The 55,825-nt window shown below is 68.6% G+C and carries 60 protein-coding genes (1 of these 60 cut by a window edge); 33 read left to right on the forward strand and 27 right to left on the reverse strand.

Going from position 1 to position 55,825, the window contains the following annotated elements; all coding sequences use genetic code 11:
• Positions 1–34 precede the first annotated feature (34 nt).
• From proC to N416_RS0113070, 5 genes are all read left to right on the forward strand, one after another.
• Positions 35–895 (forward strand): pyrroline-5-carboxylate reductase, encoded by an 861-nt coding sequence (proC, locus tag N416_RS0113050; RefSeq protein ID WP_024442552.1) that lies wholly within the window; start codon positions 35–37, stop codon positions 893–895.
• Between the two features lie 139 nt (positions 896–1,034).
• Entirely contained in the window at positions 1,035–1,244 is a 210-nt protein-coding gene (locus N416_RS0113055) for a helix-turn-helix domain-containing protein (protein ID WP_024442553.1), read from the forward strand.
• Between the two features lie 193 nt (positions 1,245–1,437).
• Positions 1,438–1,539: a 30S ribosomal protein bS22 gene (locus tag N416_RS22645; protein ID WP_003402602.1), complete on the forward strand. Its 102-nt coding sequence runs from the start codon at positions 1,438–1,440 to the stop codon at positions 1,537–1,539.
• 116 nt (positions 1,540–1,655) lie between these two features.
• Positions 1,656–2,771 (forward strand): SDR family oxidoreductase, encoded by a 1,116-nt coding sequence (locus tag N416_RS0113065; RefSeq protein ID WP_024442554.1) that lies wholly within the window; start codon positions 1,656–1,658, stop codon positions 2,769–2,771.
• Positions 2,772–2,775: 4 nt separating this feature from the next.
• A complete protein-coding gene (locus tag N416_RS0113070) occupies positions 2,776–3,804 on the forward strand; it encodes a lysophospholipid acyltransferase family protein (RefSeq protein WP_024442555.1) in 1,029 nt (342 codons plus the stop codon).
• A 122-nt stretch (positions 3,805–3,926) separates the two neighbouring features.
• Here the strand turns inward: N416_RS0113070 and N416_RS0113075 are convergent, their stop codons facing one another.
• The 3 genes from N416_RS0113075 to N416_RS0113085 all read right to left on the reverse strand — a co-directional run bounded on the left by N416_RS0113075 (position 3,927) and on the right by N416_RS0113085 (position 5,993).
• Positions 3,927–4,454: a MaoC family dehydratase N-terminal domain-containing protein gene (locus tag N416_RS0113075; RefSeq protein ID WP_024442556.1), complete on the reverse strand. Its 528-nt coding sequence runs from the start codon at positions 4,452–4,454 to the stop codon at positions 3,927–3,929.
• A 128-nt stretch (positions 4,455–4,582) separates the two neighbouring features.
• The gene (locus N416_RS0113080; protein ID WP_024442557.1) at positions 4,583–5,482 is read right to left on the reverse strand and encodes an HAD family phosphatase; all 900 of its coding nucleotides are present in this window, start codon (positions 5,480–5,482) and stop codon (positions 4,583–4,585) included.
• A gap of 55 nt (positions 5,483–5,537) precedes the next feature.
• A complete protein-coding gene (locus N416_RS0113085) occupies positions 5,538–5,993 on the reverse strand; it encodes a nuclear transport factor 2 family protein (RefSeq protein ID WP_024442558.1) in 456 nt (151 codons plus the stop codon).
• Between the two features lie 141 nt (positions 5,994–6,134).
• Here N416_RS0113085 and N416_RS0113090 point away from each other — a divergent pair, with 141 nt between their 5' ends.
• From N416_RS0113090 to N416_RS0113115, 6 genes are all read left to right on the forward strand, one after another.
• Positions 6,135–6,395, forward strand: coding sequence for a glutaredoxin family protein (locus N416_RS0113090; protein ID WP_024442559.1), 261 nt, complete (start codon positions 6,135–6,137; stop codon positions 6,393–6,395).
• Between the two features lie 295 nt (positions 6,396–6,690).
• Entirely contained in the window at positions 6,691–8,082 is a 1,392-nt protein-coding gene (locus tag N416_RS0113095; RefSeq protein ID WP_024442560.1) for a glutamyl-tRNA reductase, read from the forward strand.
• A gap of 5 nt (positions 8,083–8,087) precedes the next feature.
• A complete protein-coding gene (hemC, locus tag N416_RS0113100; protein WP_024442561.1) occupies positions 8,088–9,023 on the forward strand; it encodes a hydroxymethylbilane synthase in 936 nt (311 codons plus the stop codon).
• A 43-nt stretch (positions 9,024–9,066) separates the two neighbouring features.
• Entirely contained in the window at positions 9,067–10,773 is a 1,707-nt protein-coding gene (locus N416_RS0113105) for a uroporphyrinogen-III synthase (RefSeq protein ID WP_036457917.1), read from the forward strand.
• Positions 10,774–10,798: 25 nt separating this feature from the next.
• The gene (hemB, locus tag N416_RS0113110) at positions 10,799–11,782 is read left to right on the forward strand and encodes a porphobilinogen synthase (protein ID WP_024442563.1); all 984 of its coding nucleotides are present in this window, start codon (positions 10,799–10,801) and stop codon (positions 11,780–11,782) included.
• Positions 11,779–12,219 carry a hypothetical protein gene (locus N416_RS0113115; RefSeq protein WP_024442564.1) on the forward strand — a complete coding sequence of 147 codons (441 nt, stop codon included), beginning with the start codon at positions 11,779–11,781 and terminating at the stop codon, positions 12,217–12,219. The genes hemB and N416_RS0113115 overlap by 4 nt, the downstream gene beginning before the upstream one ends.
• A 6-nt stretch (positions 12,220–12,225) precedes the next feature.
• Here the strand turns inward: N416_RS0113115 and N416_RS24260 are convergent, their stop codons facing one another.
• Entirely contained in the window at positions 12,226–14,424 is a 2,199-nt protein-coding gene (locus N416_RS24260) for a cellulase family glycosylhydrolase (RefSeq protein WP_304412336.1), read from the reverse strand.
• 157 nt (positions 14,425–14,581) lie between these two features.
• Between N416_RS24260 and N416_RS0113125 the strand changes: the two genes are divergently transcribed.
• The 4 genes from N416_RS0113125 to N416_RS22650 all read left to right on the forward strand — a co-directional run bounded on the left by N416_RS0113125 (position 14,582) and on the right by N416_RS22650 (position 17,906).
• On the forward strand, positions 14,582–15,121 hold the full coding sequence (locus N416_RS0113125) for a hypothetical protein (protein ID WP_024442566.1): 540 nt from the start codon (positions 14,582–14,584) through the stop codon (positions 15,119–15,121).
• Complete coding sequence (locus N416_RS0113130; protein WP_024442567.1) at positions 15,118–15,396, forward strand: hypothetical protein; 279 nt, start codon at positions 15,118–15,120, stop codon at positions 15,394–15,396. Before N416_RS0113125 ends, N416_RS0113130 begins: the two co-directional genes overlap by 4 nt.
• 38 nt (positions 15,397–15,434) lie before the next feature.
• Positions 15,435–17,528 (forward strand): cation-translocating P-type ATPase, encoded by a 2,094-nt coding sequence (locus N416_RS0113135; protein ID WP_051190260.1) that lies wholly within the window; start codon positions 15,435–15,437, stop codon positions 17,526–17,528.
• A gap of 81 nt (positions 17,529–17,609) precedes the next feature.
• The gene (locus N416_RS22650; protein WP_081654562.1) at positions 17,610–17,906 is read left to right on the forward strand and encodes a hypothetical protein; all 297 of its coding nucleotides are present in this window, start codon (positions 17,610–17,612) and stop codon (positions 17,904–17,906) included.
• 25 nt (positions 17,907–17,931) lie between these two features.
• On the opposite strand, the gene N416_RS0113145 is transcribed toward N416_RS22650, so the two are convergent.
• From N416_RS0113145 to N416_RS0113155, 3 genes are read right to left on the reverse strand one after another with little or no spacing between them, the layout of a single operon-like run.
• Positions 17,932–18,765: an alpha/beta hydrolase family protein gene (locus N416_RS0113145; RefSeq protein WP_155943367.1), complete on the reverse strand. Its 834-nt coding sequence runs from the start codon at positions 18,763–18,765 to the stop codon at positions 17,932–17,934.
• A 44-nt stretch (positions 18,766–18,809) separates the two neighbouring features.
• The gene (locus N416_RS0113150) at positions 18,810–19,799 is read right to left on the reverse strand and encodes an ATP-binding cassette domain-containing protein (protein WP_024442570.1); all 990 of its coding nucleotides are present in this window, start codon (positions 19,797–19,799) and stop codon (positions 18,810–18,812) included.
• A gap of 3 nt (positions 19,800–19,802) precedes the next feature.
• Positions 19,803–20,846, reverse strand: a complete 1,044-nt coding sequence (locus N416_RS0113155; RefSeq protein ID WP_024442571.1) for an FtsX-like permease family protein — start codon at positions 20,844–20,846, stop codon at positions 19,803–19,805.
• A 169-nt stretch (positions 20,847–21,015) separates the two neighbouring features.
• Between N416_RS0113155 and N416_RS0113160 the strand changes: the two genes are divergently transcribed.
• Both N416_RS0113160 and N416_RS24265 read left to right on the forward strand, forming a co-directional pair.
• A complete protein-coding gene (locus N416_RS0113160; RefSeq protein ID WP_024442572.1) occupies positions 21,016–22,389 on the forward strand; it encodes a PPE domain-containing protein in 1,374 nt (457 codons plus the stop codon).
• Positions 22,390–22,507: 118 nt separating this feature from the next.
• Positions 22,508–24,061, forward strand: a complete 1,554-nt coding sequence (locus tag N416_RS24265) for a PGRS repeat-containing protein (protein WP_024442573.1) — start codon at positions 22,508–22,510, stop codon at positions 24,059–24,061.
• A 36-nt stretch (positions 24,062–24,097) separates the two neighbouring features.
• Here the strand turns inward: N416_RS24265 and N416_RS0113170 are convergent, their stop codons facing one another.
• The 4 genes from N416_RS0113170 to N416_RS0113185 form a co-directional block, all read right to left on the reverse strand.
• Entirely contained in the window at positions 24,098–25,546 is a 1,449-nt protein-coding gene (locus N416_RS0113170) for a PPE family protein (RefSeq protein ID WP_024442574.1), read from the reverse strand.
• Between the two features lie 135 nt (positions 25,547–25,681).
• On the reverse strand, positions 25,682–26,884 hold the full coding sequence (locus N416_RS0113175) for a JmjC domain-containing protein (RefSeq protein ID WP_024442575.1): 1,203 nt from the start codon (positions 26,882–26,884) through the stop codon (positions 25,682–25,684).
• A gap of 5 nt (positions 26,885–26,889) precedes the next feature.
• Positions 26,890–27,270, reverse strand: coding sequence for a nitroreductase family deazaflavin-dependent oxidoreductase (locus tag N416_RS0113180; protein WP_024442576.1), 381 nt, complete (start codon positions 27,268–27,270; stop codon positions 26,890–26,892).
• Between the two features lie 2 nt (positions 27,271–27,272).
• Positions 27,273–27,656 carry a nitroreductase family deazaflavin-dependent oxidoreductase gene (locus N416_RS0113185; RefSeq protein WP_024442577.1) on the reverse strand — a complete coding sequence of 128 codons (384 nt, stop codon included), beginning with the start codon at positions 27,654–27,656 and terminating at the stop codon, positions 27,273–27,275.
• Between the two features lie 92 nt (positions 27,657–27,748).
• Between N416_RS0113185 and hemL the strand changes: the two genes are divergently transcribed.
• The 7 genes from hemL to N416_RS0113220 all read left to right on the forward strand — a co-directional run bounded on the left by hemL (position 27,749) and on the right by N416_RS0113220 (position 35,122).
• Complete coding sequence (hemL, locus tag N416_RS0113190) at positions 27,749–29,077, forward strand: glutamate-1-semialdehyde 2,1-aminomutase (protein WP_024442578.1); 1,329 nt, start codon at positions 27,749–27,751, stop codon at positions 29,075–29,077.
• A complete protein-coding gene (locus tag N416_RS0113195) occupies positions 29,077–29,685 on the forward strand; it encodes a histidine phosphatase family protein (RefSeq protein WP_024442579.1) in 609 nt (202 codons plus the stop codon). The genes hemL and N416_RS0113195 overlap by 1 nt, the downstream gene beginning before the upstream one ends.
• Before the next feature lie 2 nt (positions 29,686–29,687).
• Positions 29,688–30,278, forward strand: coding sequence for a TlpA disulfide reductase family protein (locus tag N416_RS0113200; protein WP_024442580.1), 591 nt, complete (start codon positions 29,688–29,690; stop codon positions 30,276–30,278).
• Positions 30,275–31,054: a cytochrome c biogenesis CcdA family protein gene (locus tag N416_RS0113205; protein ID WP_024442581.1), complete on the forward strand. Its 780-nt coding sequence runs from the start codon at positions 30,275–30,277 to the stop codon at positions 31,052–31,054. Before N416_RS0113200 ends, N416_RS0113205 begins: the two co-directional genes overlap by 4 nt.
• 125 nt (positions 31,055–31,179) lie before the next feature.
• Positions 31,180–32,718, forward strand: coding sequence for a cytochrome c biogenesis protein ResB (locus tag N416_RS0113210; protein WP_051190261.1), 1,539 nt, complete (start codon positions 31,180–31,182; stop codon positions 32,716–32,718).
• Positions 32,719–33,696 (forward strand): c-type cytochrome biogenesis protein CcsB, encoded by a 978-nt coding sequence (gene ccsB, locus N416_RS0113215; protein WP_024442583.1) that lies wholly within the window; start codon positions 32,719–32,721, stop codon positions 33,694–33,696.
• 85 nt (positions 33,697–33,781) lie between these two features.
• Entirely contained in the window at positions 33,782–35,122 is a 1,341-nt protein-coding gene (locus N416_RS0113220) for a MinD/ParA family protein (protein WP_081654563.1), read from the forward strand.
• A 29-nt stretch (positions 35,123–35,151) separates the two neighbouring features.
• Here the strand turns inward: N416_RS0113220 and N416_RS23265 are convergent, their stop codons facing one another.
• Positions 35,152–35,301: a hypothetical protein gene (locus N416_RS23265; protein ID WP_125078879.1), complete on the reverse strand. Its 150-nt coding sequence runs from the start codon at positions 35,299–35,301 to the stop codon at positions 35,152–35,154.
• 70 nt (positions 35,302–35,371) lie between these two features.
• Here N416_RS23265 and N416_RS0113230 point away from each other — a divergent pair, with 70 nt between their 5' ends.
• Entirely contained in the window at positions 35,372–35,674 is a 303-nt protein-coding gene (locus N416_RS0113230) for a DUF4229 domain-containing protein (RefSeq protein ID WP_036457923.1), read from the forward strand.
• 9 nt (positions 35,675–35,683) lie between these two features.
• On the opposite strand, the gene N416_RS0113235 is transcribed toward N416_RS0113230, so the two are convergent.
• A complete protein-coding gene (locus N416_RS0113235) occupies positions 35,684–36,562 on the reverse strand; it encodes a 1,4-dihydroxy-2-naphthoate polyprenyltransferase (protein ID WP_024442586.1) in 879 nt (292 codons plus the stop codon).
• Between the two features lie 15 nt (positions 36,563–36,577).
• Here N416_RS0113235 and N416_RS0113240 point away from each other — a divergent pair, with 15 nt between their 5' ends.
• Entirely contained in the window at positions 36,578–37,372 is a 795-nt protein-coding gene (locus N416_RS0113240) for an S-methyl-5'-thioadenosine phosphorylase (protein WP_155943369.1), read from the forward strand.
• Between the two features lie 15 nt (positions 37,373–37,387).
• Here the strand turns inward: N416_RS0113240 and N416_RS0113245 are convergent, their stop codons facing one another.
• On the reverse strand, positions 37,388–38,122 hold the full coding sequence (locus N416_RS0113245; protein WP_036457950.1) for a cutinase family protein: 735 nt from the start codon (positions 38,120–38,122) through the stop codon (positions 37,388–37,390).
• Between the two features lie 114 nt (positions 38,123–38,236).
• Positions 38,237–39,706: a hypothetical protein gene (locus N416_RS0113250; protein ID WP_024442589.1), complete on the reverse strand. Its 1,470-nt coding sequence runs from the start codon at positions 39,704–39,706 to the stop codon at positions 38,237–38,239.
• A 117-nt stretch (positions 39,707–39,823) separates the two neighbouring features.
• Here N416_RS0113250 and N416_RS22165 point away from each other — a divergent pair, with 117 nt between their 5' ends.
• Positions 39,824–41,668, forward strand: coding sequence for a hypothetical protein (locus N416_RS22165; protein WP_024442590.1), 1,845 nt, complete (start codon positions 39,824–39,826; stop codon positions 41,666–41,668).
• A 66-nt stretch (positions 41,669–41,734) separates the two neighbouring features.
• Here N416_RS22165 and menE read toward each other — a convergent pair whose 3' ends face one another.
• The 9 genes from menE to N416_RS0113300 all read right to left on the reverse strand — a co-directional run bounded on the left by menE (position 41,735) and on the right by N416_RS0113300 (position 48,647).
• Positions 41,735–42,820, reverse strand: a complete 1,086-nt coding sequence (gene menE / locus N416_RS0113260; protein ID WP_051190263.1) for an o-succinylbenzoate--CoA ligase — start codon at positions 42,818–42,820, stop codon at positions 41,735–41,737.
• Between the two features lie 71 nt (positions 42,821–42,891).
• Positions 42,892–43,194, reverse strand: a complete 303-nt coding sequence (locus N416_RS21635) for a DUF3349 domain-containing protein (protein WP_036457956.1) — start codon at positions 43,192–43,194, stop codon at positions 42,892–42,894.
• 58 nt (positions 43,195–43,252) lie between these two features.
• Entirely contained in the window at positions 43,253–43,423 is a 171-nt protein-coding gene (locus N416_RS23270; RefSeq protein ID WP_155943370.1) for a hypothetical protein, read from the reverse strand.
• Positions 43,420–44,625: an inorganic phosphate transporter gene (locus tag N416_RS0113275; protein ID WP_024442592.1), complete on the reverse strand. Its 1,206-nt coding sequence runs from the start codon at positions 44,623–44,625 to the stop codon at positions 43,420–43,422. Before N416_RS0113275 ends, N416_RS23270 begins: the two co-directional genes overlap by 4 nt.
• A 43-nt stretch (positions 44,626–44,668) precedes the next feature.
• Positions 44,669–44,965 carry a hypothetical protein gene (locus N416_RS0113280; protein ID WP_024442593.1) on the reverse strand — a complete coding sequence of 99 codons (297 nt, stop codon included), beginning with the start codon at positions 44,963–44,965 and terminating at the stop codon, positions 44,669–44,671.
• Positions 44,962–46,239: an inorganic phosphate transporter gene (locus N416_RS0113285; RefSeq protein ID WP_024442594.1), complete on the reverse strand. Its 1,278-nt coding sequence runs from the start codon at positions 46,237–46,239 to the stop codon at positions 44,962–44,964. Before N416_RS0113285 ends, N416_RS0113280 begins: the two co-directional genes overlap by 4 nt.
• A 113-nt stretch (positions 46,240–46,352) precedes the next feature.
• Positions 46,353–46,757 carry a VOC family protein gene (locus N416_RS0113290; protein ID WP_024442595.1) on the reverse strand — a complete coding sequence of 135 codons (405 nt, stop codon included), beginning with the start codon at positions 46,755–46,757 and terminating at the stop codon, positions 46,353–46,355.
• Positions 46,757–47,641 carry an SDR family oxidoreductase gene (locus N416_RS0113295; protein WP_024442596.1) on the reverse strand — a complete coding sequence of 295 codons (885 nt, stop codon included), beginning with the start codon at positions 47,639–47,641 and terminating at the stop codon, positions 46,757–46,759. Before N416_RS0113295 ends, N416_RS0113290 begins: the two co-directional genes overlap by 1 nt.
• Positions 47,642–47,744: 103 nt before the next feature.
• Positions 47,745–48,647 (reverse strand): 1,4-dihydroxy-2-naphthoyl-CoA synthase, encoded by a 903-nt coding sequence (locus tag N416_RS0113300; protein WP_024442597.1) that lies wholly within the window; start codon positions 48,645–48,647, stop codon positions 47,745–47,747.
• 110 nt (positions 48,648–48,757) lie between these two features.
• Here N416_RS0113300 and N416_RS0113305 point away from each other — a divergent pair, with 110 nt between their 5' ends.
• Complete coding sequence (locus N416_RS0113305; protein ID WP_024442598.1) at positions 48,758–49,588, forward strand: amidohydrolase family protein; 831 nt, start codon at positions 48,758–48,760, stop codon at positions 49,586–49,588.
• The gene (locus N416_RS0113310) at positions 49,585–50,538 is read left to right on the forward strand and encodes an o-succinylbenzoate synthase (RefSeq protein WP_024442599.1); all 954 of its coding nucleotides are present in this window, start codon (positions 49,585–49,587) and stop codon (positions 50,536–50,538) included. Before N416_RS0113305 ends, N416_RS0113310 begins: the two co-directional genes overlap by 4 nt.
• A gap of 4 nt (positions 50,539–50,542) precedes the next feature.
• On the opposite strand, the gene N416_RS0113315 is transcribed toward N416_RS0113310, so the two are convergent.
• Positions 50,543–51,211 carry a sensor domain-containing protein gene (locus N416_RS0113315; RefSeq protein WP_036457962.1) on the reverse strand — a complete coding sequence of 223 codons (669 nt, stop codon included), beginning with the start codon at positions 51,209–51,211 and terminating at the stop codon, positions 50,543–50,545.
• A 92-nt stretch (positions 51,212–51,303) separates the two neighbouring features.
• On the opposite strand from N416_RS0113315, the gene N416_RS0113320 reads away from it, so the two are divergent.
• The 3 genes from N416_RS0113320 to N416_RS0113330 are packed head-to-tail and all read left to right on the forward strand — an operon-like array spanning position 51,304 to position 54,327.
• Complete coding sequence (locus N416_RS0113320) at positions 51,304–52,134, forward strand: alpha/beta fold hydrolase (RefSeq protein WP_024442601.1); 831 nt, start codon at positions 51,304–51,306, stop codon at positions 52,132–52,134.
• A 10-nt stretch (positions 52,135–52,144) separates the two neighbouring features.
• The gene (gene menD / locus N416_RS0113325; protein ID WP_024442602.1) at positions 52,145–53,806 is read left to right on the forward strand and encodes a 2-succinyl-5-enolpyruvyl-6-hydroxy-3-cyclohexene-1-carboxylic-acid synthase; all 1,662 of its coding nucleotides are present in this window, start codon (positions 52,145–52,147) and stop codon (positions 53,804–53,806) included.
• Between the two features lie 2 nt (positions 53,807–53,808).
• Positions 53,809–54,327, forward strand: coding sequence for a DUF3592 domain-containing protein (locus N416_RS0113330; protein WP_051190264.1), 519 nt, complete (start codon positions 53,809–53,811; stop codon positions 54,325–54,327).
• Here N416_RS0113330 and N416_RS21640 read toward each other — a convergent pair.
• Complete coding sequence (locus N416_RS21640) at positions 54,324–55,088, reverse strand: thioredoxin domain-containing protein (RefSeq protein ID WP_024442604.1); 765 nt, start codon at positions 55,086–55,088, stop codon at positions 54,324–54,326. The genes N416_RS0113330 and N416_RS21640 overlap by 4 nt on opposite strands.
• Positions 55,089–55,125: 37 nt before the next feature.
• Between N416_RS21640 and N416_RS0113340 the strand changes: the two genes are divergently transcribed.
• Positions 55,126–55,815 (forward strand): demethylmenaquinone methyltransferase, encoded by a 690-nt coding sequence (locus N416_RS0113340; protein ID WP_024442605.1) that lies wholly within the window; start codon positions 55,126–55,128, stop codon positions 55,813–55,815.
• A gap of 8 nt (positions 55,816–55,823) precedes the next feature.
• Here the strand turns inward: N416_RS0113340 and N416_RS0113345 are convergent, their stop codons facing one another.
• Positions 55,824–55,825 carry a 2-nt sliver of a nitroreductase family deazaflavin-dependent oxidoreductase gene (locus N416_RS0113345; protein ID WP_024442606.1) on the reverse strand. 442 nt of this gene lie beyond the right edge of the window, so a 2-nt sliver of its 444-nt coding sequence is all that appears in the window; the start codon falls outside the window, past its right edge; only part of the stop codon is in view: it crosses the right edge, with 2 bases visible at positions 55,824–55,825.

A 55,825-nucleotide genomic window follows, 5' to 3' on the forward strand; every position in this document is an offset into this window, starting at 1 on the left:
CGCTTGCGGTCGCCCGGTCTGAAATGCTGTCCCCATGACCAGAATCGCGATCATCGGTGGCGGCAACATGGGCGAAGCGTTGCTGGCGGGGCTGCTGGCTGCCGGCCGCCCGGTCAAGGACCTGGTGGTCGCTGAGCGGTACGGCGAGCGGGCCCGGCAGCTCTCGGAGAAGTACTCGGTCCTGGTGACTTCGGTCGCTGACGCGATCGAGAACGCCTCCGTCGTGATCGTCGCGGTGAAGCCACAGGATGTGGACGCCGTGGTCGAGGAGTTCGCCAAGAGCGTTACCGCTGCCTCCGGGGACAGCGTGGAGCAGGTGCTGGTCACGATCGTCGCCGGTCTCACCACCGAGTACGTGGAGTCCAAGCTCCCCGCCGGAGCGGCCGTGGTGCGGGTGATGCCCAACACCCCGGTCAAGGTCGGCGTCGGTGCCAGCGCGCTGGCCAAGGGCCGCTTCCCCAGCAACGAACAGGTCAGCGAGGTCGCGGCGCTGTTCGAGTGCGTCGGGACGGTGGCGATCGTTCCGGAAGAGCAGATGGACGCCGTCACCGCGGTGTCGGGATCCGGGCCGGCGTACTTCTTCTTGGTGGTCGAGGCGCTGGTGGATGCCGGGGTTGCCGCCGGATTGAGCAGGCAGGCGGCAACCGACTTGGCGGTTCAGACGATGGCCGGTTCGGCGCAGATGCTGCTGGAGGAGCGGGACGCAGGCGATGGTGCGCCCAATGCTGGCATCGACACCGCCCCGACCCACCTGAGAGCGATGGTGACTTCGCCTGGGGGGACCACTGCGGCCGCACTGCGTGAATTGGAGGCCGGTGGCCTGCGGACCTCGCTCGATCGGGCGGTGCAGGCCGCAAAAACACGCTCTGAGCAGCTAAGAATTACATCAGAGTAATTCACTTATTTTTCACATATTGGCTCTCACTAGTCGCAGGAACCCCATCCGTCCCGCTATTCTCCTCTATGTCTGTGCGTGTGGGCGCAGCGGAGGGGAAGCCGCTGGGACTGCACGTGCCTGATTGAAATGGGTAACGATGACGTCTGCGAACGGGCCTTCGGCGCGTGACACGACACAATTTCTCACCGTGGCCGAGGTGGCTGCGTTGATGCGGGTCAGCAAGATGACGGTGTACCGCCTGGTGCACAACGGCGAGCTGCCCGCGGTGCGGGTGGGACGGTCTTTCCGGGTGCACGCCAAGGCGGTGCACGACCTGCTGGAGACCTCCTTCTTCGACGCGGGCTAAAGAGCCGGTCGACAGGTAAGCGCCCCCCGGGCGTCGCCGCACGGCGACGCCCGGGGTCGGCTGTCCTGGTTGCGTCGTGGTCGGGGCCAGGTGCGGTTTTCCGGTCCGTGCCCGCCTACGGGTAAAGTAGCCGGGTCGATCAAGTTCAGCAGCGCCCAATCGTCGGCGCGGGCAGAAGCAGATAGCGGAGTTCATGGGTTCAGTCATCAAGAAGCGGCGCAAGCGCATGTCGAAGAAGAAGCACCGCAAGCTGCTTCGCCGTACCCGCGTGCAGCGCAGAAAACTCGGTAAGTAACTCCGCCCGGGTCCGTCCAGGCCCCCGAGCCGTGCCGAGCGTGAAGTCGGCTTCACGCTCGCGTACCGGGCCGATCGCCGGTATTGCTTTTCCGGCGTGGCCGTTAGGCTGACCGAATGGACGAGGCCGGACCCCCGAGCGACGGCACGCGCAGTGACGCCCGGCATTACCCCAAGGTTGTGTTGGTCACCGGTGCGTGCCGGTTCCTGGGTGGATTCCTCACCGCAAGGCTCACGCAGAACCCGTTGATCAACCGGGTGATCGCTGTGGATGCGGTCATGCCGAGCAAGGACATGCTGCGCCGTATGGGGCGCGCTGAGTTTGTCCGTGCCGACATCCGTAACCCCTTTATCGCCAAGGTGATTCGAAACAGCGAAGTCGACACCGTCGTGCACGCAGCGGCGGCGTCGTACGTGCCGAGGTCCGGCGGTGGGGCGGCGCTCAAAGAGTTCAACGTGATGGGCGCGATGCAGTTGTTCGCCGCCTGTCAGAAGGCGCCTTCGGTGCGGCGGGTGGTGCTCAAGTCGACCTCGGAGGTCTACGGGTCGTGCTCGCGCGACCCGGTGTTGTTCTCCGAGGACAGCACCAGTCGCCGTCCTCCGACGCAGGGGTTCCCCCGCGACAGCATCGACATCGAGGGTTATGCCCGTGGGCTGGGCCGGCGTCGGCCCGACATCGCGGTCACGATCCTGCGGATGGCCAACATGATCGGCCCGGCCATGGACACCGCCTTGTCCCGCTACCTCGCTGGCCCGCTGGTTCCGATGGTGCTGGGACGAGACGCGCGCCTGCAGCTGCTGCACGAGCAGGACGCGCTGGGGGCCTTGGAGCGGGCCACCATGGCCGGCAAGGCCGGCACCTTCAACATCGGCGCCGACGGGATCATCATGATGTCGCAGGCAATCCGCAGGTCAGGGCGCGTTCCGATGCCACTGCCCGGTGTCGGGCTGTGGGTCATAGATTCGCTGCGCCGGGCCAACAATTACACCGAGATCAACCGGGAACAGCTGAATTATCTGAGCTTTGGCCGGGTGATGGACACGACTAGAATGCGAACCGAACTCGGGTACAGCACCAAGTGGACCACCGCCGAGGCGTTTGACGACTACGTGCGGGGTCGGGGACTGCACCCGATCGTCGATCCCAAGTGGGTCCGTTCGGTGGAACAGCGAGCAGTGAGCGCAGCGCAGCGCATGGGGGATATCGGCTTCAACAGGGTGCGGGGAGGTTAGCGCTATGGCTGATGATTCGAAGGCGAAAGTCATTCCGCTGCACAAGCATTCGAACTCGGTGCGCAGGCATCCGTCGGCGTTGGCGGGTCCGGCCGAACGGGTCTCGGCCAAGCAGGCCGCCGCGGTGGTCCGTGAACTCGGCGACCGCCGCGGCACCGCGTCGGCCACCAGCGCCGCCGCGCCCACCCCGAGCGAATTCACCCGCCGGGTGAGCGCGGTCGCCGCGTTCCTGCGGGAGCGGATCACTGGCGATTACCAGGTGGACGAATTCGGGTTCGACCCGCACTTCAACGAGGCAGTGGTGCTGCCGTTGCTGCGGGTGTTCTTCAACGACTGGTTCCGCGTCGAGGTCAGCGGCATCGAGAACCTTCCGATCGATGGGCCCGCACTGGTGGTGGCCAACCACGCCGGGGTGTTGCCGATGGACGCGCTGATGCTCTCGGTGGCGGTGCGTGACCATCACCCCGAACACCGGAACCTGCGGATGCTCGCCGCCGACCTGGTATTCGACCTGCCGATGATCGGCCCGACCGCCCGCAAGGCGGGCCACACCATGGCCTGCACCTCCGACGCCAACCGGTTACTGGAGGCAGGGGAGCTGACCGCCGTCTTCCCGGAGGGCTACAAGGGCCTGGGCAAGCGGTTCAAGGACCGCTACAAGCTGCAGCGGTTCGGTCGCGGCGGCTTCGTCTCGGCGGCGCTGCGCACCAAGGCGCCGATCGTGCCCTGCTCGATCGTCGGCTCGGAGGAGATCTACCCGATGATCGCCGACGTCAAGCTGTTGGCCCGACTGCTCGGCGTGCCCTATTTCCCCATCACGCCGCTGTTTCCGCTGGCCGGTCCCGCCGGCCTGGTGCCGATGCCGTCGAAGTGGCACATCGCCTTTGGTGAACCGATTGAGACCACCGACTACGAGGCCGGTGCCGCCGACGACCCGATGGTCACCTTCGAGCTGACCGACCAGGTGCGCGAGACCATTCAGCAGACGCTGTACCGGCTGCTCGCCGGTCGCCGCAACACGTTCTTCGGCTGACGTTCGCGACTCCGCCACCTCATCCAGCACCGACAGGTGCAGCCGCTCCTTGAGATTGCCGTCAGGGCTGTGGATGGCGCCGCGTCCACGACCCTGGACGCAATCTCGATGAGCTTGGACGGCTACTTCTTGCCCAGCGCCCGATCGCGCATCGCCTCAAGGGCGGCGATTGTCTTGGCCTCGGTGTCGGCGTCCTGGTTGACCGACTCGCCGAGCATGGTCACCACGCTGGTCACCACCGGCTCGCCGTTCTCGTCGGTGACCTCGCTGCGGACCTCACTGACCACCGTGCCGTGCGACTCGATCACCGAGTCCAAGTAGGTGTCGAAGAACAGCTTGTCACCGGCCACGATCGGCCGGTGGAAGGTGAACTTCTGGTCGCGGTGCAGCACCCGGGAGATGTTGATCGGGAGGTCGAACTTGTCGAAGATCTCCAGTTGCACCTGGCGTCCGGCAACCGCCAGGAACGTCAGCGATGCCACCAGTCCCGGATGCCCGGCTTCGCCGGCGGCGGCCTCGTCGAAGTGGGCCGGGTGGTCGTCTTTGACGGAGCGGGCGAACTCGCGGATCTTCTCCCGGCCGACCTCGAAATAATCCGGGAACCGGTAGTGGGCTCCGATCATCCGCTGCGACTCGGTGTGTACTGACATGCCGGTTTACCCCTCCGCTCGCCGTGGTGTACGGCGGCGGAAGTTTATCAGCGAGCAAGTCAGGTGCGCTCGTTCCGGTGCGCCACGGTGCCTGATGCGGTCGACCGGTCCTCGCGTACTCCGCTGCGCTACGTTCGCTCGTTCCGGTGCGCCACGGCTGCGGCCAGGGCCCCGCCGACGGCGCCCAGCGCCAGCGCCGACGGCACGCCGATCCGCGCCGCCCGCCGTGCGGTACGGAAGTCACGGATCTCCCAGCCCCGCTTTCGCGCCGTCTCCCGCAACGCGGCGTCGGGGTTGATCGCCACCGCCGTGCCGACCAGCGAGAGCATCGGCACGTCGTTGAAGCTGTCGGAGTAGGCCGTGCAACGCCGCAGGTTCAGCCCCTCCCGGATCGCCAGCGACCGCACCGCGTGGGCTTTGCCGGGCCCGTGCAGGATCTCGCCGACCAGTCGACCGGTGAACACCCCGTCGACCGACTCCGCGACGGTGCCCAGCGCGCCGGTCAATCCGAGCCGGCGGGCGATGGTCTCGGCCAGCTCGTAGGGGGTCGCGGTGACCAGCCACACCTGCTGGCCGGCGTCGAGATGCATCTGGGCCAGCTCCCGGGTACCGGGCCAGATCTTGTCGGCGATGATCTCGTCGTAGATCTCCTCGCCCAGATCGACCAGCTCGGACACCGGCCGGCCCTCGATGAACGCCAGCGCTTTGCGCCGCCCGGCCGCGACGTCGTCGCTGTTCTCCTTGCCGGTGAGCTGAAATTTGGCTTGCGCGTACACGAATCCGATGACATCGCGGTAGGTGAAGTAGTTGCGGGCGGCCAGCCCGCGGCCGAAGTGCACCATCGAGGAGCCCTGAACCAGGGTGTTGTCGACGTCGAAGAACGCGGCGGCGGTCAGGTCGACCGGTGCGGGAGTGTCGGCGTCGGCCACATTGGCCAGCGCCCGCTCCGCGCTGGCTGCGAAATCCCCGTCGGTCGGCGATGCCACATCGGCTGCGGATGCCCGGTCGGCCGGGCCCGGTGATGCCATCACCCGACTCCTTCCGCGTCTGGGCTCAGGGCCGGTATTCCGGCCGTGATCAACCCTATCCGGCTGCCGGGCCGATGACCCTCAGGTGATCGCGTAGATCACCTTTGAGGTCGAACATCGAGTAGTCGCGGAAACTGAACCGCCAGACGTCGTCGACCCGCTCGAACGAGTCGTGATAGCGCCCCGCGGCGATCACCTGTAGTGCCACGGCCTCGGTCTGCTGCAGCACCGTGTAGTAGGACCGGCAGGTTGCGGTCCCGGCGACCTCGTCGATGTCCAGGATCGGGTTGGTGATCACGTGCTTGGTGCGCGGCGTGCCGTCGGCGTGAAGGGTGACGAGCCCGCGCCACAGCTGCAGGATCCCGGCGTGATCGAGGATGACCGTGCCTTCGGGGTCGGCTTTGATCCGGGCATGGGCGAACAGCGCCGCAGCGCCGTCCAGGTCGCCGGAGTCCATCAATTCCGCGTAGCGATACAGCAGGTTGGTGATCGACACAGCGCTGGAAGTCATGGCTTGCTCTGTCCGCCCGGGGTGAAGGAGATGCGGCTTGTGGCCGGTCACACCGTAATTCAATTCGGTTGAGGACGTCGCGACAATGCAGCGAACCCGGTGGCCACGGCGGGCCGGCGCCGGCCCTGCGACACTGGAAGCATGACCCGCCACCAGGTACAGCTGCTCACCCGCGAGGGTTGCCCGGTCTGCGTGCAGGTATACGACCAGTTGACCCGGCTGGCGGGCGAACTCGAGTTCGACCTGCAGGCGGTCGATGTCGACGCCGCCGCGGCGGCCGGCGACACCGGCCCGCGCGCCGAATTCGGCGACCGGTTGCCGGTGGTGCTGCTCGACGGACGAGAGCACAGCTACTGGGAGGTCGACGAGTCCCGGCTACGTGCTGATTTGGCGGGTTCATAAGGCGGTTCCAGCTCTTCTCCGTCGAGCCTCGCTGAACCGCTCGCTCATACGGCGGTTCCAGCTTCGCCTCTTCTCCGTCGAGCCTCGCTGAACCGCTCGCTCATACGGCGGTTCCAGCTTCGCCTCTCCTGCGTCGAGCCTCGCTGAACCGCTCACTCATTCGGCGGTTCCAGCTTCGCCTCTCCTGCGTCGAGCCTCGCTGAACCGCCGAATTTGGTAGGCCAGCGCTTTAGCCTCTACCGTGGAGAGAAGTTTCTTCACGGTGACAGCAAGGAGCGGACCAGGTGATATTGCCGTGAGCGTCCTGCTCTTCGGGGTCTCGCACCGCAGCGCCCCCGTCTCCGTACTCGAGCAGCTCAGCACCGCTGAATCCGATCAGGTAAAGATCGTCGAGCAAGTGCTGCAATCGCCGCTCGTCACCGAAGCGATGATCCTGTCGACCTGCAACCGGGTCGAGATCTACGCCGTCGTCGAGGCTTTCCACGCCGGGTTGTCGGCGATCGGGCAGGTGCTCTCGGAACACTCCGGCATGTCGATGGCCGACCTGACCAAATACGCCTACGTCCGCTACAGCGAGGCCGCCGTCGAGCACCTGTTTTCGGTGGCCAGCGGCTTGGACTCCGCGGTGGTGGGCGAACAGCAGGTGCTTGGCCAGGTGCGGCGCGCCTACGCCTCCGCCGAGGCCAACAGCAGTGTCGGCCGGGTGCTGCACGAACTGGCACAGCGCGCGTTGTCGGTGGGCAAGCGGGTGCACTCCGAAACCGGAATCGACGCCGCCGGCGCGTCGGTGGTCTCGGTCGCCCTGGGCATCGCAGCCAAGCAACTGGGCTCTGAGTTCGGCACTGATGCGCTGCACGGCCGGACCGCAGTGGTGATCGGTGCCGGGTCGATGGGCGCGCTGTCCGCGGCACATCTGGTGCGCGCCGGCGTCCAGCACATCGACGTCATCAACCGTTCGCTGCCGCGCGCTCAACGGTTGGCCCGCAAGATCCGCGAGAGCGGTGTCACGGCCGACGCCGTCGCCTTGGATCGGATGGCTGCCAGCCTGACCAGCGCGGACATCGTGGTGTCCTCCACCGGAGCGGTCAGCCCGGTCGTCTCGCTGGCCGATGTGCACCACGCGCTGGCCGGGGGCAACCGTGACGAGGCGACCGAACCGCTGGTGATCTGCGACCTGGGCATGCCCCGCGACGTCGACGCCGCGGTCGCCGGATTGCCCGGGGTGCGGGTCATCGACATGGACCGGATCCAGCGCGAGCCGTCGGCGCAGGTCGCCACCTCCGACACCGAGGCCGCACGCAACATCGTGGCCCGCGAGGTCGCCACCTATCTGGCCGGGCAACGGATGGCCGAGGTCACCCCCACCGTGACCGCGCTGCGCCAGCGTGCCGCCGACGTGGTCACCGCGGAATTGTTGCGGCTGGATCACCGGCTGCCGGACCTGGAGACCGCCCAGCGTGAGGAGGTGGCGCGCACCGTGCGCCGCGTCGTCGACAAGCTGCTGCACGCCCCCACTGTGCGGGTCAAACAGCTGGCCAGCTCGCCCGGCGGCGACAGCTACGCCGAGGCGTTACGCGAGCTGTTCGAGCTCGATCCGACCGCGGTGGACGCCGTTGCGACCGCCGGTGAACTGCCAGTAGTGCCGGGAGGGCTTGATGTCAGCGCCGAAACCGGGTCGGCCGGGTAGACGTTTTGGGTGAAGTAATCCGCATCGGTACCCGGGGTAGCTTGTTGGCCACCACCCAGGCTGGGACCATTCGCGATGCCCTGGTGGCTGCCGGGCATCCCGCCGAGTTGGTGGTGATCAGCACCGCCGGCGACGTCACCTCCGGGCCCATCGCCAACATCGGGGTCGGCGTGTTCACCGCCGAGCTGCGCGAGGCCATTCTCGACGGCCGGGTCGACGCCGCCGTGCACTCCCACAAGGACCTGCCGACCGCTGCCGACTCCCGGTTCCTGATCGCCGCCACACCGCGCCGTGAGGACCCGCGAGACGCGCTGGTGGCACGCGACGGACTGGTGCTCGGAGAGTTGCCGGCGGGTGCCGTGGTGGGGACGTCGTCGCCGCGACGGGCGGCACAGCTTAGAGCACTGGGTCTCGGTTTGGAAATTCGCCCCCTACGAGGCAACCTAGATAGCAGGTTGAACAGGGTAAGCAGCGGCGAACTCGACGCCATCGTGGTAGCCCGGGCGGGTCTGGCCCGGCTGGGACGCCTCGACGCGGTCACCGAGACGTTGGAACCGGTACAGATGTTGCCGGCTCCGGCTCAAGGGGCACTGGCGGTGGAGTGCCGCTCCGGTGACACGGCACTGGCGGCGCTGCTAGCGGAGTTGGACGACGCCGACACCCGCCTGGCGGTTACCGCCGAGCGGACCCTGCTCGCCGAACTGGAGGCGGGTTGTTCCGCACCGGTGGGCGCGATCGCCGAAGTGGTCGAGTCTATCGATGAGGACGGCCGGGTCTTCGAGGAGGTGTCGCTGCGCGCCTGCGTAGCGGCGCTGGACGGATCCGACGTGATCCGCGCGTCTGGCATCGGCAGTCCGGACCGAGCCCGGGAACTGGGTGTGTCGGTCGCAACGGAACTGTTCGAGTTGGGTGCGCGCGAGCTGATGGCGGACGCACGGTGAAAACGTGCGTCGGAAGTGAGTGAGAAGTGACGGGGAGTACGGAATGGCTCGCCAAGTGAGCGTGCGAGGGCAGAAGCCCAAGCCGGGTCGCATCGTTTTCGTCGGCTCGGGTCCCGGTGACCCGGGTCTGCTGACGACGCGGGCACGGACGGCGCTGACGAATGCCGCGCTGGTGTTCATCGACCCGGATGTGCCCGAGGCGGTGCTGGCGCTGGTCGGCACGGACCTGCCTCCGATCGCCGGTCCGATGCCCGCGGCCCCCAAGGCCGACAAGGCGGACGACGACGCGGCCCACAACGCCGATGACGCCGCCGACGAGGCCGCGGCGACCGTTCCGGGCGGCCCCGACATTCGCCCGGCACTAGGCGAGCCGGCCGAGGTGGCCAAGACCCTGGCGGCCGAGGCGCGCTCGGGCAGCGACGTGGTGCGCCTGGTCGCTGGCGACCCGCTGTCGATCGACGCGGTGATCACCGAGGTCAACGCGGTGGCCCGCACCAACGTTGCGTTTGAGATCGTGCCGGGACTGCCCGCCACCAGTGCGGTGCCCACCTACGCCGGTCTGCCGCTCGGCTCCTCGCACACGGTGGCCGACGTCCGCGACCCGAATGTGGACTGGGGTGCGCTGGCCGCCGCTCCGGGCCCGCTGATCTTGCAGGCCACCACCTCGCACCTGCCGGACGCGGCCCGCACGCTGATCGAGTACGGCCTGTCGGACGGCACGCCCTGCGTGGTCACCACCTCGGGCACCACCTGCGCGCAGCGATCGGTCGAGTCCAGCCTCGGCGGCCTGACCGAGGCGTCGGCGCTGGCCAGCATCGACCCGGTCATCCTGCCCAACGGCCAGGAGACCTCGGCCGGTCCGCTGGTGGTGACCATCGGCAAGACCGTGAATAACCGGGCCAAGCTGAACTGGTGGGAGAGCCGCGCACTGTACGGCTGGACGGTTCTGGTGCCGCGCACCAAGGATCAGGCCGGGGAGATGAGCGACCGGCTGATCGGGCACGGCGCCTCACCGATCGAGGTCCCGACCATCGCGGTGGAGCCGCCACGCAGCCCCGCCCAGATGGAAAGGGCCGTCAAGGGTTTGGTGGACGGCCGCTACCAGTGGGTGGTATTCACCTCGACCAACGCGGTGCGCGCCGTGTGGGAGAAGTTCGCCGAGTTCGGTCTGGACGCGCGGGCGTTCTCCGGGGTGAAGATCGCCTGCGTGGGCGAGGCTACCGCGGAGCGTGTGCGGGCGTTCGGGATCAGCCCCGAGCTGGTGCCGTCCGGTGAGCAGTCCTCGCTGGGCCTGCTGGACGAATTCCCGCCCTACGACGATGTTTTCGACCCGGTGAACCGAGTGCTGCTGCCGCGCGCCGACATTGCCACCGAGACGCTGGCCGAAGGGCTGCGCGAGCGGGGCTGGGAGATCGAGGACGTCACCGCCTACCGGACCGTGCGGGCTGCTCCGCCGCCGGCGACCATCCGCGAGATGATCAAGACCGGCGGGTTCGACGCGGTGTGCTTCACCTCGAGCTCGACCGTGCGCAACCTGGTCGGCATCGCCGGCAAGCCGCACGCCCGGACCCTGGTGGCCTGCATCGGCCCCAAGACCGCCGAGACGGCAGCCGAATTCGGGCTGCGGGTCGATGTGCAGCCGGAGACCGCTGCGGTGGGTCCGCTGGTCGACGCGCTGGCCGAGCACGCGGCGCGACTGCGTGCCGAGGGTGCGTTGCCCCCGCCGCGTAAGAAGAGCCGCAGGCGCTAACAGTGACGGCGAGCGCGGTGGCCCGATGACGGCATTTCCTCGCCAACGTCCCCGTAGGCTGCGTTCCACTCCGGCGCTGCGCCGGCTGGTGGCTGAAACATCGCTGGAGCCCAGGCATCTGGTGTTGCCGATGTTCGTCGCCGACGGCATCGACGAGCCGAGGCCGATCGCTTCTATGCCCGGGGTGTATCAGCACACGCGCGATTCGCTGCGCGCCGCGGCCGCCGAGGCGGTGGCGGCCGGCGTCGGCGGGTTGATGTTGTTCGGGGTTCCGGCAGCGGCGGACAAAGACAGCACAGGGTCGGCCGGCGCGGCCCCCGACGGCGTGCTCAACACCGCCCTGCGTGACCTCGCCGCCGACCTCGGGGATTCCACGGTGTTGATGGCCGACACCTGCCTGGACGAGTTCACCGATCACGGCCACTGCGGGGTGCTGGATGAACGGGGTCGGGTCGATAACGACGCCACCCTGAAGTGCTACGTGGAACTGGCTGTAGCCCAGGCAGATTCGGGGGCCCACGTGGTGAGCCCGAGCGGAATGATGGACGGGCAGGTGGCCGCGATCCGCGACGGCCTGGATGCCGCCGGACACAGCGACGTGGTGATCCTGGCTTATGCGGCAAAGTTCGCGTCGGCTTTCTACGGGCCGTTCCGCGACGCGGTTGCCTCGACCTTGGCCGGGGACCGTCGCACTTACCAGCAGGAACCCGGCAACGCCCGGGAGGCGCTGCGTGAGGTCGCCCTCGACCTCGCGGAGGGTGCCGACATCGTCATGGTCAAACCCGCCATGGGCTACCTCGACGTGATCGCGGCGACCGCCGCGGTGTCCTCGGTTCCAGTCGCCGCCTACCAGGTCTCCGGCGAGTACGCGATGATCGCGGCGGCCGCTGCCAACGGCTGGATCGACGGGCGGTCTGCGGTGCTGGAGTCCCTCATCGGGATCCGGCGGGCCGGCGCCGACATCGTGCTGAGTTACTGGGCGGCCGAAGCGGCCGGTTGGCTGGCGTGACGACTCCACCCGACGGGCCGCGGCCCCCGGTCCAGGCTCCGCCTGACCGTCCCGCGGACGTCGACACCGCGTTCTGGCTGTGGCTGGCCGCCCTGCCCTTGATGACGTGCGGCTATGTGGTGAACCTGCTGACCGCTCCGGAGATCCCCGCAACCGCGATCATCTACCCGGTCACCGCGCTGACGGCGATCGTGGTGGTCGTGGTGGTGGCGACGTTTCTGATGCTGATGCGTTCCGGGTATCGCTGGGCGCGCACCGTGTTGACCGGCGGAGGGATCGCCGCGATGGTCAATGCGGTCAGTGCGCTGTGGCATGCCGATGCGAGGCCTGCGGTCGCGATGGTTGTGGCGATCACCGGCATTGTCGGATCGGTGCTGATCGCCGCGGGAACCTTCCTGCTGCACCGGTCCGAGGCGCACGCCTACTTCACCCGGTAGCCGACTCTACGAACTGCCCGCGGGGGTCACGGTCACGTTGACGGTGCCGGGACCGTCCGAGGCGATGATCAGGATCGGGTCTCCGGGCGCGGACACGATGTGCCCGCCGGTGACACTTACCTGGTAGCCGTCCGGGTATTGGATGGGCGGTACCGAGATCTGGGTCTGGCTGCCGGCGGCGAAGTGGCCGGAGCCGTTGGCCATCTCGGTGGTGTAGCTGAGTTGGTAGGTGCCCGACGCGAACGACCAGGAGGTCGGGGTGCCGGCGATGGCCTGCGCGTAGGGCGCCGACGAGACCTCCAGCCTGGACCAGTCGACATTGTCGCCAACGGGTGGCTTGCTCGGGTCGAAGACCAGCGCATTGCCCGGCGCGGTGCCGGTGATAGCGGGAACGCCGTTGTAGGCCCATTGCGACCAGCCCCACATGCGCTGGTCGGCGGCGTTCATCACCTGGCTGATCTCGGCCGCGCCGTTTGCGGAGCCGAACTCCGAGATCAGACCCGGGAGGCCGTACTTGCTGGTGTACGCCTCGCCGTTGCTGGCGACGAGTTCGAGGTAGTCCGGGCACCACGGCATGAAGATGGAGCCGAAGACGTTCAACATGCAGTAGTCGTGGAATGCGAAGACACCGTGCGGGTCGTCGACCTCACCGAGCTGCGTCGGCAGCGACTGGTTGAACAGGGCGCTCGGCTCGTAGATGAACGGAGTGGTGGGGTCAACGGAGCGGATCGCCGCGCTCACCTGGTTGTAGAACGGCGTCAGCTGTTGAGCCTCGTAGTAGGAATTGCCGAATATCGTTGACAGCCAGGAGGAACCCGCCCACGGTTCGTTGATGATCTCGTAGCCGGCGATGTTGGGGTCGTCCTTGAAGTAGTCCGCGACGGCTTGGGCCATCCGCGCGTAGTGGTTCAGCAGTCCCACGCCGTCGGGACCTTTGGCGTTGGACCAGAACATGTCCCAGGCGTGATTCTGGGCGGGGTTCAGCGGGTAGTTGAGCCCGAAGCCGAAGTCGGGGTTGGGCAGTCCGCCGGTCTGGGTGGCCCACTCCGGTGCGCCTTCGCCGCCGAAGACCGGGCTGTAGTCGTCCTGGTGGAAGTCGATGATGCTGACGATGCCGTACTTGGCCAGGATCTGCACGGTCTGGTCGATCGAGGCCAGATAGTTGTAGTCGATGACGCCGGGCCGCGGCTCCACGCCCGCCCAGATGACGCCCAGGCGTACCGAGTTGAAGCCGTTGGCGGCCAGGAACGCCGCGTCGTCCTCGTCGAATCCGCCTGCCGACGGTTCATAAGGCGCAATCTTGTAGACCTCGTTGAACCCGTGCATGACCAGTACCCGGCCATCGGCATCGGTGATCCAGGTTCCCGCGGTGCTGATCCCCGCGACGGCTGCCGGTGCGCCGTCAAGAACGCCGAACTGGCCGTGGTCGCCGTGGGCGCCCAGCAGCAGACCGGCGTTGCCGCCCGCGCCGCCGAGGGCGGGGAGGTCGCCGGGACCGTTGTAGACGCCGTCGCCGGCGTTGCCGCCGAGGCCACCGATGCCCATCAGCCAGCCGCCGTTGCCGCCGTCCCCGCCGTTACCCCCGAGGTCGCCGTCTGCGCCGTCGCCGCCGTCGCCGCCGTTGCCGACCATGCCGGCGTTGCCTCCGGCACCGCCCATGCCGCCGGAGTCGGTGTTGTCCCAGCCGTCGCCGCCGTCGCCGTACAGCCAGCCGCCGTGCCCGCCGTTAGGTTGTGCGGCGGTTCCATCGGCGCCGTCGCCGATCAGGGGGCGGCCGGTGAGCAGCAGCGTGGGTTGGTTGACCAGTCCGAGGAGCAGTTGGCCGAGATCGCTGTTGATCGCCTCTTCGAGGCCGTCGTGGATCGGAGTGTAGAAGTGCTGCAACAACCAGGTGTTGGGGTCGGCGACGGCGGGGCCGGCTAGGGCGGCGCCGCTCAGTTCGGTCAGGACAGTGTCCCAGTGGGTCGGTGCCAGGAAGGTGTTCCAGGCCGACGGTGAGAGCATCGCGTCCCAGTCGAGGGTGTTGGTCGTCGCGTCCACGAAGGGTGCGAGGACAGCGTCGAGCGCGTCATCGAAGTCGGCCTGGGCCGCAGGCGCGGCGGCCAGCGGTGCCATTCCGAAAGTCAGCAGCGCCCCGGTCGAGGCGGCCAGACAGACGACATGTCGGCGCATGGCCGGCTTTGCTGCGGTGCTGTCGCGACGCATCATCGAGCCCCTCTCCACGACAGGGAAACCTGTGTAAAACATGTATGCAGGCCAAAATCTAACTCAACGTACTTTCGGTAAGGCAAGGATCGCCCAAACGCGAGGGACGCCGCAGTCATGTGCGGCGCGATTGCGCGCCGCGTTAGGCTGACCCGACATGTCTGATCCCCGGCCGCAATCCGCACCGCTGTTCTTCGAGCGTGGTGCCAGCTGGTATTGGGTGCTGTTCGGCCCGATCTCCGCGGGACTGCTGGTGGCGATCCAGAACTCTGGCGGCTACGGCTTTCAGCCCTTGGTCCCGACCGTGTTGTTGGTGCTGGTCTCCACGATGCTCGCCATCCAGGTGAAGGCGGCGCGTATCCACACCTCGGTCGAACTGACGGCAGATACATTGCGGCAGGGCACCGAAACGATCCGGGTCGCCGACATCCTGGCGATCTACCCGGAGGCGGAGCGGCCCACCGGGTGGGGCAAGCAGGAACCGAAGAAGTGGCAGGAATCCCGCGCGCTGGGTGAGCTGAGCGGGGTGCCCCGGCGCCGAGTGGGTGTCGGATTGAGGCTGACCGGGCGGCGCACCGTGCAGGCCTGGGCGCGTGACCATCGCAGGCTTCGTGCCGTGCTCAGCGAACTCATTCCGGAGACGGTCCCGCCCGGGGGGCCTGCTGACACCGATGTCGAGGACGGATCGTCCTGGTGAGGGCCGCCCCGATTCTGCGGGCCGTGGTCGAGCTGGCGTTGGCCGCCGCCGCGGCGGCGGGCTGCGCGCTCAGCTGGCTGCAGGTGCGCTATCTGGTACTGGTCGCGCCGGTCATCGACGGTGAGCCGGCTACCACCTCGGTGACGTACCACCCACGGCTGCTGCTGCTGGCGTGGGTATTGGCGACGGTCGCCGGGGTGCTGGCAGTGGTCGGCGTCGCGCGCCTGCGCCGCGCCCGTCACATCCCAGCGGTCAAATACCCCACGGGGGTATAGTCGTCGGGGTGACCACCACCGATCTCGAACTGCGGGGAATGACCTGTGCGTCGTGCGCGGCGCGGGTGGAGCGCGGCTTGAACGCGCTTGACGGGGTGCATGCCACGGTGAACTTCGCGGTCGAACGGGCCCGCGTGGAACACGATCCGAACGTCTCGGCAGCCGACCTGGTGCGCGCCGTGGAAAGCACCGGTTATCAGGCCACCGTGGCCGGTGCGGCTCACGAACACCCGGCCGGGCACGGCTCCGAACACGTCGATGTGCCGGCCGCCCAACTGCGCCCGCGGCTGGTCGGCTCCGCCTTGCTGGCCGCGCCGGTGGTGGCGCTGTCGATGGTGATGGCCTGGCAGTTCAGCGGCTGGCAGTGGGTGGTGTTCGCGCTGACCACCCCGATCGTGGCGTGGGGCGGCTATCCCTTCCACCGCGCCGCGCTGCGGACCGCCGCCCACCGCGCCGCCACGATGGACACCCTGGTTTCGCTGGGCACCCTGGCGGCCTATCTGTGGTCGGCGGTTGCGGTCTTCACCGGGGCGGGCCACCTGTACTTCGAGGTGGCGGCCGTTGTCACGGTCTTCCTGCTGGCCGGTCGCTACGCCGAAGCGCACGCGAAACGTTCGGCCGGCGCGGCGCTGCGGGAACTGCTGGAGCTCGGGGCCAAGGACGCCGCGGTCATGCGCCGCGAGGACGGCAAGTTGACCGAGGTCCGGGTGCCGATCGCCGACCTGCGGGTGGGCGACGTCATCGTGGTCCGGCCGGGGGAGCGGGTCGCCGCCGACGGCGTGGTCATCGACGGCGCCACCGCCCTGGACACCTCGGCGATGACCGGCGAATCACTGCCGGTAGATGTCGCCGACGGCGACGCGGTGCTGGGCGGCTCGCTCAACACCACCGGACTGGTGCTGGTCCGCGCCGCTAAGGTCGGCGCCGACACACAGCTGGCCCGGATGGCCACCATGGTCGCCGACGCCCAAGCCGGCAAGGCATCAGTGCAGCGGCTCGCCGATCGGGTCTCGGCGGTGTTCGTGCCCGCGGTGCTGGGGATCGCCGCGCTCACCCTGGCCGGTTGGCTGCTGAGCGGTGCATCCGTCGCGGCGGCGTTCACCGCGGCCGTCGCGGTGCTGATCATCGCCTGCCCGTGCGCGCTCGGGCTGGCCACCCCGACCGCCATCCTGGTGGGCACCGGCCGCGGCGCACAGCTCGGCATTCTGATCAAGAACCCTCAGGTCCTGGAGGCCGTCAAGGACATCGACACCGTCGTGCTGGACAAGACCGGTACGGTCACCACCGGTGTCATGGCTGTCGGTGGTCTCGCGGTCGCCCGCGGCGAAGACCCCAACACCGTGCTGGCCCGAGCCGCTGCCGTCGAATCGGGGTCCGAGCACCCGATCGCCGCGGCCATCGTCGCCGGAGCCAAGGCAGGCGGACTGGAGGTCGGCAAGGTGACCGAGTTCGCCAGCAGGCCCGGCCACGGTGTGACCGGGGTGGTCGACGGTGTTCGCGTCGAGGTCACGCGATCGGCCGCCGCGCACGAGACCGGGACCGCCGTCGAAGTCTCCTGGGACGGCCGGGCGCGCGGGACGATCACCTTGACCGACACCGTGCGGCCCACCAGCGCAGCCGCGGTGGCCGAGCTCAAGGCCATGGGCATCACCCCCATGCTGCTCACCGGCGACGGTGCGGCGGTGGCGCGTACAGTGGCCGGCGCCGTCGGCATCGACCCGGCCAACGTCATCGCCGATGTCTTGCCGGCGGACAAGGCCGAGGCGGTCAAGCGGCTACAGGCGCAGGGCAGACTGGTGGCCATGGTCGGCGACGGTGTCAATGATTCGGTGGCACTGGCCACTGCCGATATCGGGATGGCGATGGGAACCGGCACCGACGCCGCCATCGAAGCCGGAGACGTGACGCTGGTGCGTGGTGACCTCGGCACCGTTCCAACGGCGCTGCGGCTCTCGGCACGCACGCTGCGGATCATCCGGCAGAACCTCGTGTGGGCGTTCGGCTACAACATCGCCGCGATCCCGCTGGCGGCGGCCGGGCTGCTCAACCCGATGATCGCGGGCGCGGCGATGGCGGCCTCGTCGGTTCTGGTGGTGACCAATAGCCTGCGGCTTCGACGATTCGCGCGGTAAGGTCCGAAAAAGTCGAACAGAGGGGTTTGCTCTATGTATGCACGCAGCGTTTCTCACGGTGCGATCGCCAAGGCAGCGGCGGTGTGCGCGGGTCTGGCGGCATTTGCTCTGGCGGTATCCGGGCCGGCTGGTGGGGACCCGGCCAATCCCGACCCATTCAGTCCCAACGACTGCATCGCCAACGCGAATGCGGTCTGTAACGCCGGTCCTTACGGCCCCGACAGCCTGACCAATCCGGCCAACATCAACAGCCCGCTGAACCCGGCGAACCCGGACAACCCGGCGAATCCGATGAACCCGGCGAACCCGGAAAGTCCGATGAACCCGATGAATCCGGCGAACCCGGCCAGCCCGATGAACCCCATGAATCAGGCCTAGGTTTCGCGGGGTTGATGCGCTGGAATCAGGAATCCAGCCAGGCCAACTGGGCCGGAAGCCGCTCTCGCCAATAGTCCACGTCATGGCCGCCGGGGGAGAACCCGCCGGCCGGTGGCGGATTCAGCTGGCCGATGAAACTCTTGGTCGCGTACGCAAAGGGGTCCGCGGTCCCGCAGTCGACGCGCAGCGGGAACGGGGCCAGGCGCGGCACCAGGTTGAACACTGAGTTCGTCCGCCAGTCATCAACGCTGTCAAAGGCGCCGGCGGGGGCGCCGAAGTAGGTCATGTAGATCGCGGGGCTGATGGCACAGATCCCTGCGGTGCGCGACGGACCCAGGCGAGTGCCCAGCTGCAGTGCCCCGTAGCCACCCATCGACCAGCCCATGAACCCGACTCGGGTGATGTCGATGCCCTTCTCCGGCAGCATCGGGATCAGCTCACCCAGCACCATCGCACCGGCGTCCTCCCCGGAGCTGTGCCGGCGCCAGTAGGTGTTGCCGCCGTCGACGGCCACCACCGCGAACGGCGGCCGGCCTGCCGCGGTCAGCTTCGCGAGCTCCTCTTCCACGCCCAGATCCATCACCCAGGCCGCGTCGCCGTCCTTGCAGTGCAAGGCGATCACCGGCCGCAGTGGAGCGGTCTGCCCCGGCGGCCGGGCGATGATCCAGTTGGTCTCCACCCCGCCGCGGGCCGCGGACACGAATGAGCCGGATTCGCGGGTCGGATAGCTACTGCCGGTCGCCCGCGACTCGGCCGGGTGCCGCCCCGCACCCACGCCGAACAGCCCTACAGCCCCCGCGGCACCGACCCCGAGGCGCAAAGCAGCCCGGCGGGTCAAATCTGCCATGGAGAGCATCATCGCGTGGTGCACGCTCGGTTGGACCCGGCACGCCGCGGTGTTGATCAGGTCGATGCCGGTTCGTTAGGAACTTCGGGCACCGGTGGGCGGCCGAACTGCCGGCGAAACGCGTCCACCGTGTAACTCACGACGGTGGCTTCGCGGGGGGCACGGACCGTCGCCGAGCGGGGGATCCGCACCATGGGGCCGAGCTGACCGGCGTACTGGTCCGGTTTGCCGATTTTGAGCAGGCCGTCGCCGGCGCCGGCCGAGTCGGGCGCGATCTCCACCTCGCCTTCGGTGACGACGTAGATCAGGTCCTCGACCGTGCCCTGCTCCAGCAGTACCGAGCCCGGCCCCAGCAGGACCGGCGCCTGCTGCGGGCGCGTCGGTACGGCGGTCGGCGACAGCTGAATGACGATGTCGGCCAGTGGGACGATCCGGGTGTCGTGGGTCGCGACCACCACCACGCGGTCGCCGGCCGCCAGCACCCGCAGCAGTTGCACGACTTCGCCGGCCCGGACGTAGTCCAGTTGCGCGGTGGGTTCGTCGGCCAGGATCAGCGGCGGATCCAGGGCCAGGGCACGCGCCACCGCCACCCGCTGTTGCTGGCCACCACTGAGCTGGCCCGGGTGGTGGGAGGTCCGATCGGCCAGTCCGACCCGGGTCAGCAGATCCCGGGCGCGTTCCTGGGCGGACCACTGGGTCCATCCGGCCGCCCACATCGGCACCATCACGTTCTCCAGTGCGGTCAGGCTCGGCACCAAGTTGAACGACTGGAAGACGATGCCGACCGTGCGCCGACGGTAGGAGGTGATGTCGCGCCGGCCCAGCGCGGTCACGTCGGTGGCGCCGAACAGGATCTGGCCGCTGGTCGGGCTCAAGATGCCACCCAAACACGAGAGCAGCGTGGTTTTGCCGCAGCCGCTGGGACCGAGCACCACCACCAGCGAGCCGGCTGGGATGTCCAGGCTCAGACCGTGGATGGGACGGATCGGTTCCCCGCCGCCGGTGGCGTATTCGATGACCAGATCACGGATCCGCAGGTCTCCCATGCGTTACGGCCCTCCGAACGCCAGTACCGGGTCCACCGCGACGGCGTGGCGCAGACCCGCAAGGCTGGCCAGCAGGCCGATCCCCACCGCGGTCAACACCAGCAGGGCGAACGAGGACCCGGTCACCGCCACCAGCATCGGAAACGCCGGCCCAATCGATACCGCCAAGACGCCGCCGAGCACCGCCGCGGCCACCGCGACGACCACCGCCTGCAGGGCTAGCCCGGCCAGCACCATCCAGGTGGTGACTCCGAGGGCCTTGAACACCGCGAAGTCGCGGGTGCGTTCCAGCGCAGACAGGTAGATCAGGGAGCCCACGATCAGCGCAGCGACCCCCCACAGCAGCACCGACATGTACGACAGGGCCATCTGCGCGCCCGCCAGCGGGCGCACCATGTCGTCGACGGCGGCGGTCCGGTCCACCACCCGGTAGCCCTTCGGCACGTGCGCGGGCGTGCCCCGCACGCCGATCGCGGAGACCACCGGCTGGCCCGAATACATCAGACGTTGAGCGCCTGCCACGGTCAGGAAGCCATTGGGTTGTCCGGCCAACGTGGTCGACTTCTCCACCAGGCCGACGATCCGCAGCTTGTCCGCGCCCAGTTCGATCTCATCCCCGACGGCGCGCTTGAGCGTGGTCGACATCGCGATCTCATTGGGTTCGGTCGGAGCTCGCCCCTCGGTCAGTGGCGGCATCGCGGCCTTGGGCACGCCGTAGATGTTCACGTTCAGCGGTGCCTCACCGTCCTGCAGGATGGTGTTGCCGTAGACCACCGGCAATGCGGCGTCCACGCCGGAAATTCGGGCAACATCGCCGGCTTCGGCCTGCGGGAAGCGCGATGAACCCATGAACGGTCCTACCGCAGCCGTCTGGATCAGGTAGCCGTCGATGTTCAGCGAATCGACGACGTGCTCCGCCTCGACCCGGAACCCGTGGGTCAGCCCGGCCAGCACCAGGGTCAGGGCGAACACCATCGCGGTGCCCACCGCGGCAACGATGAACCGGCGCAGGCGCCACTGCAGATCGCGAAAAGCGGTGATTAACATCCGCACGGGCGCATGTTATCGCAGCGTCCGGCTGTGATCGCCGTCTCGACGGCAGGCCGGAAGGGCCTCCGCAAATCCGGAATGCCCGGTCAACCGCTAGCTTTTGGGCTACAAATACACACACGCCGCTTTGATGCGCCCGGTGTACGCCCCAGGGAGGGGATCGGTGATGAATTACGCTGCCCTGCCACCGGAGATCAACTCGTTGCGGATCTACACCGGGCCGGGTTCCGCTCCGATGCGCGCCGCGGCCGCCGCCTGGGGTGGACTCTCCGCCGAACTGCATTCGGCGGTCGCGTCGTACGAATCGGTGATAGCCGAACTGACGGCCCAGGCCTGGCTGGGGCCGGCCTCGGAGGCACTGACGCGGGCCGGCGCGCTGTACGTGGCCTGGATGAGCGCCACCGCGACCCAGATCGACCACACGACCGCACAGGCGAACGCGGCGGCGGCAGCCTATGAGGCCGCGCACAGTGCGACGGTGCCGCCGTCGGTGGTGGCGGCCAACAGAGCTCAGCTGATGCTGTTGATCGCTACCAATGTCTTGGGCACCAACACCGCGGCGATCGCGGCCAACGAGGCCGAATACGGCGAGATGTGGGCGCAGGATGCGGCTGCGATGTATGCCTACGCCGCGGGGTCGGCGGCCGCCACCGGGCTCGCGCCGTTCCAGAAGCCGCCGCAGACCAGCAATCCCGCCGGCCCGGCCAGTCAGGCCGCCTCGGTCGCGACCTCCGAGGCCAGCTCGTCGTCGTCGGAAGTCCAGTCCCTGCTGGGCCAGCTGGCCTCGGGGATCTTCGGGTCGCAGAACAACTCCCTGCTGCAGACGGCGGCCGCCACGCTGCCCGGGATAGCGCAGGGTCCCGAGGACCTGCTCACCTGGCCGAGCCTGTCCGACCTGCTGGGCGTGAGCGCGGTGTCGGGGGTGGGGCTGGTCATGGCGGCCGGCGCCTGGGCGGCGGGGGACGCCAGCACCCGGGAGATTCTGGCCGAGCAGGACCAGTTGCAGCGGGTGGAGTACGAGATCCTGCGCAACATCGACCTGTTCTCCCCGTTGACCCCGTCGCGGCCGATGGTGCCCGGGGCGTCAACGATGTCGGCGGCGATGGGCGAGGCGATCACCGCGGGCAACCTGTCGGTGCCGATCAACTGGGCAGCCAACGCGCCGGAGATTCGGAGCCTGTCCTACTCCAAACCGCTGGCCGGACCGGGCCTCGGCGGTGCGCCGGCGGCATCGCTGGGCGCGGCCGGCACCGCGTTCAGCCAGATGGCGCTGGCGGGCATGGGGGGCAGCGCCTTGGCCGGCTCGGTCAGCCGCGGCCGCGGGGGCGCTGATGCGGAATCGTCTGCGAGAGTGCAGATGCCGCAGCGTGCGGCGGCCGACGCGGTGGCTGATTCGCCGGCCGGCGACACCGAGGGCGCCCCCGGGCCGTCGATTATGGGTATCGCCGCCGAGATCCGCGAATTCGCCGAGCTGCGAGACCGTGGGTTGATCACCAACGACGAGTACAACGAACAGAAGATGCGCCTGTTGGGCCGGTGAGCGTGTTCCGTATTTGCGGCTGATTTTCCTCTCAAGTTCCGCCCTTGTGGATCCATGCCTCGATCGCTAAGCTCCGGCTACTCAGTAGTTGCTCAGGGGTGAGGTCGGGGGTCGGGAAATGGTCGATCGGGGCAGTAAGGGGCGTCTGGGCAGGAACCGCCATACCCTCGCGGGCGCCTGCCTGGCGCTGGTGGTGGCGCCCACGGCGCCCGCACACGCCGATTTCGACGACCTGTTCGGGTTCGATCAGCTCTTCGACGCAGCGGATCTGGCTGCCTCCGCGCCGCCCGGTCCGCTCGATGCCACTGAGGCGCTGGATCTTTCGCAGCTGGTGGGCAACGACATCTACACCTGGGCATCGGTGGTGGAGGTCGTCTTCGCCGGACTGTTCCAGAACCAGCTCTACGCGACCGTTCATGACCTCGGCGAGCTGTGGATTCAAGGACCAGGCGTGCTGTTGGATCCGATCATCAACCCGCTCTTCGCTTTTGACGGCGCGTGCGGCTTGATCTGCAATGGCGTCAACGGCACGGTGGATCACCCGGACGGTGGCGACGGCGGCTGGTTGTTCGGTGACGGTGGCAACGGTTACAACCCGGGCGCCTCCGAAGACACCGAACTCGGCGTCAGTGGTGGGGACGGCGGCGACGCGAAGATGCTCGGCAACGGCGGCTGGGGCGGCGACGGTGGAGCCAGTGCCGACGGCGGTGTCGGCGGGATCGGCGGCTGGCTGATGGGCAACGGCGGTGACGGCGGTTGGGGCGGTGATGGATTGGACAGCATCTCGGGTACCGCCGGCAACGGTGGCGCCGGCGGGCTCGGGGGCGACGCCATCTCGCTATTCGGCGCGGGCGGGCGTGGTGGTGACGGCGGTGACGGCGGTTGGGGCAACAACGGCGGTGACGGCGGTAACGGCGGCGCCGCGGGTGATGGCGGAAACGCGGTGGCCGGCTTCGGTGGCCCCGGCGGCTCCGGAGGCTACGGCGGCAACGGCGGCGACGGCACCGCCGAACATCCGAGCGGCGGTAACGGCGGCGACGGCGGGGCCTCTGGAAACGCCGGCAACCTGGTGTTCATGGGCAATGCGGGACCAGGCGGCTTCAGCGCTCCCGGCGGCAACGGAGGAGACGGCCTGGCCGGGTCTTCCGACGGCAACGGCGGCAACGGCGGCCGCGGCGGCGACAGTGGTTCCGGTGGCTACGGCGGCAACCCGAGCCACGCTCGCGCCGGCGGTGCCGGCGGCAACGGTGGCGCGGCCGGATCGGCCACCGCCATCGCAGGCAATGGCGGTGCCGGCGGCGATGGCGGTGACGGCATGCTCGGCCATCCCAACGGCGGTGAAGCAGGCGGAGGCGGCAAGGGCGGCACCGGTGGCGCCGGCGGCGCCGGAACGGCCGCTCACCCCGATGGCGGAGCCGGCGGTAAGGGCGGAAACGGTGGCAATGCCGGAGACGGAAACGCCGCGGCGGCCGGTGGCGACGGGGGCTCCGGGGGCGCCGGAGGGGCTGCGGTCGGGAGCGGATCGGTTGGGCCGGGTGGCCCGGGAGGCAGTGGCGGCGACGGGGGGCAAGGTGTCCCGGGTGGCGCGGGCGGCAAAGCTGGTAGTGGCGGCGCCGGCGATCCGAATGGTGCTGCCGGCCAACCGGGCAGTCCCGGTGACTCCTTCGGCTAGCCGATATTGGCCCTGGAGGACCGTGCGCGCCCGGACTCAGCTGAGCTGATCGCGTGCTTCGGGAGCCTCCCAGGTGTGTGGCAGCATCGGCATGCTGGGACCCGCGGCGCTCTCGGTCACGGTGATCAAACCGGTTGCCGCGGAATCGTTTCCATGGCGCATTGCTCCCGGTAATCCCATCTGTCCCGCGCCGTGTTGTGCGGCCAGAGCGGCTGCTGAGTCGAGGTACTCATAACGGTTGCCGGGATCGGTCAGGGCTTTGCGCTGCCGGCGGCGGCGGGGTTGGCTCGCGGGAGTGGTGCTGGTTGCCCCCGTCTCGGCCGCATGGCGGCGCTGAACCTGCGTGGGCGTGCTCGCGCGCGTTTTCATTCGCGCCCCGCTGGCCGGGCCGGCGCCCACGAGGTAGGGGACGAATGCTGCTGCCTCGGTGCCGGTGAACGGCGGCGGAAGTGGCGGGGCGCCACCGGTAACGGTGGCGGCCGGGGCCAGCGCCGGCGGGGCCATAGCCGGGGGAGCTGCCGGAGCGGGAGCCGGCGGGGCCGGCAGCGCCGGTGGCGCAGCGGTGGCCGCGGGCACCGGCTGTTGCGGGTTCAGGGCGGGCGGCGCCGGTGCGGTGGGGGCGTTGATGCCCGCCAGCCCGGCGGCTCCGACGAGGCCGACCAGCGGCGACGCGGGTGCGACCAAGCCGAGCATGGTCTCGGTCAGCGCCGTGACCGTCGGTGCCATCCCGAGCACGATCTCACCCGCGTAGTGCGGGGCGATCGTCATCAGCACCGGATCGCTGATCAGGCTGGTGAGGGGATTGTTGCTGGACAGGTCGGCCTGGATGGCCTCGTTGATCTCGGCGATGCGGGTGGTCCACCAGCTCTCCTGGTAGATATTGCCGAAGTCCTGGGTGGGCGCCTGGCCGGTCCGATGCTGGTGGTCGCGATGTTGCGGGGGGTTGGGATTGAGCACCGTCGGCGCGGTCGACGCTGCCGGAGACGACGCCACCGCGGCGCCGGCCACCACCTGATACGTGGACATCGTGGTGGCCGCCTGGATCCACATCCGGGTGTAGTCGGCCTCGTTGAGGGCGATCGGAATCGCGTTGATCCCAAAGAAGTTCGTCGCCACCAGCATGGTGTGCAGGGTGTGGTTGGCGGCCAGCTCGGCCAGTGTGGGCATGGCCGCCAGCGCGGAGGTGTAGGCGGTGGCGGCGGCCTGGTGCTGAGCCGCCAGCGTCATGCTGTCCGCGCCGGCTTTCGTCAGCCAGGATAGATACGGAACGTTCGCGGCCACATAGGATTCCGCACTCGGACCCTGCCATGATCCCGCCTGCACGGCCGAAAGCATGGCCGAAAGTTCCTGTGCCACTTCGGTGTATTCCGTGCTCAAGTCGGCCCACATCGCCGCTGCGGCCAGCAATGAGCCCGCGCCCGGGCCGCTACTCAGCAGGGCTGAGTGCACCTCGGGGGGTGATGCCATCCAGATGGGCTCGGTCATTGCCGCCTTTCACGGGGTGGTGAATAGACGAATCGTAAACCTCAAATCGTGACGTTTCCCTGGAAAGTTCCTCGGAATGCGGATTCAGAGTGTGGATTAGTCCGCAGTTATGGAACGCCATGTACCTCGGCGGGTTTATCGGGCGGCGGGACGCACCAGAAAGCCGCTCATGATCAGACTGCGGGCCAGCTCGATCTGTTGCGCGGCGGCCAGTCCGGGCAGCTCGCCGACCCGGAACGGCTCGGTGCCGTCGCAGACGAATCGCATCGCGGCCTCGTGGTCCGGTCGGGCGCTGACGATCAGCTGGGCGAACTGCAGGCCGACCCCGTCGGCCGTCGTGGTCACTCGGGCGTACAGCGGTTGCTGCTTGCGCACCCAGGTGTCGGTGTCGAGCCCGACGGTGTCGGCGACCTGTCCGACGACCGGACAGCGGGCACGCCGCAGCAGGAAATCCTGCATGGCGCCAAGGCCTTCCGTGAGGGAGTCGGAGGTTTCCACGGCGGACAGGCCGGCATGGATCAGTGCGCTCAGGCTTGCCCGCACGTGCGGGTCATCGAGGTGCCGTGCGGGCAATCGGGTGTGCACCACGTCGTCGCGCAGACTCAGCTGGTGCAGGGCGTGGGTCAGCAGCGTGAGCACCGTCGGGACGTGGATGCCGACGGTCAGGTGCACCGACGGTTCGCCTCCGGTCTCGGCGGAATGCACTCGGCCTCGCGGCAGGTAGAGGGTGTCCCCAGCGTCCAGGTGCAGACTCGTCGGCTCGGGAAGACCAGCCGGGTCAACCTCGTACAGCTGTTGCATCAGGTGTGGTGGCACCGGATCGTCGCCGTAGAGATACCAGGTCTTGCTGCCGTGGATCTGCAACACCAGCACGTCGTGGTGGTCGTAGTGCGGTAGGAAGCCGGTGGCGGCCGGCGGGGTGACGTAGGCGTTGACGTGGGTCGGAAAGTTCAGCTCGACCTCGACGCCGTGGGTCAGCGTCGACATCGTGCGCAGGTATTTCTCGATGTTGTTGCAGATGATCGTGTAGCCGCTGCCGGTCGCGGCGCGCACCCGCGCCACATCGAGGGTGCCGTCGGGCAGCGTGTACTGCTCGGGCTCCAGGTGATCGGCGCCGCGCACCAGGCGCACCGCGGACGGCTCGGTGACCAGTGCCGTGAGCAGCTGCTCGAGCGCCGACGGGCCGGCCAGCAGGCGGTCGAAGTAGTCGGTGCGGCCCCGGGCGATGTGGTGCGGGGCGGCTCCCCACAGCTCGTCGAGGAAGGTGTGCACCGTCACCGGCGCCAGCAGCCAGGCGAGCGGGGCTTCCGGGAGCTGCGGAACTTCGAAGCCCGACACCGGCCTCAAGCGCGGGTCAGCAACAAGGTGTGCGGCACCCCGGCGCGTCCGAGCAGCTGGCGCCACGGCGCTTTCAGCAGACCCACTGCGTCCTCGGTAGCCACCACCTGCGGGTTCGTGACAGCGAACGTCTTCCCGGCGACCTTGACCCGCCCGCCGTCGGCGGCCTGCAGATTCTTCACCCAGTCACGCTCGGTTCCGTACGGAAGCAGCACCGCGACGCCGTCGGTGGTGTGGAACATCGAGACCGGGGTGCGGTATGTCGCGCCGGAGCGCCGGCCGGTGTGCTCGACGATCGACCACAGCGGCACCCATCCGCAGATCGGGCGAAACAGCGGGTTCGTCACGACCCGGTTGAACCGAGCGCGTCTCTCAGAGAACTGCACCGCTAACCCTGCCTGGTGAGCAGCACCGCCTGCTCGAACGGCAGCCTGGCGAAGACCCTGCGGGTACGCGGGTTCACGTGCTCGGCTGCTTCGGCCTTGCTGACCACCCGCGGTTCGGTGACACCGATGGTCTTGCCATGCCGGCGCATCGTGCCACCGCCGGCGGCGGTGATGTTCTTCAGCCAGTCCCGGTCCGGGCCGTAGGTGAGCAGGATGGCCACGCCATCATTGGTGCTGAACACGGTCAGCGGGGTCCGATAGGGCTTGCCGGAGCGCCGTCCGACGTGCTCGAGGATCCCGAACGTCGGCGCCCAGCCTGCCCACATTCGCTGGATCGGGTTGGTGACATGCCGGTTGAACCGGGCCAGCCGCTGGGGTAGTTGCATGACTGCCATCCAACTCCGGCCGCCCACTCACTTCAACCCTCAACTACACCCTGTAGTCGAGTGATGTCGCGCGAGCTGGGACACTGGTCGCCGTGGGTAATGCGGATCGAGCCACGGCGGTATCGGAGCGGTTGTTCTCCGAGGCCTGCGCGGTGATCCCCGGCGGCGTCAACTCACCGGTCAGGGCTTTCGCGGCGGTGGGCGGCACCCCCCGTTTCATCGCCGAGGCGCAAGGCTGCTGGCTCACCGACGCCGACGGCAACCGCTATGTGGACCTGGTCTGCTCCTGGGGGCCGATGATCCTGGGCCACGCCCACCCCGCGGTGGTCGAAGCGGTCCGCGACGCCGTGGGGACCGGCCTGTCATTCGGGGCGCCGACCCGCGGTGAGACCGATCTGGTGACCGAGATCATCGCCCGGGTGCCGACCGTGGACAAGGTCCGGCTGGTCAACTCCGGCACCGAAGCCACCATGAGCGCGTTGCGGCTGGCACGCGGCTTCACCGGCCGAGCCAAGGTCATCAAGTTCTCCGGCTGCTATCACGGCCACGTGGACGCCTTGCTCGCCGACGCCGGCTCCGGGGTGGCCACCTTGGCGCTGCCGTCGTCGCCCGGGGTCACCGGCGCCACCGCGGCCGACACGATCGTGCTGCCCTACAACGACATCAACGCCGTCCGTAAGGCATTCGCCGAGTTCGGCGACCAGATCGCCGCCGTCATCACCGAGGCCAGCCCCGGCAACATGGGGGTGGTGCCGCCGGTTCCGGGCTTCAACGCCGAACTGCGCACGATCACCGCCGAGCACGGGGCGCTGCTGATCGTCGACGAGGTGATGACCGGTTTCCGGGTGAGCAGAAGCGGCTGGTGTGGAGAAGGTGGTATCGATCCCGTCCCTGCCGACCTGTTCACCTTCGGCAAGGTGATCAGCGGGGGGCTGCCGGCCGCGGCGTTCGGCGGCCGTGCCGAGGTGATGGACCGACTCGCGCCGCTGGGGCCGGTCTACCAAGCCGGCACGCTGTCGGGGAATCCGGTGGCCACCGCTGCCGGCCTGGCTACGCTGCGAGCCGCCGACGACGACGTCTACGCCGCACTGGACAAGAATGCCGACCGGCTGACCGCGATGCTGGCCGAAGCGCTGACCGAGGCCGGTGTGCCGCACCAGATTCCGCGAGCCGGAAACATGTTCAGCGTGTTCTTCGCCGACGAGCCCGTCACCGACTTCGCTGCCGCCCGCGCGAGTGCGACCTGGCGCTTCCCGGCGTTCTTCCACGCCCTGCTGGAGGCCGGGGTCTACCTGCCCTGCAGTGCCTTCGAGGCCTGGTTCGTCTCGGCCGCCCTCACCGACGAGGCTTTCGACCAGATCGCCGCGGCGCTACCTGCCGCGGCACGTGCCGCCGCCACCACCGGAGAGCCGAAAACCTGATGGCAGAAGAAACCCGCGTCCACTTGATCCGCCACGGCGAGGTCCACAACCCCGACGGCATTCTGTACGGCCGGCTGCCGGGATTCCGGCTCTCCGACACCGGTCGCGCGCAGGCGGTCGCCGCCGCCGACCTGCTGGCCGGCCGCGACATCGTCGCGGTGATCGCCTCGCCGCTACAGCGTGCCCAGGAGACCGCCGCCCCGATCGCCGCCCGGCACAACCTGCCCATCGACACCGACGAGAACCTGATCGAGTCGGCCAACTTTTTTGAGGGCAAGCGGGTTTCACCCGGGGACGGCGCCTGGCGCAAACCGCGGTTCTGGTGGCACCTGCGCAACCCGTTCACCCCGTCGTGGGGCGAGCCCTACGACCAGATCGCGGCCCGGATGGCCGCCGCGGTGAGCAAGGCCCGCGCGCGCGCCGCCGGCCGCGAGGTGGTGTGCGTCAGCCACCAGTTGCCGGTCTGGACTGCGCGCCAGCACCTCACCGGCAACCGGCTCTGGCACGACCCACGCCGGCGCGAATGCGGTGTGGGTTCGGTGACCACGTTGATCTACGACGGTGACCGTCTCGTCGACGTCGATTACCAGGTTCCGGCCGGCGGCTGACGATGCGGGCAGTGCTGATCGTCGGGGCAGTGCTGGCCGCGCTGATCTCGGGCTGCTCGGTCGGCGACGACGCCGTCACCCACGGCGGCACCTTCGAGTTCGTCTCGCCCGGCGGCAAGACCGACATCTTCTACGATCCCCCCGAGGCCCGCGGCCGGCCCGGCCCGATCTCCGGGCCCGACCTGATGGACCCGTCGCGCACCATCGGCGTCGACGACTTCGGTGGCAAGGTCGTCGTCGTCAACGTGTGGGGCCAGTGGTGCGGGCCCTGCCGTACCGAAATCAGCCAACTGCAAAAGGTTTACGACGACACCCGGGCCCAGGGTGTGGCGTTCTTGGGCATCGACGTCCGCGATCCCGAGCCGCAGGCCTCCCGCGACTTCATCGCCGACCGTCGGATCACCTATCCCTCGATCTACGACCCGGCGATGCGCACCATGATCGCGTTCGGCGGTCGCTATCCCTCGTCGGTGATCCCGGCAACCATGGTGCTCGATCGGCAGCATCGGGTCGCGGCGGTGTTCCTGCGCGAAGTACTGGCCGAAGACCTGCAGCCGGTTGTGCAGCGGCTGGCTGCCGAGGCGGCGTCGTGAGCGGCTTCACCGCCACCGCCACCACCGGTCCGCTGCTGTTGGCCGTCGCCGTCTCGACCTTGGCCGGACTGGTGTCGTTCGCCTCGCCGTGTGTGGTGCCGCTGGTGCCGGGCTATCTGTCCTACCTGGCAGCAGTGGTGGGTGTCGACGAACGGCCTGACCCCGACACCCGCAAACCCCCGCCCGGCGCGCGGTGGCGTGTCGCCGGGTCGGCGGCGCTGTTCGTTGCCGGGTTCACCGCGGTGTTCCTGCTGGGCTCGGTGGCCGTGCTGGGTATGACCACCACGTTGATCACCAACCAGGTACTGCTGCAACGGGTCGGCGGCGCGGTGACGATTCTGATGGGATTGGTGTTCATCGGGTTCGTTCCCGCACTGCAGCGCCAAGTCCGCTTCTCCCCCCAGCAGCTGTCCACCGTGCTCGGCGCACCGCTGCTGGGCGCGGTGTTCGCGCTGGGTTGGACGCCGTGCCTGGGACCGACCCTGACCGGGGTCATCGCAGTCGCCTCGACCACCGACGGTGCCGGGGTGGCCCGGGGCGTGGTGCTGGTGATCGCCTACTGCCTGGGCTTGGGCATTCCGTTCGTGGCGCTGGCCTTCGGGTCGGCCAGCGCGGTGGCCGGGCTGGGTTGGCTGCGCCGGCACACCCGGGCGATCCAGGTCCTGGGCGGGGTGTTGCTGATCGCGGTCGGGCTCGCTCTGGTGACCGGGGTGTGGGACCACTTCGTGGCCGCGATTCGCGACGGTCTGGTCTCTGATGTCAGGCTGCCGATCTGATGACCACCACCTCTCCACCGTCCCCACCACGAGCAGACGCGAAGGCCCCCACATCAGCGCGTTTGAGGGGGACGTTGCGTCTGCTCGCCGGCAAGGTCCGCAACACCTGGCGGGCGCTGACGTCGATGGGCACCGCGCTGGTGCTGCTGGTGCTGCTCGCATTGGCCGCCATTCCCGGGGCATTGCTGCCGCAACGCAGCCTCAACGCCGCCAAAGTCGACGAATACCTGGCGCTGCATCCGAAACTGGGTCCCTGGCTGAACCGGCTGGAGGCATTCGACGTCTTCTCCAGCTTCTGGTTCACCGCCATCTACGTGCTGCTGTGCGTGTCGCTGATCGGCTGCCTGACCCCGCGGACCTTTGAGCATCTGCGCAACCTGCGCGCCAGCCCGGTCGCCGCACCGCGCAACCTGTCTCGGCTGCCCAAACACGCCACGACGCAGCTGGCCGGTGACGTCGACGAGCTCGGTGCCCGGATGGCCGCAGAGTTGCGCGGCTGGCGTCGGATCATCCGTTCCTCGGACGGGCGCAGCGAGTCGCCACCGGAAGGCACCGCCGGGGGCATGGAGATCTCGGCGGAGAAGGGCTACCTGCGCGAATTCGGCAATCTGACCTTCCATTTCGCGCTGCTGGGGCTGCTGGCCGCCGTCGCCCTGGGCCGCATGTTCGGCTACGAGGGCAACGTGATGGTCATCGCCGACGGCGGACCCGGATTCTGCTCGGCGTCGCCGGCCGCGTTCGACTCGTTCCGGGCGGGCGCCACCGTCGACGGAACCAAGCTGCACCCGCTGTGCGTGCGGGTCAACGACTTCACCGCCGACTACCTGGCCTCCGGTCTGGCGACCTCTTTCACCGCGCATATCGACTACCAGGCCGGCGAGGACCTGCGCACCGATGAGTGGCGGCCCTACCTGCTGGAGGTCAACCATCCGCTGCGGGTCGGGGGCGTGCGGGCCTACCTGCAGGGCCACGGCTACGCCCCCACCTTCACCGTGATCTTCCCGGACGGCCAGACCCGCACCCAGACGGTGCAGTTCCGCCCGGACAACCCGCTGACCCTGCTGTCGTCGGGCGCGATCCGCATCGACCCGCCGGCCGGGGTCTATCCCGACGCCGCCGAGCGCCGCAAGCACCAGATCGGCATCCAGGGCCTGTTCGCTCCGACCGAACAGCTCGACGACCGGCTGCTCTCGTCGGCATTCCCCGCGATGAACGACCCCGCGGTGGCGATCGACGTCTATCGCGGCGATACCGGGCTCGACACCGGCCGGCCGCAGAGCCTGTTCACGCTGGATTCCCGGTTGATCGACCAGGGCCGGCTGACCAAGGTGGCCCGGTCCAACCTGAAGGCCGGTGAACAGATCCGCCTCGATGACGGCACGAGGGTGCGATTCGACGGTGCGGTGCCGTTTGTCAACATCCAGGTGTCGCACGACCCGGCTGAGATCTGGGTGCTGGTGTTCGCGATGACGATGATGGCGGGGCTGGTGGTGTCGCTGGTGGTGCGCCGCCGTCGGATCTGGATTCGGCTCACGCCAGCGGAGGCGGTGGGGCAGGCCGGTACGGTGAACGTCGAGCTCGGCGGGCTGGCCCGCACCGACAACTCCGGCTGGGGTGACGAGTTCGAGCGCTTGAGCACGAAGCTCTTCGGCAAGGAGACGTAGGTGAACACGAGTCATATCGACATCGGACTGGCGCGCTACTCCGACTGGGCTTTCACCTCGGCAATGATTGTGCTGGTCATCGCGCTGCTGCTGCTGGCCGTCGAGCTGGCCTCCGGCCGTGCCCGCAGCTCCGCCGAGGCCGAGCTGGTGTCGGCCGGCGGTGTGCGCGCCGACAGTGCCACCCCGGGGGTGGTGGCCCCGGTGCAGCGGCGCCCCCTGGGCGAGCGGGTGGGCCGCGCCGGCCTGGCGCTGGTCTATCTGGGCATCGCTCTGCTGCTGGCCTGCATCGTGTTCCGCGGCGCGGCCACGCTGCGCCCGCCGTGGGGCAACATGTATGAGTTCATCAACCTGACCTGCTTCTCGGGGCTGGCGGCTGCCGCCGTCGCGCTGCGCCGGCCACAGCACCGCAGTCTGTGGGTGTTCGTGCTGCTGCCGGTGCTGATCCTGCTGACGGTCTCCGGGCGCTGGCTCTACGCCACGGCAGCGCCGGTGATGCCCGCGCTGCAGTCCTACTGGCTGCCGATCCACGTATCGGTGGTCAGCATCGGCTCGGGGGTGTTCTTGGTGGCCGGAGTGGCCAGCATCCTGTTTCTGATCCGCTCGTCGCACCTGAGTGACCCCGACGCCCCGGGGGCCCTGGCGCGTATGGTGCGCCGGCTGCCCGATGCGCAGACCCTGGACCGCATCGCCTACCGCACGACGATCTTCGCTTTCCCGGTGTTCGGTTTCGGTGTGATCTTCGGCGCGATCTGGGCCGAGGGAGCATGGGGCCGCTACTGGGGCTGGGACCCCAAAGAGACGGTGTCGTTCATCGCCTGGGTCGTCTACGCCGCCTATCTCCATGCCAGGTCGACGGCCGGGTGGCGTGACTACAAGGCGGCGTGGATCAACGTGGTGGGGTTCGCGGCGATGATTTTCAATCTGTTTTTCGTCAACTTGGTGACCGTCGGTCTGCACTCGTATGCCGGAGTCGGCTAATCCAGCTGACAGATTCCTTTATGACAGCTGCGCTACCCTGCGGTTACCGACGTCCATTGACGTCCTAACCAGTGTGACAGGGGAGATAGAAGTGTCCGACCATGCACCCGGTGATGTCACTGCGAGCCATGACGTGACGGATCATCCGACCACCCAGTTCCGGCCGCTCCAGCACGTCAGCGAGGCGGCTGATGGCCCCGCGGATGCTGCGGCGTCCGGGGCCTCCGGGTCGTTCAACCAGCGGCCCGGAGGCGAGGAGACCCGCTCCTTCGGAGGTTTCCGCACCGAGCGCCGGTTCTCCGAACCGGTCGACCCGTGGCCGCCGGCGCCCGCGGAAACCTCGTCTGCGCAGCAGTCGTGGAACCCGGGCACATCGACCACCTGGGTTCCGCAGCCGATGGAGAACCCGGCGCCGGTCTACTTCGGCGGCAACGCCGGCGGTGGTGCCGGGCAGCCGCCGTATCGCGCCACCGAGCCCATCGCCCCGTTCTCGGACCTGTCCACCACCTCGTTGTTGCGACAGGTCAAGCCGCCACCGACGTCGGGCTGGCGCCGCCTGCTCTACGTGCTGTCCGGCCAGCTGATCAACGTCGGCGAGAGCCCGCGGACCATCCGCTTCAACGACTTGGTGGTCCAGGTGAACCGGCCGCTGCAGGGCTGCCACCGGATCGCGGTGCTGTCGCTGAAGGGCGGGGTCGGCAAGACCACCATCACCGCGACCCTGGGGGCCACATTCGCCTCGATCCGAGGTGACCGGGTGGTCGCCGTGGACGCCAACCCCGACCGCGGCACGCTGAACCAGAAGGTGCCGATGGAGACCTCGGCGACGGTGCGGCACCTGCTGCGCGACGCTGACGGCATCCAGCGCTACAGCGATGTCCGCAGCTACACCAACCAGGGCCCCAGTCGCTTGGAGGTGCTCGCCTCCGACAGCGACCCGGCGGTCTCGGAGGCGTTCAGCGCCGAGGACTACGCCAGCACACTGCAGGTGTTGGAGCGGTTCTACAGCCTGGTCCTCACCGACTGCGGCACCGGTCTGATGCACTCCGCCATGTCGGCGGTGCTCGCCAAGGCCGACACCATGATCGTGGTGAGTTCGGGCTCAGTTGATGGCGCCCGCAGCGCCTCGGCGACGCTGGACTGGCTCGACGCGCACGGTCATGAAGACCTGGTGCGCAACTCGATCGCGGTGATCAACGCGGTGCGGCCACGCTCGGGCAAGGTCGACATGCAGAAGGTGGTCGATCACTTTTCCCGGCGCTGCCGCGCCGTGCGGTTGGTGCCGTTCGACCCGCACCTGGAAGAAGGCGCGGAGATCGATCTGATGCGGCTGAAGCGAGAGACCCGCGAGGCGCTCGTCGAGCTGGCTGCGGTGGTTGCCGAGGCGTTCCCCGGCGACGATCGGTTCAACCAGCACTTCGTCTAGATCGGGGGCTGACTCGAAGGTGGGGCAGCTTAGGGCTGGTTGTCGCCGTGGCTGATCCGCCAGAGGAAATCCGGATCGTCGTCCGGCCCGATCACGCGCGTCTTCGGCCGCGCGCGGCTGGCGCGCAGACCGAGGTAGATCAGGGTCCCTAGGGTCAGGACGAGGAGCAGGTAGAGCACTCGCGACACCTCCTGGCGCCGAATATACCGTTAGTGCCGTTCGCGCCGGTCCGTCCCGCCAGTAGGCTTGATGACCGTGGCGACAGGTCGGGCCCCCGTGGGTCGTGCGGTAGTCGATGTGGCGGTGTACACGGCGGCGCGGCTCGCGCTGGTGGTCGCGCTGACGGCGGCGATCTACGGAGTGGGCCGGCTGCTCGGGCTCAGCGATTTTCCGCCGATCATCGCGGCGATGCTCGCGCTGATCGTCGCGCTGCCGTTGGGGATGTGGCTCTTCACGCCGCTGCGTAAGCGCGCGACCGAGAGCTTGACCGTGGCCGGCGAACGTCGCCGCCGGGAACGGGAGCAATTGCAGGCGCGGCTGCGCGGGGAGTAACCGCCGCCCTCAGCGCAGCGTCAGCGCCAAGGCCTCCGCGATCGACCACACCAGCATGGTCAGCCCGGTGTCGCGCAGCACCGGAATCAACGCGGCCCCGCTCTGCCCGGAGCGCACGGGGGTCAGCGCCCGCAGCGCCAGCGGCGTGGCGATGAACCCGACCGCGCACCACGGGGTGGCCCGCATCAGGGCCAGCGTCATCAGACCGGTCAACGTCAGCAGCAGCGCGTAGAGGATCCGCGTGCTTCCGTCGCCCAGCCGGACCGCGAGGGTGATCTTGCCGGCCGGTTTGTCGGTGGCGATGTCGCGCAGATTGTTGGCCACCAGCACCGCCGACGACAGGGCGCCGACGCCCACCGCCAGCGCGCCGCCGACCCAATCCACCCGCAGGGCCTGGGTGTACTGGGTGCCCAGCACCGCGACCAGGCCGAAGAACACGAACACCGCGATCTCGCCGAAGCCGGCGTAGCCGTACGGCCGCGACCCGCCGGTGTACAGCCAGGCCCCGGCGATGCAGGCCGCGCCCACCACCAGCAGCCACGGCGCGCTGACCAGGGCCAGGGCCAAACCCGCGAGCGCTCCGACCGACAGGGCGGCGAGCGCGGCCGTCAGCACCGCGCGCGGGCTCGCCAGCCCGGCGCCCACCAGACGCAGCGGGCCGGTGCGGTCGTCGTCGGTGCCGCGGATGCCGTCGGAGTAGTCGTTGGCGTAGTTGACCCCGATGATCAGCGCCAATGCGACGGTCAGCGCCAGCAGCGCCTTCCACCACACCGCGGCGCCCAGCCATGCTGCCGCGCCGGTTCCGGCGATCACCGGAGCGATCGCGTTGGGCAGGGTGCGGGGACGAGCACCCTCGATCCACTGTGCGAAGCTGGCCTTTGCAGACATGGGCACGATCCTTGCATGCGGGAGGAGCAGAACTTGCTCGGCGTGATCGGCGGTAGCGGTTTCTACTCGTTCTTCGGCGGGGACGCGCGTCGCATCAGTTGCGACACCCCCTACGGGGCGCCCAGTGCGGAGATCACCATCGGTGCCGTCGGCGGGCACGAAGTGGCCTTTCTGCCGCGGCACGGGGCCGCCCACGAGTATTCGGCCCACACGGTGCCCTATCGGGCGAACATGTGGGCGTTGCGGACGCTGGGAGTGCGGCGGATCCTTGCGCCGTGCGCGGTCGGCAGCCTGACGCCGGAACTGCCCCCAGGTTCGGTGGTGGTGCCCGATCAGCTGGTCGATCGCACCTGGGGCCGCGCCGACACCTACTTCGACGACGGCGGTGTGCACGTCGAGTTCGCCGACCCGTACTGCCCGACGCTGCGGACCGCGGTCACCGGCCTGCCCGACGTGGTCGACGGCGCGACGATGGTGGTGATTCAGGGGCCGCGATTCTCCACTCGCGCCGAAAGCCAATGGTTCGCCGCAGCCGGATTCCGGCTGATCAACATGACCGGATATCCCGAGTCGGTTTTGGCTCGTGAACTGGAAATGTGTTATGCCGCAGTAGCTTTAGTCACCGATTTGGATGCAGGTGTCGACGTCGGCAGTGGCGTGAAGGCTGTCGATGTATTCGCGGAGTTCCAGAAGAACATCGAGCCATTCAAAAGGCTGGTGCACCAAGCCATCGAGCAGATGGGCCAAGAGCGGACCTGCACGCACTGCTTGGCGCACGAAGGCATTCAGTTGCCCTTCGAGCTGCCCTGAATCGGCGGGGCGCGCTCAGAGACGGGCGGCCGCGTACTCGGCGCCCTGCTCGGTCATCCCGTTGACGCCGTACGACGCGTGCGCGAAAGGCGGTCCGCCGGCCGGGGCGCCGTTGCAGATGGTGTCGCCGTCGGCGCAGAGCTCCATGGTCTTGTTGGCATATAGCGGTCCGATCCGCACCGGTGGCGCGCCGTTTGGTGCGAGAAACTCCGCCGAGGGCGTGCCGAACAAGACAACTGCGGCAACGTGGTTGGCCACCGACGGCGGCATCGGCTCGGGAATGTACGCGAGGTAGTCGGCGGGGACTTCCTTGGGGATCTCGGCCGATGTGGTGTAGCCGGCCAGCGCCGCACCTTGCGAGAAGCCGCCCAGCACGATTCGGGTGTTGGGGCAGTTCGCCGCGGTGCTCTCGACGTGGGTGGCGGCATCTCGGATGCCGTCGACGACGGTGCGGGCGAAGTCGACACCGCCGCCGAAATCGCTGCTGGCGGCGTAGTTGACCGGATACACCTCGAAGGAACGCTCACCCACCTTGGCATGCAGTGCATCGACAAACGATTGACCGATGCCACCGACGCCGGGGGGTTCGCCGGTGCCGCGGGCGAACACCACCTGCACGTCGGGGCAGGGTTGCGCCGCGACGGACGGGACGCCTGGGGCCAGCAGTGTGGCACCGCCCATCGCCAGCGCCGCACCCAGGTGCCGGGTAGTGCGCCGTGCCTTCGTTACAACCAGTGTGGTGCTGTGCATCGTGACCTTCATTCGTATCGTTCATCCACGTTCAGGAGCAGAAACGCAGTTTCGGCTACCCGTCGGCGGCGTCCGATAAACGCTGTGATGCCGTGCTTGGCCGCACGAAGGCCTTCAGTTGACTTTCGGGCTGTCCTGAACCGTTTCGCCGTTCGCGGCCGAATCGTCGCTTCCCCGATAGATCTTCGGTCCACCCGCGGGTGCGACAGTGGCTGAGTCCGCTGACCGGAAGATGCGCGGTGTGCCGGGCTCGCCGGGTTTGGGGCGGTCGTCGGCCGGCACCGGCAGACGTCCGACGACGATCGCCACCACCAGGCCGCACAACGCCAGGCCGCACAAAACCACGTCGAACGTGCTGGTGATCTGCTGCGCGAGTCCGTTGCCATACACCGGATTCGCCCACGCGCTGGCGCGCTGGGCTTCCGCGACCCGCGGAGCCAGGCCGACGCCCACCACGACGCGGGCGATCGTGAACCCGAACAGGACGGCGCTCGCCGACCAGACGGCCGCCGCCGGAAGGAAGCGATTGCCCATGGTGAGCCGTAGCCAGAGCGCGATGACCGCAGTCACCACATCGAAGGACGCCATCGCAGCGCTGTCGTACGGCGAATACGGCAGGTCCAGACCGACCGCGACGCTGAGATCGATGATGCGCATGAGGGCCGACCCGAGGCTCCAGATCGCGATCAGCAACAACGTGTTCCGGGTGGCGCCCAGCCACGTCGTCGCGGACGCGTCGCGCGCGGCCGCCACCGCGAACAGTGCCGCGGCGGCCACCCACACCAAGTAGCCCTCGAAGCCGACCCCAGCGGTGGACGTATTCTGCGCGATCCCGTGAAAGCCGTCGATGGCGCGGCCGACCGGCAGCACCCATACCAGGGTTCCGGCGATCAGAGTGGCCCCGCCGAGCAACACGACAGCGAGCTGGGATGCCTTGTCGCGCCGCAGAACCCACCTCGAGGCTAGGACTACGGTAGCCCACGCCACCGCTCCGTACACCAGGGCGGTCGCAATGATCGCGACCTGCTGCCGGCCGAAGCCGGTCGTGGAATCGGCGTCCGGCAGGGCGTAGCGCACCCGCCAATACAGGTTGAACAGCACGCTCAACGTGGCGCCGACGATCGATGCGTAGCCGAGCGCGCGAACCGTGCGCCACCACAGCCGCACCGGCCCGGCGAGCACCGGCTGCGCGGCGAGCAACGCACCTGCGGCGCCCAGCAACGCGCCCGGCCCGACGCCACCGGGCGGCTGCGGGCTTCCGCCGTAGCGGATGGTCTGCACCACGTCGGCGGCCACCACCCCGAGCAGCAACACCAGATACGGTGCGCTGAGCAACAGCCGCAGCCTTCCCGCGACGGCGGGATGGTTGACCCGCAAGATCCCCCAGGGACCGACGTAGGTCGCGGCGATCGCCGTCAGCGCGAGCACGGTGGCCACCGCCAGCGCGACGAACAGTCCGGGCTCGCTGCCCGGAACGCCGGCGCCGAAGTACAGGCTCCACGGCAACGCCGGCGCCGCGAGCAGCAGTGCCGCAGCGGTCGCATCGCGGCCGATATTCCAGCTCCTGGTCGACTCGGCGATCACCTGCTCACCATAACCGCGGGAGGGGCATGCGCCATTGAACTGCGAAGATCGGTCCGCTCGCCGGTCGATCCGCGCGGCTAAACTGGCTAATCGAGTGGCCGCGAAAGGAGACGCGCAATGGATGTCGCGCTCGGAGTCTCGGTTACCGGCGCGCTCGCCCGCTTGGCGCTCGTCGAATCGGATGCCTATGGCGATGCTGTGCTCGACGAGTCGATGCTCGATCTGACGCGCAATCCGGTCGAAACGCTGATCGAGACCGTGACCGGAACCCACCGCATGCTGGCCGAAGAGGGCCACCGGCTAGCTGCTACCCGACTGTGCTGGTCGGATTCGGAGTTGATGGCAGAGGTTCGCCGCGGCCTCGAGGATGCGGGCGTTGAGAACGTTTCCGAGCAGCCTCAGGCGCGCTCGGCAGTGGCGTTGGCGCGCAACGCCTCGGGTGAGGACGGCGAGACGACGTGGCTGCCTGCTCCGGCGGCCGACGCGACCATGGCTGCGCCGGCGCTGCCGGACGCCGGTGCCCCGGACGGAACGGCCACGGTGCTGGCCCCCGCGGCCGAGGGCGAGCAGCCGGAACAGCAGCTGGCGTACTCGATGACTGACGATGACTCCGAACTGTTGCCGGTGGAGTACGCCGAGGGCGACTACGAAGGTTATGAAGGCTACGACGCCGAATACGGCTCCGAAGATGGGGGAGACGACGGCGAATCCGACGAGCGGGCGGCGCCGCCGCCGGTGGGGCGCGCACTGCTGATTGGCAGTTCGGTCGGCGGGATTCTGGTGGCCGGGTGCGCGGCGTTGGCCGTCGCCGTGACAATAGGCATTCGTCCCACGGCCGCCTCCACGCCCTCGCAGCCTCCGGTGGTGGCGCAGCCGCCGCAGGCCCAGCCGGTGCCCGGTAACTTCATGCCGGTGTTGCCGGCCCCGAAGCCGGTGCGGTTGCCCGTTCTGCAGTCCCCGGCCCCGAATCCTGTTGTAGCCCCGTCAAACCCGGCTCCGGCCGTCGTTGCCCCCGCGCCGGTAGTGCCCGCCCTTCCGGCTGCGCCCGCCCCCGCACCGCCCGCGGTGATTCCGTTCCCGATACCGATACCGATCATCACCGGACCCGTCGGTGGTGGCGGCGGCTGGCTGCCCGGATCGGGCGGCAGTGGCAGCGGTGGCAGCGGGTCCGGTAGCGATCAGGGCGGCGGCAGTCATTCCGGCGGCGATGCCGGTTCGGGCGGCACTGGTTCGGGTAGCAACGGTGCCGGCGGTAATGGCTCCGGTGGCACCGGCACAGGCGGCAGCGGTTCGGGGGGCACTGGTTCGGATGGCGCTGGTTCGGATGGCGCTGGTTCCGGCGATAACGGTTCCGGCAGTGGACATCCCGGCGGCAACGAGCCGGGTACCGGCCATTCCGGCGGTACCGGTGCGGGTGACGGTAGTACGGGAGGTTCCGGCAGCAACCCGGGCGGATCGGGCGGTGGTTCGGGTAGCTCCGGCGAGACCGGTTCGGGTGGTCAGTCCGGCGGGTCCGGTGGAACCTCGGGCGGCTCCGATGAGAGCGGTTCGGGCGGTACCGGAGCGGGAAGTGATTCGGGCGGAACCAGTTCGGGAGGATCCGGCGGCGACGCGGGTGGCTCCGGGGGTGCCGGCTCGGGCGCGTCGGGGTCGGGCAGCGGCAGTTCGGGCGGCTCTGGCAGCAGTGCAGGTGGTGATGGCGGCGGCGCCGGGGGCGCGTCGTCTGGTTCCGGCAGCAGCTCTGGCGGTTCTGCCGGTAGTTCCGGTGGCGGCAGCAGCTCTGGCGGTTCTGCCGGTAGTTCCGGTGGCGGTTCCAGCTCGTCGGGTTCGAGTGGTGACTCCGGGGGCAGTTCCGGAGGCGGCGGTAGTGGCGGATCGAGCGGTGGCTCCAGCGGTGGCTCCGGTGGTTCGGGCGGTGGCTCCGGCGGCGGGTCCGGTGGTTCGGGCGGCGGAGGCGACTGAGTCTCGGTGCGGCGGGTCTTCGTTGCGGCGCATCGAGCGTCCGCATCGACGCCGTGGACCGGTGGTCTAAGCGGGTGCGGTGCCGCCAGAAGAAAACTGTTGCGCCAGTGCTTTTCGGTCCAGCTTGCCGATTCCGCGGCGGGGGAGCGCAGTAACGACATGCAGTTCGCGCGGCGCCGCCGTGATGTCCAGTGTCTCCGCGACGTGGGCGCGTAACGCCTCCAGTGTCGGTGGCGTCGCGCCCGCCACCACGATCGCGGCGGCGACGCGCTGCCCCAGCCGGTCGTCGTCGATCCCGAAAACGGCGCACTCGGCCACTGCGGGATGCGTCGACAACACCGCCTCCACCGGACCGGGCAGAACGGTCAATCCACCGGTGCTGATCGCGTCGTCGGCCCGGCCGAGCACGGTCAGGCGGCCTGCTGAATCAAGGGCACCAAGGTCATTGGTCGTGAACCAGCCCGGCTCGGCGAATGGGTCCGGTTCGACGGGGTCGCGATAACCCTGCGCGAGAATCGGGCCGGCGATCGCGATCCGTCCATCGTCTCCGATGCGTAACCGGACGCCCGACAACGGCAGCCCGTCATAGACACAACCGCCGGCGGTCTCACTCATGCCGTAGGTGCGCACCACCGTCACGCCGGCGGCCGTCGCCGCGTCCAGGATCGGTTGCGGTGCAGGACCTCCACCCAACAACACCGCATCCAGTTCGGCCAGTGCGGCCGCGGCCGCGGGGACCGCCAGCGCCTTGGCCAACTGGGTGGCGACCAGCGAGGTATAGCGCCGCCCGGAACCGAGCGCCGCCACCGCTGCGGGAAGCTGCGCGACGTCGAATCCCTCGGTGACGTCGAGCTGCACGGGTGTCGTGCCGGCCACCAAACTTCGTACCAGCACTTGGATTCCGGCGATGTGGTGTGCAGGCAACGCCAGTAGCCAGCTGCCCGGGCCGCCCAACCGGTCGTGCGTGGCCGTGGCGCTGGCCGCCAGCGCCGCACCGGTCAACAGAGCGCCTTTGGGCAAGCCGGTGGTTCCCGACGTCGCCACCACCAGTGCGATATCACCGTGGATGGGATCGCCCACCCGCAGCGCGGTCAGGGCCGACGGATCGGTGTCGGGGCCTACCGGTGTGAACGCGGCGTGGCGACCTTCCAGAACACCCTGCAAGACGGGCAGCAGCGTCGCGACGGCATCACCGCGTGGGATGGCCAGCGCACGCAGGCGTGCTATGGGTTCCCTCCGTTGGTGGGAGCGTCGTCGAGCAGCCAGCCCTTTGCCGCCAACCGTTCTCGCACTCTTTCGACATCCTCCGGAGCGGGCAGTTCGTTGGTCAAGCGGGCGATCAGCACTCCGATGTCGACGCGGTCGAACTCGCCGCGGCCGATCAATTCCCGGGCAACGTCTTTGACCTCGTCGTTGGTCAGCCGCCGCGACAGCAGCGCCAACAGCGGAACGTAGTCGTTTTGCGGCACGCCATCGGGGTACCCGGCGCGCAGCCAGGCGACGATCGAGGTAAGAAATTTGTTCATACTGCGTCAACTTCCCCGCGCCGACACCGGAAGGAACATGTCAGCTGCAATATTACGTCTAATCAACGCCTAACACCTCGTCCCAGTTGCCCCAGTCATCGCACTGCCAGCCGGATGCGTGCTCGATGAAATCGCGGGCGATGAACAGCACGCCGGTGCCGACCAGCAGGCCGAAGACCAGGATCTTGCCGGTGGCCGCGTAGTCGAACCAGGTGCTCACGGCGTTCACGCACGGTCCCCCTCCGCGCGGATCTCGCGAGACGGGCCAGAGGTAGTGGGTTGCGGTGCAATCACTTCGAGGCCATCGGTCATATGTGCACCCCACTCGGCGGTGACATTGGTGTGGTCGACCGGGACTTTGCGGGACTGCAGCCAGATGAGTGCGGAGACGCCCACCAGCAGCGTCACTCCGGTGATCGTGCCGGGGTAGCCGCCGATGCGATGGATCAAGTGGTAGGTGCCCGCGCCGATGGCCCCGGCCAGCGGCAGGGTGATCACCCACGCGGTCGCCATCCGGCGCGCGACTCCCCAGCGCACGGTGGCGCCGGGCTTCCCCAGGCCCGAACCCAGCACGGATCCCGTCACCACCTGGGTGGTCGACAGCGAGTAGCCGAAGTGGCTGGACAGCAAAATGATGGCCGCCGAGGATGATTCGGCGGCCATGCCCTGGGGGGATTCGATTTCGACGAGCCCCTTGCCCAGGGTGCGGATGACTCGCCATCCACCGAAATAGGTGCCGGCGGCCATTGCCACCGCACACGACACGATCACCCACAGCGGCGGCGTGACGTCGGTCTTGTAGGCCGCGCCGTAGGAGATCAGCGCGAGGAAGATCACGCCCATGGTCTTCTGGGCATCGTTGGTGCCGTGCGCCAGCGACATCAGGGCAGCAGAGAACACTTGACCCCGCCGGAAGTCGCGCAGGGCGCGCCCACGGGAGACTCCCCGCGTCAGCCGGTAGACCAGCCAGGTTCCGACGGTGGCGACCAGGGTGGCGGCGAGCACGGCGATCACCGTCGGCACCAGCACCTTCGATACCACCCCGGGCCACCGCACCCCGGCGGTGCCGGCCGCGGCCAGCATGGCCCCCACCACGCCGCCGATCAGGGCGTGCGAGGAACTCGACGGGATACCGAACAACCAGGTCGCCAGGTTCCAGATGATGCCGCCGACCAAACCGGCGAACATGACCTCCAGCGTCACCAGGTTGGTGACCACCAGGTCCTTGGCCACCGTGGCCGCCACCTGGGTCGACATGAACGCCCCGACAAGGTTGAGCGTGGCGCAGAGCGTTACCGCGGTCTTCGGCTTGAGCGCACCGCTGGCGATCCCGGTGGCGACAGCGTTGCCGGTGTCATGGAAGCCGTTGGTGAAGTCGAAAGCCAGGGCGGTGATCACGACCGTGATCAACAGGAACAGCTCCAAGGTCACCGTGCGGATTTTTGCAGTCGCACGCCTGGCTTGTCGAACCGGGTCAGGGGCGCTTGGCCCCGAGCAAGTACCAGCCCAGGTGGTGACCGAGGAAGTCGCGGGCGATGAAGAGCACGCCGAGGACCGCCACGGCCAGCACCAGCAGGAAGATCGCCCAGCTCACGGCGAGCAGCAATGGTCGGCGCTCGCTCGCGGCACCGCCGGGGACCGCGGAGACACCGCTGCTACCGGCCACGTTGACTCGGACCCCTACCGCGAACAGCGCCGGCAACAACCCACCCACCAGCAGCCCGAAAACCAGGATCTTGCACGTTGCTGCGAGGTTGAACCACTGGCTCATGATCGGATGACCTCACGCGAGTTGGGGCCGTCAGTGTCGACGAGGGTCAACTTGGCGCCGTCATGGCCGGTCCCGAAGGCCGATCGGAGGGCGTTCTCGACTTCGCGGCCCGCTTCGTCGGGTTGCACGCCGGGTGCGTCGAGACCGCCGGTGAGGGTGCCGTCCCAGTCGGCGTTGACGTTGTTGTGGTCGATGCGGGCCCGGCGTGACCGCAGCCAGATCGCCAGGACCGTGGTGATCAGCAGCACCACACCGATGGTGATGCCGGGGTAGCCGCCGATCCCGTGGACCAGGCCGTATGCGCCCGAACCGACCCCACCGGCCATCGGCAGCGTCACCAGCCAAGCGGCCACCATCCGTCCGGCGACACTCCAGCGCACCTGCGCGCCCGGCTTGCCGACGCCGCTGCCCAGCACCGACCCGGTGGCGACCTGGGTGGTCGACAGTGAGTAACCGAAGTGGCTGGAGAGGAGGATGACCGCGGCTGCGGAGGACTCGGCGGCCATGCCCTGCGGCGACTTGATTTCGACGAGGCCCTTGCCCAGGGTGCGGATGATCCGCCAGCCGCCGGTGTAGGTGCCGGCCGCCATGGCCAGCGCGCAGCTGACGATCACCCAAAGGGGCGGCAGTGTGGCCGAGGTGCTCACCGCGCCGTAGGACATCAGCGCGAGGAAGATCACCCCCATGGTCTTCTGAGCGTCGTTGGTGCCGTGGGCCAGCGACACCAGCGCGGCCGAGCCGATCTGGCCGTGCCGGAACACCTTCTCCGACCGCTTCTCGTCGACGCCCCGGGTGATGCGGTAGACCAGCCAGGTGCCGACCGAGGCGATGACGGTGGCGATCACGGTGGCCAGGATCGCGGGGACCAGCACCTTGGAGACCACCCCTTGCCAGATCACCCCGTGCCCGCCGACCGCTGCGATCATCGCTCCGACAATGCCCCCGATCAGGGCGTGTGAAGAGCTCGACGGGATTCCGAGCAGCCAGGTCAGCAGGTTCCACACGATGCCGCCGACCAGGCCGGCGAAGACGATCTCGAGGGTGACCAGGTGAGCATCGACCAGGCCTTTGGCGATCGTTGCGGCCACGGCGGTCGACAGGAAGGCGCCGATCAGGTTCAGGCACGCCGACAGCGTGACCGCTGCTTTGGGCTTGAGCGCTCCGCTGGCGATCGAGGTGGCCATCGCGTTGCCGGTGTCATGGAATCCGTTGGTGAAGTCGAAGGCCAAAGCCGTGATCACCACGATGATCAAAAGGAACAGATCAAGGCTCACGAGAGCATCACGGCACTGATTCTGCGGCCTCGATGGGGCCGTTGTCTAACCATGGCCCCCGCGAAACGCCGGTGTATGTCGAGACGTATCGCATTGTTTCCCCGTCGTTAACCTCAAGGCTTGCGGGGGCTGTCCTGGCGGGTATCCCGGCGCAGCGGATGGTCTTCGGGAATCTCCACGAAGATCAACGTCAGGCCGTCGGGATCGGTGACGTGCATCTCACGCAGCCCCCACGGTTCCCGCAGCGCTTCCCGGGTGATGGGGACCCCGCGGCTCTGCAGTTCGGCTTGGGTCGCGGCGACGTCGCGGACCTGCAGCCACAGCGCCCCGGGGAAGTGCGCGCCGGACTGGTCGGGGTTACCGTGCCCGGCGAGTTCGATCAGCGACTGGCCGGCGTAAAAGACCATTCCGGCGCCGTAGTCGCGGGCGATCGCCAATCCGATCTCGTCGCGGTAGAACCGCAGTGAGCGTTGATAGTCGGTGGGCCGGAGCAACACCCGGCTGGCCAGAATCTCCATCAGTCTTCGACCGGCTCGATCCGGTTCCGCTTGACCAGGGCGGTGGCCCAGCCCGCGTTGAGGTTGTCCAGAGCGCGGAACGCCAGCGCCAGCCGCGGCGCGATGCGGATCGGGCGATATCTGGCCGCGTCGATCATCCACGCGCCGGCCTCCTGCGCGGTGAGCCCCGGCTTGCCCTGGAACGCCGCGGTGGGCGCGATCATCGGGGTCTTCACCAGCGGGTAGTACAGCGTGGTGGACTGCACGCCGTCGCGGGCCCACTCGCTGTCGATGACCCGGCTCACGGCACTCAGCGCGGACTTGGAGCCGTTGTAGACGCCGAACAGCGGCGAGGAGTCGGTGAACACGCCCCAGGTGGCGACGTTGATGATGTGGCCGTCGCCGCGCTCGCGCATGGCGGGGGCGAACCCGCGAATCAGCCGCAGGGGCGAGTAGTAGTTGAGCTGCATGGTCCGCTCGACGTCGTGCCAGCGGTCGAGCGATTCGGCCAGCGGTCGGCGGATCGACCGGCCGGCGTTGTTGACCAGGATGTCCACTCCGCCGAACTGTTCGTCGACGTCCTTGACCAGGGCATCGATCGCGGTCAGGTCCGACAGGTCGCACGCGATCGCGTGCGCGGTGCCACCGGCGGCGGTGATCCGCTGAACCAGTGCGTCGAGGTTCTCCTGGCGGCGGGCCACCGCGATCACGGTGGCGCCCGCTGCTCCGAACTGTTCGGCGCCGGCCTCGCCGATACCCGAGGATGCGCCGGTCACCAGCACCCGCTTGCCGGCGAGGTCGACGGGCTTGGCGCCGGGCCGGTGCATCAGCTGCGCGGCGACCGGGGGGCGCATGGTCGCGAGCGTGATCTGGTCGGACAGTCGGCGCAGCGGGCTTCGGCTCATGGTTAGCCAGTCTATGCGGGGGTTCTTTGCGTGCCGAGGCTGTAGTTACCGTCGGCGCCACTCGCACTTCTTCGCGCCAACCGCAGGCTCGAGGCGGTGGCGTCTAGAAGTAGCGGGGGAACCTGCTCCAGTCCGGATCGCGCTTCTCCAGGAAGGAATCCCGGCCCTCGACGGCCTCATCGGTCATGTAGGCCAGCCGGGTGGCTTCGCCGGCGAACAACTGCTGGCCCACCAGCCCATCGTCGAGCAGATTGAAGGCGAACTTCAACATGCGTTGGGCCTGAGGCGATTTGCCGTTGATCTCCTTGGCCCACTGCACGCCGGTGGCTTCCAGCTCGGCATGGTCGACGACCTCGTTGACCGCGCCCATCTGGTGCATCTGCTCGGCGGTGTAGGTGCGGCCCAGGAAGAAGATCTCGCGGGCGAACTTCTGGCCCACCTGCCGGGCCAGATAGGCGCTGCCGTACCCGCCGTCGAAGCTGCCCACGTCGGCGTCGGTCTGCTTGAACCTGGCGTGCTCGCGGCTGGCCAGGGTCAGGTCGCACACCACGTGCAGGCTGTGTCCGCCGCCGGCCGCCCAGCCGTTGACCAGGCAGATCACCGGTTTGGGCATGAACCGGATCAGCCGCTGCACCTCCAGGATGTGCAGCCGTCCGGCGCGGGCGACGTCGACGGTGTCGGCGGTTTCCCCGGAGGCGTACTGGTAGCCGCTGCGGCCGCGGATGCGCTGATCCCCGCCGGAGCAGAACGCCCAGCCGCCGTCCTTGGGCGCCGGCCCGTTACCGGTCAGCAGCACCACCCCGACGTCGGGAGACATCCGGGCATGGTCCAGCGCCTGGTACAGCTCGTCGACGGTGTGCGGCCGAAACGCGTTGCGCACCTCGGGACGGTTGAACGCCACCCGCACCGTCGCGTCGGTGACGTGGCGGTGATAGGTGATGTCGGTCAGGTCGGCGAAGCCGTCGACGGTGCGCCAGATGCTCTCGTCAAAGGGGTTGCTGCTCACGCTTGCGACCGTACCGGGGCGGCGGCCTCAGGTTGCCCGTGACGCCGGTGTCGGCATCGAAGAGGCGAAGCTGGGACCGCCGCTTGACCGAGCTGTCTACGGTGGAGGCGATGACCATCGACGTGTGGATGCAGCACCCGACCCGGCGGTTCCTCGACCACGACATGCTGGCGTCGCTGCGACGCTGGACCGGCGGGGCTATGCCCGACGAAGAGATCCCCATCGAGGCCACCGTGTCGGCGATGGACGCCGCGGGTGTGGATTTCGGGCTGCTCAGTGCCTGGCGCGGACCCAACGGCATGGACCTGGTCTCCAATGACGAAGTCGCGGGATGGGTCGCAGCGCACCCGAATCGGTTCGCTGGATTGGCCACGGTCGACCTGGACCGCCCGATGGAGGCCGTCCGCGAACTGCGGCGCCGGGTTCGCGACGACGGATTCGTCGGCCTGCGTGTGGTGCCGTGGCTGTGGAACGCGCCTCCCACCGATCGGCGCTACTACCCGCTGTACGTCGAGTGCGTGGAACTCGGCGTGCCGTTCTGCACCCAGGTTGGGCATACCGGCCCGCTGCGACCGTCGGAAACCGGGCGCCCGATTCCCTACATCGACCAAGTGGCACTGGACTTTCCTGAGCTGGCAATCGTGTGCGGACACGTCGGCTATCCGTGGACCGAGGAGATGGTCGCGGTGGCCCGCAAGCACGAGAACGTCTACATCGACACCTCCGCCTACACCACCAAGCGGCTCCCGGACGAGTTGATCCGTTTCATGCGAACCCGCACCGGGCAGCGAAAGGTGTTGTTCGGCACCAACTATCCGATGATCATGCACGGCCATGCACTCGACGGGCTCGACGATCTCGGGCTCGATGATCAGGCGCGCGCGGATTACCTGCACGAGAATGCCGAGCGGGTGTTCAAGTTGGGGGGCGAGAGCGCATGACGCCGCCCCTCGACGACATCCTTGACCGCCTACACGTGGTGGCGCTGCCGATGCGCGTCAAGTTCCGCGGCATCACGGTGCGCGAAGTGGCCCTGATCGACGGCCCGGAAGGCTGGGGCGAGTTCGGCGCCTTCGCGGAGTACGAACCGCCCGAGGCGGCGCACTGGCTGGCTGCCGCACTCGAGAGCGCCTATCGCCAACTCCCACAACCGCTCCGCGACCGCATTCCGATCAACGCAACCGTGCCCGCCGTCGACGCCGATCGGGTCCCCGAGGTGCTGGCGCGGTTCCCCGGCGCCCGCACCGCCAAAGTCAAAGTCGCCGAACCCGGACAGACCCTGGCCGACGATGTCGCCCGCGTCGAAGCCGTCCGCGCGCTCATCCCCACCGTGCGCGTCGATGCCAACGGCGGTTGGACGCTCGATCAGGCGGTCCAGGCGGCAACGGCATTGGGCGCACTGGAATATCTCGAACAACCCTGCGCCACCGTCGCCGAACTCGCGGAGCTGCGCCGTCGCATCGACACCCCGGTGGCCGCCGACGAGAGCATCCGCAAAGCCTCCGACCCCCTGGCCGTCACGAAAGCCGGCGCCGCCGATATCGCGGTGCTGAAAGTCGCTCCGCTGGGCGGCATTTCAGTACTGTTGACGATCGCTGAGCAGATCGGCATCCCGGTGGTGATCTCCAGCGCGATCGACTCGGCGGTCGGTATCGCGACCGGCCTGCGGGCAGCGGCCGCGCTGCCGGAGCTGCAGCACGCCTGCGGGCTGGGCACAGGATCACTGTTCGTCGACGATATCGCCGAGACCACGGCACAAGAAGACGGCTACCTCCCGGTGCGGCCTGTGGTCCCGGACCCCGCCCGTTTGCACGCCCTGGCTGCTTCGCCGCAGCGGCGCCAGTGGTGGATCGACCGGATCAAGGTCTGCCATCGACTGTTGCCGCGGTGAGCACTCACACGCTGGGCAGCCGCGCGTCGATCCCGTTGGCGATCGTGACGGCTTCGTCGCTGACATAGAGCTTGCACGCCAGCACGTCGATCGCAACGTTGTTGGTCACCCGCAGGGCCCGTTGACAGGACCAACCCGCGCTGTCGTCCTGATGCTGGGTCATCCACACCGTTGAGTCGACGTCGGCGACGGTGTCGAACGTCCAAAACGTGTCTGGGTAGCCGTCCTTGGCGGTCGCGAATGTCCGCTCGCCGCAGGAGCTCCAAGCGCGGGCGGTGGCATCGAAGAAACTGCGTGCCGCATCCCGGGTGGCGAACACCGTGGCGGCCTGAATCACGAAGTGGTCTTGTGCGTTCTCGGTAAGGGTTTGGGTGAGGGTCGCGGTCCAGTCCGCATCGGTATACACCGACTTCTCGACGGGCATCCACGCCGCCAGGCAGCCATGGTCAGGGAACTGGCGACCCGAATCGAACATCCGCGTGCGGGAGTCTTTGACCCGCATCCCGCGTGCGCCCATGATGTCGCTGACGGTAGTCGCCTTCAGCAGCAGTTCCGGCAGCATCGCAGCCGTCACCGGGCGGGGTCCGTCCTGGTCGGCCGGCACCGCCACGCCGCCGGTCACCCGGGTGCAGTCGGCCATGAGCGCAGCGGCCAGCGCCAGCGTGCATGCCAACCCGACGCTCCGTATCCGTATCACCGTTCCCCAGCTGCGCAGTTGCGATCCTGACACCATAAAGCGTGGACGGGTCGCGTACCTTCACTCTGGTGACCAACCTCGCCTACGATGACCGTAATCAGGATGGGGAGCCGGTTCTGTTCATCGCCGGGCGTGGCGGCGCCGGTCGCGGCTGGCACCTGCACCAGGTGCGCGAATTCCAGCTCGCCAGGTACCGTCCGATCACCTTCGACAACCGCGGCATCGGTGCCACCGAGAACGCCTCGGGGTTCACCACAGAAACCATGGTGGCCGACACGGCCCAGCTCATCGAATCGCTGAACATCGGCCCGGTCCGCATCGTCGCGGTGTCGATGGGCTCGTTCATCGCTCAGGAATTGATGCTGGCCCGGCCCGAATTGGTGAAATCCGCTGTCCTGATGGCCACCCGTGGCCGCCACGACCGCGCCCGGGAGTTCTTTTATCAGGCCGAGGCGAAGCTCGCCGAAGCCGGTGTCGAACTTCCCGCCGAATATGAAGCCAAAGTGCTTCTGCTGGAGAGCTTTTCGCCGAAAACGCTCAGCGATAACGCCGCGATCAAGGACTGGATCGCGATGTTCACCATGTGGCCGGTCAAAAGCACCCCGGGGTTGCGCTGCCAGCTCGACGTGGCGCCATTGACCAACCGGCTGCCCGCTTACGCCAACATCACTCAGCCGGTGCTGGTGATCGGTTTCGGCGACGACGTCGTGACCCCGGCACACCTGAGCCGCGAGGTCGCCGACGCGATCCCGGGCGCGCGCTACCTGGAGATTCCCGACGCCGGGCACCTCGGATTCATCGAGAAACCGGACCAGGTCAACAAGGCAGCCTTGGAGTTTCTCGCCGAGGTCGACGGCAAGCCCTTCCGGTGGGCGCCGATGCCTCCGGCGCACGACTAACCTGGTACCAATGACCAACCCCTCGACGGCACAGGCCCGCATCGTCGTCGACGAGCTGATCCGCGGCGGTGTCCGCGACGTGGTGCTGTGCCCGGGATCGCGCAATGCGCCGCTGGCCTTCGCGCTGCACGACGCCGACCGGGCCGGCCGGCTGCGCCTGCATGTCCGTATCGACGAACGCACCGCCGGATACCTGGCGATCGGGCTGGCGGTGAGCGCCGGAGCCCCCGTCTGTGTGGCGATGACCTCGGGCACCGCGGTAGCCAATCTGGGTCCGGCGGTGGTCGAGGCCAACTACGCGCGGGTGCCGCTGATCGTGCTGAGCGCCAACCGTCCCTACGAGCTGCTGGGTACCGGCGCCAACCAGACCATGGAGCAGCTCGGCTACTTCGGCACCCAGGTTCGCGCCGCCATCAGCCTGGGGCTGGCCGAGGACGCCCCCGAGCGGATGGATGCTCTCAACGCCACCTGGCGGTCGGCGGTCTGCCGAGTATTGGTCGCTGCCACCGGATCTCGCACCGCGAACGCTGGGCCGGTGCAGTTCGACATTCCGCTGCGCGAACCGCTGGTGCCCGATCCCGATTCAGGGACGGGCACGGGCACGGGTCCGCCGGGCCGGCCGCACGGGCGTCCCTGGACTCTGACCCCGCCGGTCAGTTTCGACCAGCCGCTGGACATCGACCTGTCTGCAGACACCGTGGTGATCGCCGGGCACGGTGCCGGGCCGCACCCGAATCTCGCGGCACTGCCCACCGTCGCCGAGCCGACGGCCCCGATGCCGGAGAATCCACTGCACCCGCTGGCCCTGCCGCTGTTGCGTCCGCAGCAGGTGATCATGGCCGGCCGGCCCACCCTGCATCGTCCGGTGTCGGCCCTGCTGGCCGACCCGAGCGTGCCGGTCTATGCGCTGACCACCGGGCCACGCTGGCCGGACGTTTCGGGTAACTCGCAGGCCACCGGCACCCGAGCCGTCACCTCCGGCGAACCGGACCCGGCCTGGCTGCGCCGCTGCGCGGAGCTGAACTCCCAGGCAAACGCCGCGGTGCGCGACCAGCTGGCGGCGCATCCGCTCACCACCGGCCTGCACGTGGCCGCCGCCGTGGCCGACGCGCTGCGTCCCGGCGATCAGTTGGTGTTGGGCGCCTCGAACCCGGTACGCGACGCCGCCTTGGTTGGGCTGGGTAACGCCACGAGCGCCCGAGGCGTCACCGTGCGATCCAATCGCGGGGTCGCCGGTATCGACGGCACGGTGTCCACCGCTGTCGGTGCGGCCCTGGCGCACGAGCAGCAGAACCCCGACGGCCGCACCATCGCGCTAATCGGGGACCTGACGTTCGTCCACGACAGCTCCGGGCTGCTGATCGGGCCCACCGAGCCGCGGCCACAGGAGCTGACGATCGTGGTCTCCAACGACAACGGCGGCGGCATCTTCGAGCTGCTCGAGCAAGGAGATCCACGGTTCGCCGACGTCTCGTCGCGAATCTTCGGCACCCCGCACGACGTCGACATCGCCGCGTTGTGCCACGCCTATCACGTCGAATTTCAGCGGATCGAGGCCGATGCCCTGGCCGGCGCGCTCGCCGAGCCCGCCGGTGGGGTGCGGGTGCTCGAGGTCAAAGCCGACCGCTCATCGTTGCGGGCACTGCACGCCGCGATCAAGGCCGCATTGTGAGACTGCCCGATGGCCGGTCCGGCAGGGCCTATCAGAAGTCGAAACAGTTGCTGCGCAGGCTGTTTCGGGGTAACGGCGCGCTTCCGCGCAACACCTGGGCCGCACGTGTGCTGCGGTGGGCGCGCACCGCGGTGGTGATCCTGGTGGCGTTGGTGACATTGCAGTCGGTGCTGTTGGTGGCGGGGGCGTGGCGCAACGACATCACCATCGAACGTGACATGGGGGTGGCCGAGGCCGAGGTGCTCAACGCAGGCTTTAGGCGCTCCACCATCGAGTTCGTCACACCGGAGCGGATCACCTATCGCCCGGAGCTCGGCGTGCTCTACCCATCTGAATTGGCAACCGGGATGAGGATTTACGTCGAATACGACAAGTCCGATCCGGATCTGGTGCGGGTCCAGCACCGTACCGCGGTGCTCGCGGTCATCCCGGCCGGATCCGTGGCGGTGATCGCCTGGTTGATCGGGATAGCGGCACTGGCGGGATGCAATGTCGCCGAACGACGCTGGGCCAACCGCTAGCGCTCGTGCACCAGCCGGTCGAGCCAGCCGGCGTCGTCGGTGTCCACCACGGTCTTGGTGGTCAGGTGGTACACCGTCGGGGTGCCGGGGCTCTCCGGGTTCGCCGACAGCAGCTGCACGCGGTTGAAGGCGTTCATCGATGTGGCGTCCACCACCTGCTGCCCGGCGGCGATTCGATCCACCACGTGGCCGGGCAGGCCGCTTTCGCGAGCCGTCGTCGCGATCTCCTCCACGGTGGGCGTGCCGCCCTTGCGGTACAGGTCGGCCACGAACGTTTGGTAGGCACCGGCGGTGGTCGCCGGATCTGCCGCTGCCATCAGCGCGTTGCCGACGCGCGCGGAGGTGTCGTTCTTGCGCCGGGCATCCAGAAACGTCATCCACCGGTAGGTCACCGCGACGTCGCCGGCGACCAGGTGCCGGCCCAGGGCGTCACTGGAGGCCGCCTCGAACTTCGCGCACTCGGAGCACTGCGGGTCACAGAAGACCTCCAACTGCACCGGGGCAGAGGCCGTTCCGACCAGCACACCGAAGTGGTCTGCGCTCCACACCGTCCCGGCTTCATGCGCCGGTCCCAGCTTCGTCTCTCCTCCGTCGAGGCTCGCTGAACCGCCGGCTTCTTGCGCCGGTCCCAGCTTCGCCTCTCCTCCGTCGAGGCTCGCTGAACCGCCGGGCTCATGCGCTTCCGGGTCGGCTGCTGCCGGCCCCGCCAAGGCCCCGCCGAATACCACCAGTGCTGCAAATGTGCCCAGCCAAGACCGCATTCCAGTAACCCTATCGGAGGCGGGTACCGTCGACCGGGTGAGCCGCGCCAGCCTGGACAAAGACCCGCACGCGGTGGCGTCGATGTTCGACGGCGTCGCACGACGCTACGACCTGACCAACACGGTGCTGTCGCTGGGAAGAGACCGCTCCTGGCGTAAGGCCACCCGGAAAGCACTGGAGTTGCAGCCGGGGGAGAAGGTGCTCGACCTGGCCGCCGGTACCGCGGTGTCGACGGTGGAGTTGGCCCGCTCGGGTGCCTGGTGTGTGGCCGCGGACTTCTCGGTGGGGATGCTGGCGGCCGGTGCCGGCCGGCCGGTGCCCAAGGTCGCCGGTGACGCCACCAAGCTGCCCTTCAGTGACGAGGCGTTCGACGCCGTGACGATCAGCTTCGGGTTGCGCAATGTCGTCGACCACACGGCGGGCCTGCGGGAGATGGCCCGGGTGACGCGGCCCGGGGGCCGGCTGGTGGTGTGCGAGTTCTCCACCCCGACGGTGCCGGTGTTCGCCACCGCCTACAAGGAGTACCTGATGCGGGCGCTGCCGGCGGTGGCGCGCGCGGTGTCATCGAACCCGGAGGCCTACGTCTACCTCGCAGAGTCGATCCGCGCCTGGCCGGATCAGGCCGCGCTGGCCGAGCAGATCGGCGCGTCGGGCTGGTCGGATGTGAGCTGGCGCAACCTCACCGGGGGCATCGTCGCGCTGCACTCGGCGAAAAAACCCGGTTAGTCGCGCCCTC

This window comes from Mycobacterium sp. UM_WGJ (genome assembly GCF_000455125.1).
Taxonomy (GTDB): Bacteria; Actinomycetota; Actinomycetes; order Mycobacteriales; family Mycobacteriaceae; genus Mycobacterium.

Bases quoted from the DNA above. Each gene is read 5' to 3' on its own strand.
- proC (WP_024442552.1), top strand. From the start codon at position 35: ATGACCAGAATCGCGATCATCGGTGGCGGCAACATGGGCGAAGCGTTG.
- N416_RS0113055 (WP_024442553.1), top strand. From the start codon at position 1,035: ATGACGTCTGCGAACGGGCCTTCGGCGCGTGACACGACACAATTTCTC.
- N416_RS22645 (WP_003402602.1), top strand. From the start codon at position 1,438: ATGGGTTCAGTCATCAAGAAGCGGCGCAAGCGCATGTCGAAGAAGAAG.
- N416_RS0113065 (WP_024442554.1), top strand. From the start codon at position 1,656: ATGGACGAGGCCGGACCCCCGAGCGACGGCACGCGCAGTGACGCCCGG.
- N416_RS0113070 (WP_024442555.1), top strand. From the start codon at position 2,776: ATGGCTGATGATTCGAAGGCGAAAGTCATTCCGCTGCACAAGCATTCG.
- N416_RS0113075 (WP_024442556.1), bottom strand. From the start codon at position 4,454: ATGTCAGTACACACCGAGTCGCAGCGGATGATCGGAGCCCACTACCGG.
- N416_RS0113080 (WP_024442557.1), bottom strand. From the start codon at position 5,482: ATGGCATCACCGGGCCCGGCCGACCGGGCATCCGCAGCCGATGTGGCA.
- N416_RS0113085 (WP_024442558.1), bottom strand. From the start codon at position 5,993: ATGACTTCCAGCGCTGTGTCGATCACCAACCTGCTGTATCGCTACGCG.
- N416_RS0113090 (WP_024442559.1), top strand. From the start codon at position 6,135: ATGACCCGCCACCAGGTACAGCTGCTCACCCGCGAGGGTTGCCCGGTC.
- N416_RS0113105 (WP_036457917.1), top strand. From the start codon at position 9,067: ATGGCTCGCCAAGTGAGCGTGCGAGGGCAGAAGCCCAAGCCGGGTCGC.
- hemB (WP_024442563.1), top strand. From the start codon at position 10,799: ATGACGGCATTTCCTCGCCAACGTCCCCGTAGGCTGCGTTCCACTCCG.
- N416_RS24260 (WP_304412336.1), bottom strand. From the start codon at position 14,424: ATGCGTCGCGACAGCACCGCAGCAAAGCCGGCCATGCGCCGACATGTC.
- N416_RS0113125 (WP_024442566.1), top strand. From the start codon at position 14,582: ATGTCTGATCCCCGGCCGCAATCCGCACCGCTGTTCTTCGAGCGTGGT.
- N416_RS0113135 (WP_051190260.1), top strand. From the start codon at position 15,435: ATGACCTGTGCGTCGTGCGCGGCGCGGGTGGAGCGCGGCTTGAACGCG.
- N416_RS0113145 (WP_155943367.1), bottom strand. From the start codon at position 18,765: ATGATGCTCTCCATGGCAGATTTGACCCGCCGGGCTGCTTTGCGCCTC.
- N416_RS0113150 (WP_024442570.1), bottom strand. From the start codon at position 19,799: ATGGGAGACCTGCGGATCCGTGATCTGGTCATCGAATACGCCACCGGC.
- N416_RS0113155 (WP_024442571.1), bottom strand. From the start codon at position 20,846: ATGTTAATCACCGCTTTTCGCGATCTGCAGTGGCGCCTGCGCCGGTTC.
- N416_RS0113160 (WP_024442572.1), top strand. From the start codon at position 21,016: ATGAATTACGCTGCCCTGCCACCGGAGATCAACTCGTTGCGGATCTAC.
- N416_RS24265 (WP_024442573.1), top strand. From the start codon at position 22,508: ATGGTCGATCGGGGCAGTAAGGGGCGTCTGGGCAGGAACCGCCATACC.
- N416_RS0113170 (WP_024442574.1), bottom strand. From the start codon at position 25,546: ATGACCGAGCCCATCTGGATGGCATCACCCCCCGAGGTGCACTCAGCC.
- N416_RS0113185 (WP_024442577.1), bottom strand. From the start codon at position 27,656: ATGCAACTACCCCAGCGGCTGGCCCGGTTCAACCGGCATGTCACCAAC.
- N416_RS0113195 (WP_024442579.1), top strand. From the start codon at position 29,077: ATGGCAGAAGAAACCCGCGTCCACTTGATCCGCCACGGCGAGGTCCAC.
- N416_RS0113200 (WP_024442580.1), top strand. From the start codon at position 29,688: ATGCGGGCAGTGCTGATCGTCGGGGCAGTGCTGGCCGCGCTGATCTCG.
- N416_RS0113210 (WP_051190261.1), top strand. From the start codon at position 31,180: ATGGGCACCGCGCTGGTGCTGCTGGTGCTGCTCGCATTGGCCGCCATT.
- N416_RS0113230 (WP_036457923.1), top strand. From the start codon at position 35,372: ATGACCGTGGCGACAGGTCGGGCCCCCGTGGGTCGTGCGGTAGTCGAT.
- N416_RS0113235 (WP_024442586.1), bottom strand. From the start codon at position 36,562: ATGTCTGCAAAGGCCAGCTTCGCACAGTGGATCGAGGGTGCTCGTCCC.
- N416_RS0113240 (WP_155943369.1), top strand. From the start codon at position 36,578: ATGCGGGAGGAGCAGAACTTGCTCGGCGTGATCGGCGGTAGCGGTTTC.
- N416_RS0113245 (WP_036457950.1), bottom strand. From the start codon at position 38,122: ATGCACAGCACCACACTGGTTGTAACGAAGGCACGGCGCACTACCCGG.
- N416_RS22165 (WP_024442590.1), top strand. From the start codon at position 39,824: ATGGATGTCGCGCTCGGAGTCTCGGTTACCGGCGCGCTCGCCCGCTTG.
- N416_RS21635 (WP_036457956.1), bottom strand. From the start codon at position 43,194: ATGAACAAATTTCTTACCTCGATCGTCGCCTGGCTGCGCGCCGGGTAC.
- N416_RS0113280 (WP_024442593.1), bottom strand. From the start codon at position 44,965: ATGAGCCAGTGGTTCAACCTCGCAGCAACGTGCAAGATCCTGGTTTTC.
- N416_RS0113290 (WP_024442595.1), bottom strand. From the start codon at position 46,757: ATGGAGATTCTGGCCAGCCGGGTGTTGCTCCGGCCCACCGACTATCAA.
- N416_RS0113295 (WP_024442596.1), bottom strand. From the start codon at position 47,641: ATGAGCCGAAGCCCGCTGCGCCGACTGTCCGACCAGATCACGCTCGCG.
- N416_RS0113305 (WP_024442598.1), top strand. From the start codon at position 48,758: ATGACCATCGACGTGTGGATGCAGCACCCGACCCGGCGGTTCCTCGAC.
- N416_RS0113310 (WP_024442599.1), top strand. From the start codon at position 49,585: ATGACGCCGCCCCTCGACGACATCCTTGACCGCCTACACGTGGTGGCG.
- menD (WP_024442602.1), top strand. From the start codon at position 52,145: ATGACCAACCCCTCGACGGCACAGGCCCGCATCGTCGTCGACGAGCTG.
- N416_RS21640 (WP_024442604.1), bottom strand. From the start codon at position 55,088: ATGCGGTCTTGGCTGGGCACATTTGCAGCACTGGTGGTATTCGGCGGG.